The organism is Enterobacter cloacae complex sp., assembly GCF_900322725.1.
GTDB lineage: Bacteria > Pseudomonadota > Gammaproteobacteria > Enterobacterales > Enterobacteriaceae > Enterobacter > Enterobacter quasihormaechei.
Window position 1 is genome coordinate 4396711 of sequence record NZ_LT991957.1, and the last position, 57671, is coordinate 4454381.

Below are 57671 nucleotides of genomic sequence, written 5' to 3' on the forward strand. Positions count from 1 at the left end.
CGTTGCTTGTTTACTGCTGGCGTTTTGCGTATGGATGTTATTTAGCGCCGTTGCGGTTAACCTTAATAAAGTCGGATTTAATTTCAGCACCGATCAGCTTTTTATGCTAACGGCATTGCCTTCCCTGTCCGGCGCGATATTGCGTGTCCCCTACTCTTTTATGGTTCCGATATTTGGCGGGCGTTACTGGACCGTGCTAAGCACCGTCATTCTGGTGGTTCCCTGCGTCTGGCTTGGGTTCGCCATTCAGAATACCGCCACGCCATACTGGGTGTTTATCATCATCGCGCTGCTGTGCGGCTTTGCCGGGGCTAACTTTGCCTCCAGCATGGGCAATATCAGCTTCTTCTTCCCGAAAACCAAACAGGGCAGCGCGCTGGGCATTAATGGCGGGCTGGGTAACCTGGGCGTCAGCGTCATGCAGCTGGTCGCGCCGCTGGTGATTTTCCTGCCAATGTTCACCTTCCTCGGCGTGCACGGCGTGCCGCAGGAAGACGGCTCAACGATGTGGCTGGCGAATGCCGCCTGGATCTGGGTGCCGCTGCTCATTCTGGCCACGATTGCCGCGTTCTTTGGCATGAACGATATCGCCAGCTCGAAAGCGTCCATTGCCAGCCAGTTGCCGGTGCTGAAACGCTTTCATCTCTGGCTGCTGAGCCTGCTGTATCTCGCCACCTTCGGCTCGTTTATCGGCTTCTCGGCGGGCTTTGCTATGCTGTCGAAAACCCAGTTCCCGGACGTTAACATCCTGCATCTCGCCTTCTTCGGCCCGCTGATTGGCGCGCTGGCGCGTTCGGCGGGCGGAATGATCTCCGACCGGCTGGGCGGCGTGCGGGTCACGCTGATCAACTTCGTCTTTATGGCCGTCTTCAGCGCCCTGATTTTCCTGACGCTTCCCGGCACCGGCTCCGGCAGCTTTATGGCGTTTTATCTGGTCTTTATGGGGCTGTTCCTCACCGCGGGTCTCGGCAGCGGATCGACCTTCCAGATGATTGCGATCATCTTCCGCCAAATCACCCTCGACCGCGTCAAAAAGCAAGGCGGCACCGACGAGCAGGCGCAGCACGAAGCGGTGACGGAAACCGCCGCCGCGCTGGGCTTTATCTCCGCCATCGGCGCGGTGGGTGGATTCTTTATCCCTAAAGCATTCGGCACATCGCTGGCCATGACCGGTTCGCCGGTTGGGGCCATGAAAGTTTTCCTCGTGTTTTACATCGTCTGCGTGTTCGTCACCTGGCTGGTGTACGGCCGCAAATCCTCAAAAAAATAATAACTACATTTTCGCCGGAGCGTGATGCATCGCCCTCCGGCAATGCTATCGAAGCAGGAGAAATGTCATGAGCAAACTGTTGGACCGCTTCCGTTACTTCAAAACAAAAGGCGACAGTTTCGCCGAGGGGCACGGGCAGGTGTATCACACCAACCGCGACTGGGAGGACAGCTACCGTCAGCGCTGGCAGTTCGACAAAATTGTGCGTTCCACCCACGGCGTGAACTGCACCGGCTCCTGTAGCTGGAAGATTTACGTTAAAAACGGCCTGGTGACCTGGGAAACCCAACAGACCGACTACCCGCGCACCCGCCCTGACCTGCCTAACCACGAGCCGCGCGGCTGCCCGCGTGGCGCAAGCTACTCCTGGTATCTCTACAGTGCCAACCGTCTTAAGTACCCGCTGGTGCGCCGCAGGCTGATCGAACTCTGGCGCGAGGCGCTGGCGCAGCACAGCGATCCGGTGCTTGCCTGGGACGCCATCCAGAACGATCCGCAAAAGGCGCAGAGCTACAGGAAGGTGCGCGGTAAAGGCGGGTTTATCCGCTCGAACTGGAAAGAGCTGAACCAGCTGATTGCCGCTGCCAACGTCTGGACCATCAAACATTACGGCCCGGACCGCGTGGCCGGTTTCTCCCCTATTCCTGCGATGTCGATGGTCTCTTACGCCGCCGGTACGCGCTACCTCTCCCTGCTCGGCGGCACCTGCCTAAGCTTCTACGACTGGTACTGCGATTTGCCGCCCGCGTCGCCGATGACGTGGGGCGAACAGACGGACGTACCGGAATCCGCAGACTGGTACAACTCCAGCTATATCATCGCCTGGGGCTCGAACGTGCCGCAGACGCGTACTCCGGACGCCCACTTCTTTACCGAGGTGCGCTATAAGGGCACCAAGACCGTTGCGATTACGCCGGACTTCTCGGAGGTCGCCAAGCTGAGCGACCAGTGGTTGGCGCCCAAACAGGGCACCGACAGCGCCCTCGCCATGGCGATGGGCCACGTGATCCTCAAAGAGTTCCACCTCGATAACCCGAGCGACTACTTCCTCAACTACTGCCGACGCTACAGCGACATGCCGATGCTGGTGCTGCTCGACGAGCAGGCGGACGGCCGCCTGGTGCCGGGCCGGATGCTGCGCGCGTCCGATCTGGCCGACGGGCTGGGGGAAGCCAACAATCCGGAGTGGAAAACTATCGCCTTTAACGTGGCCGGGGATCTGGTGGTGCCAAACGGCTCCATCGGCTTCCGCTGGGGCGAAAAAGGCAAATGGAACCTGGAGTCGCTCGCCGCAGGCCAGGAAACCGAGCTAACGCTTTCCCTGCTCATGACCCACGACAGCGTGGCGGACGTCGCCTTCCCGTACTTTGGCGGCAACGAGAACCCGCACTTCCGCAGCGTGAAGCAGGAGCCGGTGCTGACGCGCCGCGTGCCGAGTAAAACCCTGACGCTGGCCGACGGTAGCCAGAGACGCGTGGTGAGCGTGTACGATCTGGTGCTCGCAAACTACGGCCTCGATCGCGGCCTGGACGACAGCAACGCCGCGTTAAATTACGCCGAGATTAAGGCCTATACCCCGGCCTGGGGCGAGCAAATTACCGGCGTACCCGCCTACCTGATCGAAAAAATTGCCCGCGAGTTTGCCGACACGGCGCACAAAACCCATGGCCGCTCGATGATCATCCTCGGTGCCGGTGTGAACCACTGGTATCACATGGACATGAACTACCGCGGGATGATCAATATGCTGGTCTTCTGCGGCTGCGTCGGGCAGAGCGGCGGCGGCTGGTCGCACTATGTCGGCCAGGAAAAACTGCGCCCGCAAACCGGCTGGCTGCCGCTGGCCTTCGCGCTGGACTGGAACCGCCCGCCGCGCCAGATGAACAGCACGTCTTACTTCTACAACCACGCCAGCCAGTGGCGCTATGAGAAGCTCACCGCGCAGGAACTGCTCTCCCCGCTCGCGGACGCGTCGAAGTTTACCGGTCACCTGATCGACTTCAACGTTCGCGCCGAGCGCATGGGCTGGCTGCCGTCCGCACCACAGCTCAACCTCAACCCGCTGCACGTGAAGGCCCGCGCCGACGCCGCCGGAATGTCTCCGCAGGATTACACCGTGCAGGCGTTAAAATCCGGTGATATCCGCTTCGCCTGCGAACAGCCGGACAACGGCAAGAACCATCCGCGTAACCTTTTCGTCTGGCGTTCAAACCTGCTCGGCTCGTCCGGTAAAGGCCACGAGTACATGCTGAAATACCTGCTCGGCACCGAGAGCGGGATCCAGGGTGAAGATTTAGGCTCAACGGACGACGTGAAGCCTGAAGAGGTCGAGTGGCAGACCGCCGCCATTGAGGGCAAGCTCGACCTGCTGGTGACGCTCGATTTCCGCATGTCCAGCACCTGCCTGTTCTCCGATATCGTCCTGCCTACCGCCACCTGGTATGAAAAAGACGATATGAATACTTCGGACATGCATCCCTTTATTCACCCGCTTTCCGCCGCCGTTGACCCGGCGTGGGAATCACGCAGCGACTGGGAGATCTACAAGGGCATCGCCAAAGTTTTCTCGGAGGTGTGCGTCGGGCACCTTGGGACCGAAACCGACGTGGTGCTTCAGCCGCTACAGCATGACTCTCCGGGGGAGCTGTCGCAGCCGTTTGATATCCTGGACTGGCGCAAAGGGGAATGCGACCTGATCCCCGGCAAAACCGCACCGAATATTGCGGTCGTCGAGCGCAACTATCCGGAAACCTATGAGCGCTTTACGGCTCTTGGGCCGCTGCTGGACAAGCTCGGCAACGGCGGGAAAGGCATTTCGTGGAACACGCAGAACGAGGTCGATTTCCTCGGTAAGCTCAACTACGTCAAGCTCGACGGTCCGGCGAAAGGCCGTCCGCGCATTGAAACGGCCATTGACGCTTCAGAGGTGATCCTCGCCCTTGCGCCGGAAACCAACGGTCAGGTGGCGGTCAAAGCCTGGGAAGCGCTGGGCGAACTGACCGGGCGCGATCACACCCATCTGGCGCTAAACAAAGAAGACGAGAAAATTCGCTTCCGCGATATTCAGGCGCAGCCGCGCAAAATCATCTCCAGCCCGACGTGGTCTGGCCTTGAGAGCGAACACGTGTCGTATAACGCGGGCTATACCAACGTGCATGAGCTGATCCCGTGGCGCACGCTGTCTGGCCGCCAGCAGCTGTATCAGGATCATGCCTGGATGCGCGCCTTCGGGGAGAGCCTGGTGGCTTATCGCCCACCGATTGATACCCGCAGCGTGACCCACATGCGCGAGATCCCGCCGAACGGCTTCCCGGAAAAAGCGCTGAACTTCCTGACGCCGCACCAGAAATGGGGCATCCACTCCACCTACAGCGAAAACCTGCTGATGCAGACCCTGTCGCGCGGGGGGCCCATCGTCTGGATCAGCGAAACCGACGCGCGCGAGCTGGGCATTGAGGACAACGACTGGATCGAAGCCTTTAACGCCAACGGCGCCCTCACCGCCCGCGCAGTGGTCAGCCAGCGCGTGCCGCCGGGCATGACCATGATGTACCACGCCCAGGAGCGCATTCTGAACATCCCGGGCTCGGAAGTGACCGGACGGCGCGGCGGGATCCACAACTCGGTCACCCGCGTCTGCCCAAAACCGACCCATATGATCGGCGGCTATGCGCAGCTGGCCTATAGCTTCAACTATTACGGTACCGTCGGCTCGAACCGCGACGAGTTCATCATGATCCGCAAAATGAAAAACATTAACTGGCTGGACGGCGAAGGTCGGGATCAGGTTCAGGAGGCGAAAAAATGAAAATACGCTCACAGGTTGGCATGGTACTGAATCTCGACAAATGCATTGGCTGCCACACCTGCTCGGTCACCTGCAAGAACGTCTGGACCGGGCGCGAAGGGATGGAGTATGCGTGGTTTAACAACGTGGAGACCAAGCCGGGCATCGGCTATCCGAAAAACTGGGAAGATCAGGACGAGTGGCAAGGCGGCTGGATACGCGGGATCCACGGCAAGCTGGCCCCGCGCCTCGGCGGCAAAATGGGCGTGCTGTCGAAGATTTTTGCCAACCCCGTTCTGCCGCAGATTGACGATTACTACGAACCGTTCACCTTCGATTATCAGGATCTGCACCGCGCGCCGGAAGGCGATCACCTCCCTACCGCCCGCCCGCGCTCGCTGATTGACGGTAAGCGGATGGACAAAATCGTCTGGGGGCCAAACTGGGAGGAGCTGCTGGGCGGCGAGTTCGAAAAGCGCGCCCGCGACCGCAACTTCCAGAAGATCCAGAAAGAGATGTACGGCCAGTTTGAAAACACCTTCATGATGTATCTGCCGCGCCTGTGCGAGCACTGCCTGAACCCGAGCTGCGTGGCCACCTGCCCGAGCGGCGCAATTTACAAGCGCGAAGAGGACGGTATTGTGCTGATTGACCAGGACAAATGCCGCGGCTGGCGCCTGTGCATCAGCGGCTGTCCGTACAAGAAAATTTACTTCAACTGGAAGAGCGGCAAGTCCGAGAAATGCATCTTCTGCTATCCGCGCATCGAGTCCGGCCAGCCGACCGTTTGTTCGGAGACCTGCGTCGGTCGCATCCGCTATCTCGGCGTGCTGCTGTATGACGCAGACCGCATCGAAGAGGCCGCCAGCACCGAGCATGAGACCGACCTGTACGAGCGACAGTGCGACGTGTTCCTGGATCCGAACGACCCGGCGGTGATTGAAGAAGCCCTGAAGCAGGGCATCCCGCAGAATGTCATTGACGCGGCGCAGCGTTCACCGGTCTATAAAATGGCGATGGACTGGAAGCTCGCCCTGCCACTGCACCCGGAATACCGCACCCTGCCGATGGTCTGGTACGTGCCGCCGCTGTCGCCAATTCAGTCCTACGCGGATGCCGGCGGCCTGCCGCAAAGCGACGGCGTTCTGCCCGCCGTCGAGAGCCTGCGCATTCCGGTGCAGTATCTGGCAAACATGCTCAGCGCGGGCGATACCGGCCCGGTGCTGCGCGCCCTGAAGCGCATGATGGCGATGCGTCATTACAAACGCTCCCAGACCGTGGAAGGCGTGACCGATACCCGCGCCATTGAGGAAGTGGGCCTGACCGAAGCGCAGGTTGAGGAAATGTATCGCTACCTGGCTATCGCTAACTACGAAGACCGCTTCGTGATCCCGACCAGCCACCGCGAAATGGCGCGTGACGCCTTCCCGGAAAAAAATGGCTGCGGCTTCACCTTTGGCGATGGCTGCCACGGCTCCGACACCAAGTTCAACCTCTTTAACAGCAGCCGCATCGACGCGATTAACATCACCGAAGTGCGCGATCACGGGGAGGGAGAATAATGCAGATCCTTAAAATCATCGCGCTGCTGATTGAGTATCCCGATGAGCTGCTGTGGGAAAACCGCGAAGAAGCGCTTTCCCTGGTAGAACAGGACGCGCCCATGCTGCTGCCCTTCGCGCACCAGCACCTGAGCGCCCCGCTGCTGGACAAGCAGGCAGAATGGTGCGAGGTGTTTGAACGGGGCCGCGCGACGTCGCTGCTGCTGTTCGAGCACGTTCACGCCGAGTCGCGCGATCGCGGTCAGGCAATGGTCGACCTGATGAGCCAGTATGAGAAAGCCGGGCTGGAGCTGGACTGCCGCGAGCTGCCCGACTACCTGCCGCTCTATCTGGAATATCTCAGCCTCGTCACCGACGACGAGGCGCGTGAAGGTCTGCAAAACGTCGCGCCGATCCTGGCGCTGATTGGTGGGCGTCTCAAGCAGCGCGGCGTGGCGCATTACCAGCTGTTTGACGCCTTGCTGACGATGGCCGGTACGCGGCTTTCCAGCGACAGCGTGGCGAAGCAGGTGTCCGGTGAAAAACGGGATGATACCCGTCAGGCGCTGGATGCCGTGTGGGAAGAGGAACAGGTGAAGTTTATCGAAGACAACGCGACGTCGTGCGACAGTTCGCCGATGCAGCAATATCAACGACGCTTTAGCCAGGACGTCGCGCCGCAGTACGTGGACGTCAGCGCCGGAGGCCCAAAATGACGCATTACCTGAACGTATTTTTCTATGATATTTACCCGTATATCTGCGCCACCGTCTTTTTCCTCGGCAGCTGGCTGCGCTACGACTACGGACAATACACCTGGCGCGCCTCGTCGAGCCAGATGCTCAGCAAGCGCGGTATGAACTGGGGCTCTAACCTGTTTCATATCGGGATTCTGGGGATCTTCTTCGGGCACCTGTTCGGGATGTTAACCCCGCACTGGATGTATGCCTGGTTTTTACCCGTCGCGGTTAAACAGCAGTTAGCCATGATAGCGGGAGGCATTTGCGGCGTACTGACGCTGATTGGTGGGTCGATGCTGCTGATCCGCCGCCTCTTCAACCAGCGGGTGCGCGCGACCTCGACCACGCCGGATATTATCATCATGAGTATCCTGCTGCTTCAGTGTATCCTGGGGCTGTCGACCATTCCTTTCTCCGCTCAGTATCCTGACGGGAGCGAGATGATGAAGCTGGTCGGCTGGGCGCAGGGGATCGTGACGTTCAGGGGGGGCTCGTCGGAGATGCTGAGCGGCGTCGCGCCGATCTTCCGGGTGCATCTGGTATTGGGGATGACGATTTTCCTCATCTTCCCGTTCACCCGCCTGGTGCACGTGTGGAGCGCGCCGTTTGAATATTTCACCCGTCGGTATCAGGTGGTGAGATCGCGTCGTTGATTTTGTCGGGTGGCGGCTTCGCCTTACCCGACCTACGGGCCCGGTGGCGCTGCGGTATGAACCGGAAACATGGGTAACACTTTAGACCGGATACATGGGTAACAGTTATAACTGGCATAGAAGAGGAGACTCGCTATGCCCTGGACTGAGACCCGACCTATGCAACGCCTTGATTTTATCCGTGCCTGCCATGCAGGTACGGACTCCTTCTCCGCTCTTTGCCGTCTTTTTGGCATCAGCCGTAAAACAGGCTATAAATGGCTTCAGCGGTTTGACCCTTCTGACCTGTCATCTCTCTCTGACCGGTCGCGTGCGCCACGCTCCCACTCCCGGACGGTTCCCGATTATATCGTCGGACACCTGACTGCCCTGCGTCAAAAACACCCTGACTGGGGCCCCAAAAAACTGCGGATGTGGCTCCTCAACCATCATGTCGATTTTACCGTACCTGCTGCCAGCACTGTCGGCGATATCCTCAAGCGTGAAGGCCTGGTTCCGGATAAAAAGCGAAAACGCAGAACCCCGGGCAATCGCCAGCCCCTGACCATCATCAGTGAAAACAATCAGGTCTGGAGCGCTGATTTTAAAGGTAAGTTCAGGCTGCTGAGCAGAGAGTACTGCCATCCCTTCACCCTGACCGACAATCACAGCCGGTATCTTCTGAGCTGCCGGGGAACGGACCGGGAGAGTGAGCCCTTCGTCAGACAGTGCCTGACAGATGCGTTCCTGGAATACGGTCTGCCGGAAGTGCTCAGAACCGATAACGGTCAGCCCTTCGCGGGAACAGGAATAGCCGGATTAAGTCGCCTTGCCGTCTGGCTAATCAAGCTGGGCATCAGGCCGGAGCGTATCAGAAAGGGTCATCCGGAAGAAAATGGCCGCCATGAGCGAATGCACCGTTCCCTGAAAAGTGCAGTGAAACAGGGCAACACCTTCATGACGATGGAAGAACAACAGCGGTGGTTCAGTGATTACCGGGAAGAATTTAACTACGAAAGGCCGCATGAAGCCCTGGCGGGTGCAACGCCCGGAACGGTATGGCATCCCTCGAACCGGCACTGGGATGGCAGTGTTCCTGACTATGCTTATCCGGAAGGAGGTAAGGTCTACAGGGTGAAATCGAGGGGGACACTCTATATGGGGAAAAAGGGGACGGTGTTCCTGAGTGAAGCGCTGACGGATGAGTACATCATGCTGGAAGAACAAGATGATGGCCTTGAGGCCATCATCTTTAACGGAATAACGCTTGCGTACTATGACCGGAAAACCCAGAGTGTGCTCCGGATAGACTAAAATGTGTTACCTATGTTCCCGGTCTGATCTGTCACCTATGTATCCGGTCATACACAGTCGCCACCGGGCTATTTCCCCGCCTGCGGATGCGTATCAAACCCCGCCATCACCGCCGTTAGTTCTGCCAGCGTAAAGCCGTGCTTCGGATCGTCAACACCCAACCCAAAGCGGTCCTGCATTAGCTGATACAGCGCCTGTGCATCCGGCAAATGGATCTGCTCTTCCACATGACCATTCTGCCAGTGGGTAAAGTTAAAGTTGGTCAGCGTCAGCTTGCCCCCGTCCGGCAGGTGGCGACACATCAGCAGATGATGACGAAAATGGGACTGCGGCCAGTGCGCCGACCAGAAGTTTCCCATCACGTAATCGTTGAAGTATTGCGTCCCCAGGTCAAAATGGTACATCGACTGCCAGTGTTCGTGATGGCGGAACTGTAATACCCAGTCGTTACCCTCGCTCAGAAGACGGTACATGCCGTGCGGGGTTTCCTGCTCCTCGTTGGCGATCAAACGAATCGGTGCCGTCAACGTTTGTCCGCCAAATCCCACATCGGCGATCCAGCGTTCGCCGTTCAGCTCTACCAGCAGCAGCCGATGCGTGCGCGGCGGCATCTGGGACGGATTTGCCAGCACGACCCGCCCCAGCACGCTGCGCACGGTAAACCCGACTTCACGCAGTACCCGCTCGAACAGACCGTTTTGCTCGAAGCAATATCCCCCGCGTCGCGCGGTCACCAGCTTGTCGACCAGACATTGATCTTCAAGATGGATTTCGCGCGGCAGGACAACATCAATATTTTCGAACGGGATCGCACAATTGTGGTGTAAATGCAGCCCCCGCAGGGTATCGATATCAACCTGTACGGGCTGCTGCCAGCCCGTGCGGGCGAAATAAGCACTCAGAAATGGGGACATGGTCTGCTCCAGAATGGGATATCCCCTGTTTATAAACTATTTTGCCTAATGCATATGCGCAAAAGTGCTTTTTCGTCATACTCATCGTGTACATGAGGAGATCCTATGAGCCACTTTCGCCCCGTTGAATTACGTCATGCCAGCCGTCTTCTGAATCACGGGCCCACCGTGCTTATTACCAGTCGGGATGAAACGATAGACAGACGCAACGTTATGGCCGCCGCATGGTCCATGCCGGTGGAATTTGAACCGCCTCGCATCGCGATTGTGGTGGACAAAAGCGCCTGGTCGCGAGAGCTGATCGAGCGCAGCGGTAAATTCGGCATCATTATCCCGGGCGTGGCGGCAGCCAACTGGACCTACGCGGTAGGCAGCGTCAGCGGGCGCGACGAGGATAAATTTAACTGCTACGGTATCCCGGTTATTTATGGTCCTGAACTTGGCCTGCCGGTTATAGAAGATAAATGTCTGGCGTGGATGGAGTGTCGGTTATTACCTGTCACTTCTGCGGCAGAAAAATATGACACCCTGTTTGGGGAGGTCGTTTCCGCCGCGGCAGATGAGCGCGCTTTTGTGGCCGGACGCTGGCAGTTTGACGAGGATAAGCTGAATACGTTGCATCATCTGGGGGCGGGTACGTTTGTGACAAGTGGGAAGATGGTGAAGGCGCTGGATTGAGTTTATCTATCATATCCTTTTCAATTATATCAAATACCTATGGCATTTTATGTTTACCACTGCGTTGTAGAACGGAGGATATTTCTGGAGTTGCTGAGTTAGCAATTCCCCGTTAAGGAAATATTAATGTCCTGGATAGAAATGGCGAAATATTATATTCCAAATAAAATGCTCAACCAAAAAGCATCGGTAATTGGGCACACTATGTCATCGAAGCCACTCTTCTTTTTACTTTTCATCCTTTCTCCCTTAGTTGGCGCGGAAAGCACCTATGCACCGGGGCTAACGGCGGTTAAATTCAATCAATGGTATATCGCTCAGTTGAATCAGGGCAAACCTCCCGTACTCAATCCAGACATCATGAATGACTATGTTGCCTCGGGGACAATCGCAGCAATAAAAGAGTTGTATTCAGGTGACAGTAACGAAAAAGATATGCCCGATGCAGATATGTTCATTAAATCACAGGATTGGGATGAGGACTGGAATCAGATAACCGTCCTGCACTCTGATTTTGACGCCGTTTGCACAAACGTCTATATCGCGTTTGGTAAGAAGCAAGATCACGTTGTTGCAGATTGTCTTGTTGAAGAAAAAGGGAAATGGAAAGTCCGCTCGGCAACACTCATTAAGTGACATGGATAATCTCCGTGTCGTAAAAAAACACATGGTAGCCTACCGACTACCATGTGTAATTAATTAGCTCTTAACACGCTTCGCAATAATCTCATCCGCCACATTTCGCGGAGCCTCCGCAAAATGGTGAAACTCCATCGTATACGTTGCGCGCCCCTGGGACATCGATCGCAGCGTGGTGGCATAGCCAAACATCTCGGCCAGTGGGACGTCAGCGCGAATAATCTGGCTACCATACTGCTCTGCCATCCCCTGCACCATGCCGCGACGGGAGGAGAGGTCGCCCATAATGTTCCCGGCATATTCCTCCGGCGTTTCCACCTCAACGTGCATCACCGGCTCAAGAATTACCGGGTCCGCCCGCCTTGCGCCCTCTTTAAAACCGAGGATCGCCGCCATGCGGAAGGCCATCTCCGAGGAGTCCACATCGTGGTACGAACCAAAGGTCAGGGTCGCTTTCACATCCACAACCGGATAGCCCGCCAGCACCCCGGTATTCATGGCTTCACGCAAGCCTTTCTCCACCGACGGAATGTACTCGCGCGGCACCACGCCGCCTTTAGTGGCATCTTCAAACACAAAACCACTCCCGGCCGCTAGCGGCTCGAGGCTCAGGACCACATGGCCGTACTGCCCTTTCCCGCCGGACTGTCGGACAAATTTCCCTTCAATATCCTTCACCGCTTTGCGCAGCGTTTCACGGTAGGTGACCTGAGGACGACCAATGTTCGCCTCGACGCCAAACTCGCGCTTCATGCGGTCGACGATGATTTCCAGATGCAGCTCGCCCATCCCGGAGATAATCGTCTGGCCGGATTCCTCATCCGTGTGCAGGCGGAACGACGGGTCCTCCGCCGCCAGGCGCTGTAATGCGATCCCCATTTTCTCCTGATCGGCTTTGGTTTTCGGCTCGATCGCAAGCGAAATGACCGGATCCGGGAACTCCATCCGCTCAAGGGTGATCACCGCGTTCGGGTCGGTCAGCGTGTCGCCGGTAGTGACGTCTTTCAGCCCGACACAGGCTGCAATATCCCCTGCACGCAACTCGTCTACCTCATGGCGATCGTTGGCATGCATCAGCACAATGCGCCCGATACGCTCTTTCTTGCCCTTCACCGGGTTGTACACTGCGTCGCCTTTACGCAGTATGCCGGAATAGACGCGGATAAAGGTCAGCTGCCCGACGTACGGATCGCTCATCAGCTTGAAGGCCAGCGCCGAAAACGGTTCATCATCGCTTGGATGACGCTCAGCGTGCTGCCCGTCTTCGTCTACCCCATCAATAGCGGGTACGTCCAGTGGAGACGGCATCAGCTCAATCACCGCGTCAAGCATGCGCTGCACGCCCTTGTTCTTGAATGCGCTACCGCACAGCATCGGCTGGATTTCGCCGGAGATGGTCCGGACGCGCAGCCCCTGGATGATTTCCGCTTCATCCAGATCGCCCGTTTCCAGATACTTGTCCATCAGCGCATCGCTGGCTTCTGCCGCAGCTGAGACCATTTTTTCTCGCCACTCCTGAGCGGTACTCAGCAGATCGTCCGGCACCGGCGCGTAGCTAAACGCCATGCCCTGCGTGGCATCGTCCCAGAGGATGGTGCGCATCTTGATGAGATCCACCACGCCGGTGAAGTGTTCTTCCGCACCCACCGGAATCACGATCGGCACCGGATTGGCTTTCAGGCGCTCCTGCATCATCCGCACCACACGGAAGAAATCTGCGCCCGGGCGGTCCATTTTGTTGACGAATGCCAGCCGCGGGACGTGGTATTTATTCGCCTGACGCCAGACGGTTTCCGACTGCGGCTGCACGCCACCGACGGAGTCGTACACCATCACCGCGCCGTCGAGTACCCGCATGGAGCGTTCCACCTCAATGGTAAAATCGACGTGCCCGGGGGTATCAATAATATTGATGCGGTGCGGTTCAAAACCTCTGTCCATGCCGGGCCAGAAACAGCTTACCGCTGCCGAAGTAATGGTGATCCCGCGCTCCTGCTCCTGCGCCATCCAGTCGGTGGTTGCCGCGCCATCGTGTACTTCACCCAGCTTGTGGCTCATCCCGGTGTAAAACAGGATGCGCTCGGTAGTGGTGGTTTTGCCGGCATCGATATGCGCGGAGATACCGATGTTGCGATAACGTTCGAGTGGAATGGGTCGGGGCATGATATTTCCTTAAGTCTTTGAGACTGGTTTGTGACGACCGGGATGGTCGCGTGTGCGTTCGTTTGTTATAATAGTCCTATTGTACGAGTATTATCGAACTATTTTTTAACGGTTGACCTATTGTTGATATAGCTCAATCTGACCCGAGACGCAGGAAAACGATGATCCCAAACCACCCGGAACCTGAACAAATACTGCTGGAAAATGTGCTGTTCGCCCTTGGCAATCCGCTGCGATTAGCGATCGTCCGCAGGCTGGCCGACGGCAGCGAACTGAGCTGTAACGCGCTGCGCCCGGACGACGTGGTGAAGTCCACCATGACTCACCACTGGCGCGTGCTGCGCGACAGCGGCGTGATCTGGCAGCGCCCGCAGGGGCGCGAGAATATGATTTCACTGAGAAGAGAGGATCTGGACGCCCGCTTTCCGGGACTGATGGCGATCCTGTTACAGCCGAAATCATAAGCGCTCTGACTGTAGGCTTTCAGCCAGCGCGCCCAGTGTCGCTTTTAGCCAGTTGGTGACGCCTCGTTTACCGCTGCGTTTATGCGAATAAATTTTTACTTCAAACGGACTGATGTGGAACGGCAAATCAAAAATTTTGATATTGGTGGCTGGCAGTAGCTTTTGAGCGGCGAATCGGGGTAATGCCATCAGCAGATCGCTTTCTTCAATAACAAAAGGGGCGCTGAGCATGGACGGGGTTTTAATCGCAATGTGTCGGGTATAGCCCATGCGTTCAAGCTGCAAATCCAGCACCCCCTGCTTCTCGTTCCACGGCGTAACCACAAGATGCCGGGCGGCGAGATAATCTTCCAGCGTCAGTGCCATCCGGCTCGCATTGCTAATCACCACATACTCATCTTCGAACCAACTAATCTCTTCCAGCTCCGGGTACCGGGGATCCTCGACGGTGCTGAATCCCAGGGCCAGATCCACCTCTCCAGCCAGTAACTCCGTCAACGCTGGGCTGTGCGGCAAATAACGTAATTCCAGACGCAGGCCAGGCGCCTCATGTTGAAGTACATTCATGAGCGCAGGAAATATGCAGAACGCAGTAAAGTCCGTTATCGCGATCTGCAAACACGCTGTACTCACAGCAGGATCAAACTCCGGCTGCGGCGAGAGCTCCCGATCGAGAGACTTCAGGGCCGATGCAATAACAGGCGCAAGCTGCGTGGCATAGACGCTGGGACACATTCGATGCCCCTCCCGGTAGAACAGCGGATCGTTGAGCGAAACACGCAGCCGTGACAGAGCATGGCTGAGCGCCGAGGTGCTCATCGCCAGCTCATCCGCCGCCAGTCGAACGGAACTGTGGCGATAAATCGCGTCAAAAACCGGCAGGAGGTTTAGATCAAGGCGCCTTAAGGCCGGATGCATAATATTCATCATTGGTTGATTTCATTGCACTTAATTCTTCTGACATTAGCCTTTATGCTTACCCCCATCAACTACGAACAGAAATAAAGGGAAACGAATGAGCATTACGATTCGTCAGGCGCGACCTGAAGATGCAGCGGCAATTTACGATATGATTTACGAACTCGCGGTCTATGAAAAAGCGCCAGAAGAAGTGGTCACCACTCCGGACGAGATCCGCAAAACGCTGTTTGGTGCAGACAGTAAAACCGAAGCGCTAATCGCCGAATATGCTGGCCGCGTGGTGGGGTATGCCGTTTTTTTTACCAGCTACTCCACCTGGCTTGGCCGCAACGGTATCTATATGGAAGATTTATATGTCTCCCCGGAATACCGCAACAAGGGAGCGGGAAAAGCGCTGCTAAAAAAAATCGCGCAATGCGCAGTGGAACGTGACTGCGGCCGGCTGGAATGGAGCGTGCTTGACTGGAACCAGTCTGCCATTGATTTTTATTTAAGCATCGGCGCGTTACCGCAGTCCGAATGGGTACGCTATCGTCTTGATGGGGATGCGTTGCGGGCATTTGCTGGCTAACGAAGCCATCGCGTGAAAACGCCCCTCTTTCTCAGGGGCATAATGTCAGTGAAAGCGTTACTGAAGCACGGAATATCTGAGAAAGAAATTACCGCCACTTTCCGTCTTCTCTGAGGCACTCGAAAGATCGGTGAACGAGGTTCATCCCGGCTGAGTCAGGCTGTAGACGGGGATCTGCCGGGTTGTCATCGTCAGCGTATCGAACACCTCAGTCTCTGACGTCACTATCCTCATACCCGTTTTTCTTAACCGCTGCACGTCGGCGGCTATGCGCTGAATACCAAACCAGAACAGTCCGTCAAGCGCCGTGACCGCAAGCCCATTTTCCAGCGCCAGCTTGAGGCGCTCGCGAGGGGCTTTCACCTGCTGAGCAATGTGCCGGTAAGGTACTTCCGAACCGCCTGCCGCATCGATTCGCTGAATACGAGTCTTAAGATGATAGGTAAACTCATCGGGAATGCCGTTCAAATCCTGCTTGAGGCTGTAGACGCAGCCAAAGCGTTTACCGTTGAAAAGGACATTTTTTTGACTGAGCTGAAACTCATTTCTGATCCCATCAATCAACTGCGGGGCGCGGGTGAGGAGTAACCGGAAGGGAAGCTCAAAGCTTGTGACATAATCCACATTCAGCAGCGCGAGACGCAGGCGCTCTTCGGACCCTGATTTCTGGTCATGGCATTCGCGCATCACTTCCGCCCACTGACGCGTCAGGCGTTCCGGCTCGGCGGCTTCGGTGAGGAGGTATTTTTCGAGGTGATAATCGACTCTTCCGGTCATGTTTTGCATCCCGACAATGTGGATGCGGTCATTCTATCCAGCGCCGCAGGTTTTATAAAGGGCGAAGCGCACCGGCATCCGCCCCCCTTTTCTACTGCTGAATACGCGACTCGTCCGACATGTCGCTGGCAGAGAAGGTTCTTGCTGGAGAACGGGCCTGTTTTTTGCATGCATAGCGGTCCGGCTGGCCTTCCGGGCGGGTTTTGAAGCGGCGATGCAGCCACATATATTGCTCGGGTGCCATCAGCACGGCGCGCTCAATCGCTCTGTTCATCTGCGTGGCCACCGACGCTTTATCGCCCCCCTGCAACGTATCGCTGATATCTTCCAGGATAATCAGCTCATACCCTGTACCGTCTGCTTTACGGCGCGGTACAAACGGGATCACGGCCGGTCTGGCACTTTTCACCAGCATGTAGCTCCCGGCCGTAGTGGCAGCGTCCGGGACGGCAAAAAACGGCACAAACACGCTATTCGCTTTGCCATAGTCGTGGTCCGGAGCATACCACAGGATCTCATTTTGCTTCAGCGCGCGGATCATGCCCTTCAGGTCATGGCGGTCAAGCATGGTTTTATTGGAACGCAGGCGCCCGCGCGTCTGTAGCCAGTCGAGCAGTGCATTATTGTTGGGTCGATACACTCCAATACCCGCGTTGAGCATGCCGAAGATGCGCGCGCCCAGCTCGAGCGTGAGAAAATGCATGCCAATAAGCACCACGCCCTTTCCTTTCGCCCGAGCCTGTTCCATATGTTCGTAGCCGGTCACGCTAAAGTGTTTGCGCACGCGCCAGTCAGGCCAGAACCACGCTATCCCCGTTTCGATGACGCCCATTCCAACTGATTCAAAATTACGCTCGAGTAAACGCTCGCGCGCATCCTCTTTCATCTCCGGAAAGCAAAGCTCAAGATTTCGTCTGGCGATCTCCACGCGGCGTGGAAGCAGGCGCATGGCCAGACGCCCGAGTCCGTGCCCTGCTTTTAACAGAAGCGAATAGGGGAGCTGGACCGTACACCAGAGTGCGGCGATGCCTGCCCAGCTGAGCCAGTAACGAGGATGAATAAAGGCGAGTGAAAACCGAGGTAATTTTGTCATGAAAAAATTATCCTTTTACTATCTGTACTTAATCTGGTGCAGTTGCAGTGCTTACCTGCTGATTTAACGAATATTGTTCGGAAGGAAGAATTGTAGCGGAATCGTTATGGTTTTTATTATCGATTTTTGCGATAGCAAATAAAGGCGGGGATCGCCGGGTGACAGTGCACCACCCGGCAAGCGGGTTACATCGAATAGCCGGGTTTCTTAATCAGCTTATCGAGTTTCGGGCCGATCTCGGTATCCCAGACCTGCGCCTTCCAGTCAGCTTCCTGAACTTCCTGAAGCGCCACGGAGATTGAGCGATCTTTGCTGTTCAGATGACGGGCGATCGCTTCGGCGATATCCGCCGCCAGCGCCGTTTTTTGTTCGTCATTCAGATCGCGTGGAAAACATTTGATATCAACATGTGGCATGGGCAGGGCTCCTTTTATAGATGAGCGTTCCACGTTATCAGATTATGTCGTTAGCTTTTAGCACCTTGTGCAGTTCCGGCAGCGCGCAAACCGCATCCGCGATGGCGGTGATATGGGGCGTATTGGTGGCAAACCACTCATGACGTGGCCCCCAGGTACGCGCGACGGCAATATAGACGTCAAGCAGCGTCAGCTGTGTGCCAAAAGCGAAAGGCGAGGCGCTGAGTTGCGTGTCGAACCACAGATAGAGCGATTTTCGGTACTCAATGCAGTTTTTCTTCAGCTGTTCGGGAGCATCAGGCACCCAGCGTTCCGGATAGTCTGCATACGTAAAGGTGGGATAGACGTTGGCCACAAACCAGATGAGCAGGCGCTGAAACTGCTGCCGCTCGGCCTGCCCTACGGGCGGCGCGAGATCGGGACATCTGTCGAGCACCATCAGGGCAATCGCCGCAGTTTCCGTCACGATCGTCCCGTTTTCCAGTTCCAGCGTCGGCACCTGGCACAGCGGGTTCAGTTTTAACAGCAGTTCGCGCTGCGGGCCGGGCTGGTCAAACCCGTCCACGTTGACGAACTGATACGGGATGTCTGCCAGAGTCAGCATCACTTCACCGATTGCCGATCCCCAGCCGGGTACGCCATAGAGTTTGATCATGTTGCCCCCTCAGGGATGAAAACCCTAAGTGTAGAGCAGCATGACCAGGTTATCCCAGGCGGGAAAACTACAATACTTTCGACAAAAACTGGCGCGTTCGCGGATGCGACGGTCGGTTTAACACGTCGTCGCTGCTGCCCTGCTCCACAATTTTTCCGTCAACCATAAACACCACCTGGTCCGCCACTTCCCGGGCAAAGCCGATCTCATGGGTAACCACCACCAGCGTCGTGCCGGAACGGGCCAGCTTTTTAATCACGTCCAGCACTTCACCAACCAGTTCCGGGTCAAGCGCTGAGGTGGGCTCATCAAACAGCATCACGCGGGGGCGCAGCGCCAGCGCGCGGGCAATGGCGATGCGCTGCTGCTGGCCGCCGGAAAGGTGACGCGACCAGGCATCGGCTTTTTCGCGCAGGCCGACCACATCCAGCAGGCTGTATGCGTTCTCGATGGCCGCCTTTCGGGTGAGTTTCTTATGCGCGATCGGCGCCTCAATCAGGTTTTCCAGCACCGTAAGATGTGGAAACAGGTTGAAGTTCTGAAACACGTAGCCCACGTTAACGCGCTGTTTGAGTATCTCTTTCTCTTTAAGCTCGTACAGTTTGTCACCCTGCCGGCGGTAGCCAATGTACTCTCCGTCAATCTGAATAAAGCCTTCGTCTACGCGCTCCAGATGATTAATGGTACGCAGCAGCGTCGATTTCCCCGATCCGGATGGGCCGAGGATCACCGTGACGGAACCCGGCGGGATCTCAAGCGTGACGTTATCGAGCGCTTTATGTCGGCCAAAAAACTTGCTGACGCCGGTAATAGAAATGTGTCCTTCAGGAGAGGCTTGCATGAACAGGCTCCTGTGCTGGTGAGGTGGTAACGGAACGCGTCCGGCTGGCTGCCCGATTCTGGTTTACGGCGGAGCGGCGCTCGCTGCGGGCGAGCCCACGCTCAACGATATGCTGTATGGCAGACAGGACGGTGGTAATCACCAGATACCAGACGGCTCCCACCATCAGCAACGGGATCACCTCCTGCGTACGGTTGTAGATCATCTGGATCGTGTAGAACAGCTCCGGCATCGCCAGCACGTAAACCATCGCCGTACCCTTGGCGAGGCTGATGATTTCATTGAATCCGGACGGCAAAATGGTGCGCAGCGCCTGCGGAAGAATAATGCGCACGGTGCGACGCCACGCCGGCAGCCCAAGCGCGGCGGCCGCCTCATACTGGCCGTGATCGACCCCAAGGAAGCCCCCGCGAATAATTTCCGCCGTATAGGCGCTCTGCACCAGCGTCAGCCCCACGACGGCGGTAGAAAACTGCCCGAGCACGTTGATGGTTTCAACGCTGCCCCAGGTAATGCCGGTAAAAGGCACGCCGAGAGAGAGCGTGTCGTAGAGATAGGAGAAGTTGTAAAGAACGATCAGCACCACGATCAGCGGCAGCGAGCGGAAAAGCCAGATATATCCCCACGCCAGGCTGCTCAACAGCCAGGATGACGAGAGCCGGGCCAGCGCCAGCATGCCGCCAATGACCACGCTCAGCACGGTGCCTATCAACGTGAGCAGCAGCGTCTGACCGACGCCTTCGAGGATCACTGGATCAAAGAACCAACGGGCAAATACCGCCCACTCCCAGCGGGGATTAAAGGCCACGGACTGAATCACGACCGCCAGCACAATCAGCGCCACCGCAGCGCCGACTGCGCGCAGCGGATAACGTAGGGGGACCACTTTTATGGTTTCAACGTTACTCATCGTCGCTCCTTATGCGGTTTTGCTGAGCGCTTCGCGGATCAGCGTTTTGGTGAAACGCAGCCGACCATCGAACGGCGGCTGGCTGTACTCTTCCGGATCGCGGTTGAGATCGAACTGCGGCTGATACCCCTGACTGAGATAGAGCCGTACCGCCTCCGGCTGACGAAACCCGGTAGTGAGGTATATGTGGCTGTAGCCCGCCAGTATCGCCCGGCGCTCCAGCTCCTGTACCACGCGCGCGGCCAGCCCCTGCTGGCGCAGCGTTTTATTCGTCCAGATACGTTTGATTTCTGCCGTGCGTTCGTCGAAGGGCTTGTAAGCGCCGGTGGCGATGATTTCGCCATCGCGCTCCAGCACGATAAACAGCCCCTGCGGCGCCAGGTACCACTCCGTCAGCTCGACTTCCGCATCCTTTGAAAAGTAGTCGCCGTAACGAGCGGCGTATTCACCGAACAGCCCGTCAATAATGGGCTGAAGATCGCTATCTTCCGGCGAAACGTCACGAAATTGTTCACGCATAGCGCCTCCTTAATCGCCCAGACCAGCCGGGTTAACCTCGGAACGGGGGATACGCTCAACGCCTTCTCCCCAGCGGTTCAGCACTTTGTCGTAATCTCCGTTCTTAATTACGCCGTTAAGCGCGGTTTGAACCGGTTCGACCAGGCCGCTCCCTTTTTTCAGCGTCACCGCGATATGCGCCGCCTTCGGCCAGCCGCCGTCGACGCTGCCAACCAGTTTGGTTTTACCGGTCAGCGCCGCTTTCCAGGCGCCGATCACGTTCGGGCCAAAATAGGCGTCTGCACGACCTGACTGTAGCGCGAGGGTTTGCGCCGCATCGTCTTTGGTGTAGACCGGGATAAACGGCTTAAGCCCTTTTTTAAGGTTCTCTTCGTTCCACGCCAGCAGGATCGCCTCCTGGTTGGTGCCGGAGCCAACGATGACTCGCAGCCCGGCGATATCCTCCGCCTTCTGGAGCGACACGATCGGGCTGGTGGATTTTACGTAAAAGCCAAGGGAATCCTTGCGATAGGTGGCGAAGTCGAACTTCTCTTTGCGCGCTTTGGTGACGGTGATGTTGCTGATCGCCGCGTCGTATTTCCCGGATGCCACCCCCAGCGGCCAGTCCTCCCAGGAGGTGGGAACCACGTTTAGCTCCAGCCCGAGGCTGTCCGCCACCAGGCGCGCAATGTCGACCTCACTCCCCAGCAGGGTTTTGTTGTCGTCGGAAAAGACCGTCAGCGGCGGCTGATTCAGCCCCGCCACCGCCACGGTAAATTTCCCCGGCACGGCAAAGCGATAGTCTTTCGGCAGCTGGGCGATCGCATCGCTGTTTTTGGCGGTATCGATCGGCGTTTTATTAGCTTCAATGCTCACGCCGGTGCCGTTAATATTGACGTTCTCTGCCCAGACGGCAGGGGTAAAGGCCAGCGCAAGCGCCAGAATAAGCGATGATTTCTGCATAGCGTTTTTCTCTTTTATTGTTGTGTGAACTGATTTTTGGGTTCGTCTAAGCCCAGACTTTCGCGCAGCGTGGTGCCGGGATAGTCAGTGCGGAACAGGCCGCGCGCCTGTAAAACGGGCACCACCTGGTCGACAAAGCGCGGGAAGGTATCCGGCGTGCCGCCCTGAATGATGAAGCCGTCTGCCGCCTTCTCCTCGAACCAGGCCTGTAAACCATCGGCTACCTGCTCCGGCGTGCCGGAAAAACGCGGGCGCGGCGATGCGGCTTCCAGCGCGACCTGACGCAGAGTTAAGTTGCGCTCACGGGCGTTACGCTTGATGTCATCGGTGGTGCTGCGAAAGCTGTTTTTGCCTAAATCGCCAATATCCGGGAACGGCGCGTCGAGGGGATACTGGCTGAAGTCGTGATGCTCGAAATAACGCCCGAGATAGTTCAGCGCATCATGAATGGAGACCAGTGCCGCCGTGGTTTGATACTGGTTTTCAACGTCATCGGCGTCATTTCCGACAATCACGCTGACGCCCTGGAATATATGTAAATCACCCGCGCGGCGACCGTGACTTTCCAGCTGCCGTTTGACGTCACGGTAAAAGGCCTGCGCTTCATCCAGCGTGTCATGGTGGGTAAAGATGGCGTCGGCGTGTTTTGCCGCCAGCTTTTTACCGTCGTCGGACGCGCCGGCCTGAAAGACAATCGGACGTCCCTGCGGCGTGCGGCCAATATTCAGCGGGCCGGAAACCTGGAAGAAATCACCGTGGTGATCCAAAGTATGCAGTTTCGACGCGTCAAAAAACTGTCCGCTCTCTTTATTGCGGATAAAGGCATCCCCTTCCCAGGAGTCCCACAGCCCTTTCACCACGTCGAGATACTCATCGGCAATGCGGTAGCGCAGCGCATGCTCAGGGTGTTTTTCGCGGGAGAAATTCTTCGACGATCCTTCCAGCGGTGAGGTCACTACGTTCCAGCCCGCGCGACCGTTGCTCAGGTGATCGAGGCTGGCAAACTGACGCGCAACGGTGAAAGGCTCGCTGTAGGAGGTGGACAACGTACCGACCAGCCCCAGGCGCGAGGTGACGCTTGCCAGCGCGGACAACACCGTCAGCGGCTCAAAACGGTTTAAAAAATGCGGAATGGATTTCTCGTTAATATAAAGACCGTCAGCAACGAAGATAAAGTCGAGCTTGCCCTCTTCCGCTTTTAATGCGGTTTCTTTGACGAAATCAAAATTTATACTGGCATCCGCGACCGCCGCCGGATGACGCCAGGCGGACATATTTCCGGATGCACCATGCAAAATGGTCCCCAGCCGCAATTGACGATGTGCAGACATATTCACCTCAAATAAATTAAACGTGTTGCAGGGCTTTTTCCGCGAGCTGTGCAAAATAGCGGGCAGCGGGTTCAATTAATGCTTCGTCAGGGTTAAATGCCGGGTGATGTAAACCAAACGGGCTGTTGCTGCCAATGCTGACAAACGCGCCGGGAACGTTTTGCAGATAGACCGCAAAATCTTCTCCGCCCATGTGCAGTTCAGCATGACGGGTTTCATACCCCGCCTCGCGCGCGACCGAGGTGGCAAACCCGGCCCAGTGCTCGTCGTTCACCAGCGCGGTGGGTCCGGCGTACCAGGTGATGTTGATCTGCGCGCTAAAGGCGCTGGCAAATCCGGCGGCGATTTCACCGACGCGTGCCTTTACGTTCTGCTGCACTTCCGTGCGGTGCGTGCGCAGCGTGCCCTCCAGCTCAACGCTTTCCGGCAGCACGTTCCAGGTATTCCCGCCGGCGATGCGCGTCACGCTCAGCACGACTGAATCCAGCGTGTTAACGTTACGGCTGGCGACGCTTTGCAGCGCGGTCACCAGCTGGCTTGCCAGCACGATGGCGTCATTACCTTCATGGGGGCGTGCGGCATGCGCGCCTTTACCGGTGATGTGAATAACGAAGCGATCGACGTTGGCATAGAACGGGCCGCCGCGCGTGGCAAATTCACCAACCGGCAGTGACGGCTCGTTATGCATCCCGAAAATCGCGCGTACATCGCGTAATGCCCCGGCCCGCACCATGCTTTTCGCTCCGCCAAAATTTTCTTCCGCAGGCTGGAACAGGATCCGCACGCGACCGTTGAGCGAAGCTTCCCGCTCCTTCAGCTTTAACGCGGCGCCGAGGATCACGCTGGTGTGAACGTCGTGACCGCAGGCGTGCATCACTCCCGCACGCCGGGAGCTGAACGGCACTCCGCTGCGCTCGTCGATAGGTAACGCGTCGATATCGGCGCGCAGCGCAATCAGTGCGTTGCCTTGACCTATCTCCGTAACCAGTCCGGTCTGAAGATCGTAATCCAGCGGGGCGATCCCGGCCGCCGTCAGCCACTCGCGCAAGCGGGCCGTTGTTTCAACCTCCTGACCGGACAGCTCAGGGTACTGGTGCAGCTCCCGGCGCCAGGCAATCAGCTGTTCGCTGAAGTTCATACGGTAACCTCCCTGTTAAGACGCGCCTCGGCCAGCAGTCGCAGGGACTGCACGCGCGTTGCGCCGTCAGCGACCGGCGTGTCGATGATAAATTCGTCAATGCCCCACTGCTGATGCAGCGCGTTGAGCTGTTCAAGCACCGACTCCGCCGTTCCGGCCAGCAGAGACTGCGCCCGACGCGCGATGCGCACCGGTTCACTTTCCGCCTGCCGCGCAAAGGCGTAGGCCTGTTCTTCGCTGGCCACGGTAACGCGCTGCCCGTTTGCCAGCGCCAAGCCCCACACTTCGACCTTATGCGCCAGCGCGTCGGCCTCGGCCTGGGTTGGGGCAACAATCACCTGCACGGCCACCATCACTTCCCGGACGCTGTGTTGACGCCAGGCTGTGACCACCTCGCGCAGCAGTTTAGGGTCACCGTTCAGGTGTGCGGCAAAGACAAAATGCCAGTCGAGGGAGGCCGCCAGCAGCGCGCTTTCGGTGCTGGCGCCCAGCAGAAACCCCTGGGCAGGTACCGGAGGCAGAGGCGTGGCGCGAACCGTCTCCTCCGCTGGCTGATTTTCAGGGCGGATCCAGCGATCGAGCTGCGTCAGTTGTTCCGCAAAGCTGCCTTTTTCCTGCGGATTAAGGCCGCGCTGCAACGCGCGGGTAGAGAGCGGCAGACCGCCGGGCGCTTTACCGACGCCCAGATCAACCCGGCCCGGCGCGATGGCGGCCAGTACGTTAAAGTTTTCAGCGACTTTATAGGGGCTGTAATGTTGCAGCATGACGCCGCCTGAGCCCACGCGAATACGCTTTGTTTGCCCGAGGATCCAGGCAATCAGCAGTTCCGGCGAGGGGCTGGCAAGCTGCGGAGTATTATGGTGTTCGGCAATCCAGAAGCGGTGATAACCCAACGTTTCCGCCTGCTGCGCCAGCGTTAAGGTGCGCGCCAGCGCATCGGCGGCGGTTTCGTGTTCTGCTATGGGGCTTTTATCCAGGATGCTGATTCGCCATGACATGTTGCGTTCTCGTTTGACTTAACATGTCGTCATTATTAAGGGCGGATTTCACCTCTGAGAAACAATTAATTTACATTTGGATTGCCGGAAATCAGCTATAGCTTACCGCTACGCGTTTGGATACTGTTCATCGGTGACCTTTTCCAGCCACGCCACCGGACTCCCGTCGACCGCTTCGGCGATGGCGATATGGGTCATCGCCGTCTGCGCGCTGGCGCCGTGCCAGTGCTTCACGCCGGGTGGGATCCAGGCGATATCCCCCTGATTCAGCGGTTCCGCCTCTTTGCCCCACTCCTGTAACCAGCCGCGTCCCTGCGTCACGATAAGCGTTTGTCCAAGGGGATGCGTATGCCAGGCGGTACGCGCGCCGGGTTCGAAGGTGACGGTTGCGCCGCCAACTTTTGCCGGTTCAGTCGCCTGAAAAGGCGCATCGATGCGCACGCTGCCGGTGAACCAGGCGTCTGGCCCCTGGACGGAAGGTAAAGAACCGCTACGGATAATTTTCATGATTTTCTCCTCTTAGATGTTGCGTTAACAGTAGCGTAAAGCCGCCATGAGCATTAGAGTGCATAATCAAAAAGGAACCATGAATTCAATTCATAAATCGGATGCACCGCCATGCTCAAAGACAATTTCAACGATCTGCTCTCCTTTATGGTCGTCGCCCGGGAGCGCAGCTTTACCCGTGCCGCTGCGCAGCTGGGCGTGTCACAGTCGGCACTCAGCCACGCGATGCGCAATCTGGAGGCGAGGCTGGAGGTGCGTCTGTTGACCCGCACTACCCGCAGCGTGGCCCCAACCGAGGCCGGCGAGCAACTGTTCATGCGCTTAAGCCCACATCTGCTGGAGATCGAGCAGGAACTCACCGCGCTGCGAGATACGCGGAACAAACCCGCCGGGAATATCCGCCTTACCGCCGGGGAGCACGCCATGTCTGCCGTGCTGTGGCCTGTACTCAAACCCTTTATGGCGCAGTATCCTGACATCAACGTTGAAGTCACGGTGGACAATGGCCTGACAGATATTGTCGATGGCCGCTTTGATGCGGGCGTGCGCCTGGGTGAGCAGGTGGCGAAAGATATGATTGCGGTACGTATTGCGCCGGACATGCGGATGGCGGTCGTCGGATCGGCAGATTATCTGCACCGTTTCGGCGTACCGGAAACGCCAGAGCAGCTTGAACAGCACCGCTGCATGAATATGCGTTTGCCTACTCACGGGGGATTATACGCCTGGGAATTTGAGCAAGACGGTCGTGAGATACGCGTGCGGGTTGACGGTCAGCTGATCCTTAACAGCCTGCCGCAACGCATCGATGCCGCCGTAAACGGGCTGGGGCTGGCGTATGTACCAGAAGATGCGATACTCGACGCGCTTGCTGAAGGACGGTTAGTGCGAGTCCTTGAGGACTGGTGCCCGGTATTTACGGGTTACCATCTGTATTATCCGAGCCGCCGCCAGCACACAACTGCCTTTGCATTGCTCATTGAAGCCCTGCGGCATTCATAATCTCTACCTGGCAGTAATTATCAAGTAAACCTGATGGATTAATCAGCGTTCACCGGCCTTTTTGCCTAAAAAAGCGCCACGATTCAGCGCATTGCGATCCCCGTCTGCTCTGACCACACGATTTCCTTCGACATGCATCACTTTCGACACGGTTATATTTTGCGTCGCTTATCAATTGCGGGTAGGATGCCTCGCCATGTTTTGCCTTATCCATACACAGAATGACTGGAAAGGCAGCATGTGTCTGCGCAGAAGCAATCGTTTGTTTCGGCCTCTGCCAGGCAGGACTATCACGTTAATGGTTCAGACAGGCAAACAGGTAACTCAATGAAAACAAGCAATAAAAGCGCAGCCGATCATCATGCTGCGAAACGTCGCTGGTTGAACTCTCACGAAGAGGGCTATCACAAGGCGATGGGCAACCGTCAGGTGCAGATGATCGCCATCGGCGGCGCTATCGGTACGGGTCTGTTTTTAGGTGCAGGCGCACGTCTGCAAATGGCCGGCCCCGCTCTCGCCCTGGTCTATCTGGTGTGCGGGATCTTCTCTTTCTTTATTCTTCGTGCCCTAGGCGAGCTGGTGCTTCACCGCCCTTCCAGCGGCAGCTTTGTCTCTTACGCTCGTGAGTTTCTCGGTGAAAAAGCCGCTTATGTCGCAGGCTGGATGTACTTCGTAAACTGGGCCATGACAGGCATCGTCGATATCACCGCCGTCGCGCTGTACATGCACTACTGGGGCGCGTTTGGCGATGTGCCACAGTGGGTGTTCGCTCTGGGCGCGCTGGCGATTGTCGGGACCATGAACATGATCGGCGTGAAGTGGTTCGCCGAGATGGAGTTCTGGTTCGCGCTGGTGAAGGTGTTGGCCATCGTGATCTTCCTGGTGGTCGGTACCGTATTCCTCGGCACCGGTAAACCGCTGGACGGCAACGCGACCGGCTTCCACCTGATAACCGATAACGGCGGTTTCTTCCCGCACGGCCTGCTGCCAGCCCTGGTTCTGGTGCAGGGCGTGGTGTTCGCCTTTGCCTCCATTGAGCTGGTCGGTACGGCGGCAGGTGAATGTAAAGATCCGCAGACGATGGTGCCAAAAGCGATCAACAGCGTAATCTGGCGTATCGGCCTGTTCTACGTTGGCTCCGTGGTGCTGCTTGTACTGCTGCTGCCATGGAACGCGTACCAGGCGGGTCAAAGTCCGTTTGTGACCTTCTTCTCTAAGCTGGGCGTGCCGTATGTGGGCAGCATCATGAACATCGTGGTATTGACCGCTGCGCTCTCCAGCCTGAACTCCGGCCTCTATTCAACAGGCCGTATTCTGCGCTCTATGTCGATGGGCGGATCTGCGCCAAAGTTTATGTCGAAGATGAGCAAGCAGCAGGTGCCTTACGCGGGTATTCTGGCCACGCTGGTGGTGTACGTCTTCGGCGTATTCCTGAACTATCTGGTACCGTCTCAGGTGTTTGAGATCGTACTGAACGTCGCCGCGCTGGGCATCATCGCTTCCTGGGCCTTTATCGTGGTGTGTCAGATGCGTCTGCGTAAGGCGATCAAAGAAGGGAAAGCGGCTGACGTCAGCTTCAAGCTGCCGGGCGCGCCGGTGACCTCCTGGCTTACCCTGCTGTTCCTGCTGAGCGTGCTGGTGCTGATGGCGTTCGACTACCCGAACGGTACTTACACCATCGCGACCATCCCGCTACTGGCGGTGTTGCTGATTGCCGGCTGGTTTGGCGTGCGTAAACGCGTGAACGAAATTCACAGTACCGCACCGGTTCATCCTGAAGAGGGCAAACAGGACGGTCCGCTGGTGGAAGAGACGTCGCGTTAATAAAAAAGCCGGGTGGCGGCTTCGCCATACCCGGCCTACATTTCCTGGTTTTTTAGGCCCGGTAAGCGCAGCGCCACCGGGCAATTCCCACATCAGAGTGCAATACGAATCACATCGTCAGGCTGGGTTGCTTCCTGCTGACGGGTAGACTTCTGTTTCACCGTCACGTACAGCGTCTTGCCATCCGCTGACAGCGCCAGGCTGTTCGGGTAAACCGGCGTATCGTAGGTTTTGGTCACTTTGTAAGTTTTAGCGTCAATCACGCTCACCTTACCTGCCTCGCGGTGCGTCACGTAGGCTTCATTGCGTGCCGGGTTAAACAGTACGGCCAGCGATTCTGGCGCGGCGATTTTCTGCATCACGCTGCCATCTTTCAGGCTCACCACCAGCACTTCTGGCTGTTTAGAATCCGTCAGGAACGCGCGCTGACCGGCAGTGTCCAGGCTCAGGTTCAGGTAGAAGTGCTCTTTTCCGTCGTCCTGCACCTTCTTACGGCTGAGGATTTTGTTGGTCGCGGTATCAATGGTGACCAGCTCGCCGTCCGCATTGGTGGTGTACAGACGTTTAGCCTGCGCATCCAGCGCCAGGCCGGTGCTGAACGTGCCGGTGTTCGTGATGGTGTCTTTCAGCTTCAGCGTTGCGCCGTCCACCACCCAAATCACGCTTTCTTTACCGATACCGGTAATGTACACCGTATTGGTCGCGTCATCGGCCACCAACTGGCGCGGCTGAAGAGGCTTCACCGTGTCGCTACGCTTGCGATCGTCCAGCACCAGGCGCCCTTTCACCTCGCCCGTTTTGGCGTCAATGGCCGTTACGGCGCTGTTGACGGTGTTTCCGAACCACAGGGTCTGGGTGGCTTTATCGATCGTGGCGCCAAACGGCTTGAGATCGTTATGAATCGCCTGCGTCACTTCCAGCGTGACCGGATCCAGGCGATAAACCACGCCGCCTTTATCGGTTTTGCGGCTTTGAGTCGTCGCAACCCACAGCGCGTTTTCCTGCTGGCTGACGGCCATTTCATACGCGCCCTTGCCTACCGCTTTGCGCAGCATCTCTTCAGCAGCATGAGCCTGGAACGTACCGGCGATCAGTAAAGAACCCAACAGCAGAGATCCACGCAGGCGCGGCGAGCACAGATGACGTAAAGACATAACAATTCCTTTTTAAATGAGGAGATATACCGCTGACATCGCTTCCGGGGGGCAAAGTCATCGCTTTGCCGCTATTTTAATGAGAATAGTAATCATTAATGAGTTGAATGTGGAGTATTTCTTTCCCTCATTCCATTACATTCACGAAATGTGCGGTTATAGTTTTCATAAGATTTACAAAGGATTTAACATATATACACAGGTTCCAGTTGATTTGGTTCGAATTTTTCTTAAACGGTTTATTCCATGAAAATCATTTCTGCCCGCAGGGCATCGCTACCACTGCTGTTCGTCCCCGTCGCTTTTGGCCCGCTGAGTGCGTTGGCCGCAGAAGAACAAACCCTGATTGTGAGCGCTACGCCGCAAACCGTCTCCGAGCTGGATACGCCAGCCGCAGTCAGCGTGGTACAGGGTGAAGACATGCGCCATGCCGCCCCGCGCATCAATCTCTCTGAATCTCTGGGGAGCGTCCCTGGCCTGCAAATCCAGAATCGCCAGAACTATGCCCAGGATCTGCAACTTTCAGTCCGCGGATTTGGCGCGCGCTCAACCTTTGGCGTACGTGGGATCCGCATGTACGTGGACGGCATTCCGGCGACCATGCCCGACGGCCAGGGGCAAACGTCAAACATCGATCTCAGCAGCGTAGAGAGCATCGACGTGCTGCGCGGCCCCTTCTCCGCCCTGTACGGCAATGCCTCCGGCGGCGTGATCAACATTAATACCCAGACCGGACAGCAGCCGGCCACCGTTGAGGCCAGCAGCTATTACGGCAGCTACGGCACCTGGCGTTACGGCTTGAAGGCCACCGGCGCGGTGGGCGACGGTACGCAGGCGGGAGACGTGGACTACGCCGTATCCACCACCCGTTTCACCACCCAGGGCTATCGCGATCACAGCGGCGCACGAAAAAACCTCGCCAACGCGAAACTGGGTGTCCGCATTGATGACGTCAGCAAGCTGACGCTGATTTTTAACAGCGTGGACATGAAAGCTAACGATCCGGGCGGACTGAGCTATCAGGAATGGCAGAACAATCCGCGTCAATCACCCCGCGGCGATCAGTACAACACGCGGAAGACCATTAAGCAGACCCAGGCCGGGCTCCGCTACGACCGTCAACTGAGCGAGCAGGACGACCTCAGCGTGATGATGTATGCCGGTGAACGTGAAATGACCCAGTACCAGTCCATTCCTGCTACCACGCAGACAGCAAACCCTGCGCATGCGGGCGGCGTGATTGATATGCAGCGTCACTATCAGGGTATTGATACGCGCTGGACACACCGGGGCGAGCTGCTGGTGCCGGTGACCTTTACTACCGGCCTGAACTACGAAAACATGAGTGAAAATCGTCGCGGGTATGAAAACTTCGTGATGGACAACGGCGTGCCGGAACTTGGCGTGAAGGGCAACAAACGCCGGGACGAACGTAACCTGATGTGGAACCTGGATCCTTACCTGCAAACCCAGTGGCAGCTAACGCAAAAACTGTCCGTTGAGGCGGGCGTGCGGTACAGCTCCGTCTGGTTTGACTCCAACGATCGTTACATTACGCCGCAAAACGGCGATGACAGCGGCGACGCCAGCTACCATAAATGGCTTCCGGCAGGTGCAGTGAAATACGCTGTGACCGACGCATGGAACCTGTATGCCGCAGCGGGACGCGGATTTGAGACCCCAACCATCAACGAACTCTCCTATCGCTCTGATGGGAAAGGTGGCCTCAATATCAACCTGCAACCGTCAACCAACAATACCTATGAGATCGGCAGCAAAACCCGCATCGGCAATGGTATCCTGACGGCAGCGCTGTTCCGTACGGACACCGACAATGAAATCGTGGTCGACGAAAGCAAAGATGGCCGCACCACCTACAAAAATGCGGGAAAAACGCGCCGACAGGGTGTGGAAATTGCGCTCGATCAGCAGTTTGCTGAGAACTGGAAGCTGAAAATGGCGTGGACCTATCTTGATGCCACCTACCGTACTAACGTCTGTAACAATGCAGACTGTAGCGGCAATCGAATGCCGGGTATTGCCCGTAACATGGGGTATGCATCGTTTGGCTGGGAGCCGGAGGAAGGCTGGTACGCGGGTGCAGATGCACGCTACATGAGCGACGTTATGGCAAACGATACTAACACCGCCAAAGCGCCCTCTTATACCGTGGTCGGTCTGAATACCGGGTATAAGCTCAATTACGGCAAATGGGGAATGGACATCTTTGGTCGCGTCGATAACCTGTTCGATAAAGAGTACGCCGGTTCAGAGATTGTTAACGCTGGCTACAACCGGTATTACGAACCTGCCCCTGGTCGTAACTATGGCGTGGGCCTGTCGGTCTCATATCGTTTTGAATAAAACAGTCTCCGGCAGCGCGCGTTGCCGGTAAAAATTAAAAAAATAACATTATTCCCGGTTGCCTGATGCGCCGGGAATTCATTCAGGAAATGTTAAACAGGTATAAACAGATAAGTCTGCCAGAAAGCGCCTTAACTGTAGTACTGTCGTTGCAGAAGAATATTGGCTTCGTCGATGGCTTTATCGATCGCTTCCCGGCTGGCCGCCACATCCCTTTTCTCAAGCGCAGAAAGCAGATCGTCATAATGATAGGTCTCTGCGGGCACGTCACTCAGCTCTTCTTGCAGGTAGTTGATACAGGGCCCTATCCGTACCCACAGCTGCTCAATCAGCGAGTTCAGGGTCGGCATCTCGGCATATTGATAGAGGGTAAACCGGAACACGCGGTTGGCCTGAATCGCTTTCTGCACATCGCCCTGATGCATGGCGGTGCTGAAATTATCAGCCAGCGCACGTAGTGCATCCAGTTTGGTGTCGGTCATATTCTGGCACGCCGCCGCAACGGCCATCGGCTCAAGCTGCTTTCTGATGGCGTTAATTTCGTTATACCGTTCCAGCGTGACTTCCGGGACCAAAAACGCCTGCGCAGGCGTGGCCTGTAAGGCGCCCGCCGACACCAGGCGCAGCAGGGCCTCGCGCACCGGCGTGATGCTGGTGCCTAATTTATCCGCAATCTCTTTGGTGATGAGTCGAGCCCCAGGTTTTAATGAGCCCGTAATTAACGCTCCCTTTAAACTGTTCTCAACTTGCATAGTCAGACTGATTCTTTGTGCTTTTTCCAAATTATCCAAATCAAGCATGTCAAATTCCCGTAGCCAAAACAAAATGCCATTTTCGGCGACTGTTTAAAAAAACATCGCCGGTTCGATATAATCCTGTATCGTCATGCCTGGTAAGTTGGGCGCGCGTTAAAATAAAAAATCGTTCAAATAATAGTGCGTTTACCACTTATGGCTGAGCTGGGCCGAAGGCGCGCAAAGCTTATGGGTTAATTAAAGACAATATATCGTATCTGCACAAATAATTATGGCGGACCCCGTCCGCCATAACCGATGCCCTGATTAGTCTGCCGCCACGCGGATCACGACTTTGCCGAAGTTTTTCCCTTCAAGCAGCCCAATCAGCGCGTCAGGGGCCGCTTCCAGCCCTTCCGTAACCTGCTCGCGATAGTGAATTTTGCCTTCCTGCACCCAGCGGCCCATTTCTTGCTGGAACTCGTCGATACGATGACCATAGTCCTGAGCGATAATAAAGCCCTGCATGCGGATGCGTTTTTTCAGGATGGTTCCCATCAGCAGCGGTAACCGGTCCGGACCCTCTGGCAGGTTGGTCGCGTTGTAGCCGCTGACCAGTCCACAAACCGGTACGCGCGCGGAGGTATTCAGTAGCGGAAGCACGGCGTCAAAGACTTTACCGCCGACGTTTTCGTAATAAACGTCAATGCCCTGCGGGCAGGCTTTCGCCAGTTGTTCAGCAAAATCGTCCGCACGGTGATCCAGACAGGCGTCGAAACCGAGCACATCAACCGCATGACGGCATTTTTCCTCACCGCCGGCCACGCCGATGACCCGGCACCCTTTTATTTTACCGATCTGCCCCACCGTTGCGCCTACCGGCCCCGTGGCTGCGGCCACGACAAGCGTTTCCCCCGCCTGAGGCTGACCGATATCGAGCAGCCCCATATACGCGGTGAAACCCGGCATCCCCAGCACGCCGAGTGACCACGAAGGGCGCGACGGGTTTTCGTCCAGTTTCACCAGCCCCTTCCCGTCCGACAGTTCATAGTCCTGCCAGCCGCTGTAACCCAGAACCCATTCACCTTCTTTATAATCAGGATGGCGGGACGTCTCGACGCGGCTTACCGTACCGCCCACCATCACGGCACCAATCTCGACCGGAGGTGAATAGGATGGCGCATCGCTCATGCGGCCTCGCATATACGGATCCAGCGAGAGCCATACGGTGCGTAACAATACCTGGCCCTCTGCGGGCGTGGGGATAGGCTGTTCTTCTAAGCGGAAGTTATCGGCGACCGGCGCGCCGTGCGGACGGGAGGCCAGTACCCAGCGTCGGTTTTGCGTAGTAGATTGACTCATTCATCTCTCCTTACTGCTGAAAATGTCATTCAAGCCTGGCACGTTATGCTGCGGATCGCTTTTGCATTATGAGCCGGACTGATTAAGCCGCACGACCAGATAAAGGCATGGTTCATCCGTTTCGTTGATAAACCGGCAGTCGTTCGGCGGCCCGAGTTCCAGACAATCTCCGGCCTTCATTTCATGGCGGGTGTCCCCCTCCAGAAAGACCAGCTCACCGGCCTGCAACCAGATCAGCTGTCGCGCCAGCGCATAGGAGGAGGCAGGCATTGGCACATCGCTGCCCGCGGGCAGTTCGACCTGGACGAGATCGATAGGCAGATCGGTGCGCGGCGACACGTGGCGACGCACATAGTGGGTTTGCGGATCGCGCCATACGGGCTGGTTCGCCAGACGTAACAGCTTGCCCTCCTGCATTTCCGCGCGCGCGATGAGCGTTGACATGCTGATACCGAAGGCACCGGAAAGACGGGCAAGCAGCGTCGCCGTTGGGCTACTGTCGCCCCGCTCAATCTTGTGGATCATGGCGCGCGAAATACCTGCCCGTTCGGCCAGTTCGCTTATAGACCAGCCCCGGGACTCACGTTCCAGGCGGATACGGGCGCTAATCCGTTGATTCATATTGTCTGTTATTGTATTCATGACGTCATACTATAGTGTATGGATGCTCTCTCTGGGTGGTCTGGCGGTAAAAAAATAGGGATTTTGTCGTAGCGGTGCAATACAAGAACTGTGTAATATTGTGAGTAGATCGTACTACTATAGTGAACAACACAGCCAGAGGTTAACCATGATCGTTCGTCATGCCTGCAAAGAAGATTGTGCCGCTATCGCTGAAATTTATAACCATGCGGTTCTGCACACCGCCGCCATCTGGAACGATAAAACCGTCGACACCGATAACCGTATCGCATGGTTTGAGGCGCGAACGATGGTGGGTTATCCGGTACTGGTTAGTGAAGAAGACGGTGTGGTGACGGGATACGCCTCATTCGGCGACTGGCGGGCATTCGACGGTTTTCGCCATACGGTGGAGCACTCGGTGTACGTTCACCCGGATCATCAGGGCAAAGGCATTGGTCGGCTGCTGATGAAGGAATTAATTACGGAAGCCCGTCTGATCGGTAAACATGTGATGGTTGCCGGAATTGAGGCCCAGAACCAGGCGTCCATTCATCTGCACAACAATCTGGGCTTTATTACTACCGGAAATATGCCGCAGGTGGGAACCAAATTTGGCCGCTGGCTGGATTTAACCTTTATGCAGCTCCAGCTTGATGAGCGCAGCGATCCGGATGCTCTGCCATGAATCAATCGTTGACGTTAGCGTTTCTGGTAGCCGCCGGGATTGGGCTGGTGGTGCAGAACACCCTGATGGTGCGCATTACGCAATCCTCCTCCACCATTCTTATCGCCATGCTGCTCAATTCGCTGGTGGGGATCGTGCTGTTTGTCAGCATCCTGCTGGTGAAAAATGGCCTGGCGGGGGTTAGCGAACTGGCGTCAACGGTGCGCTGGTGGACGTTGATCCCCGGGCTGCTGGGCTCGTTTTTTGTCTTTGCCAGTATTAGCGGGTATCAGAACGTGGGCGCGGCAACGACGATTGCCGTACTGGTGGCAAGCCAGCTGATTGGCGGCCTGGTGATGGACATCCTTAAAAGCCACGGCGTCCCGCTGCGCGCGCTGATTGGCCCGGTCTGCGGCGCAGTGTTGCTGGTGGTCGGCGCCTGGCTGGTGGCGCGGCGCCAGTTTTAACCCTACAGAATAGTCCCGCCCTGCGTAAGGTGAGCATGGCGCGCCTCCGCTTCTTCTTTATGTTGCTTACCGTGATGTGAAATCGCGGTGCGCAGGCGCTGCTGCTGGGTATAGCGATCTTCACGGCTCAGCTCTGCATCATCGCTTAATGCGATCAGCAGTTCATTCATGTGGGTAATAACGCTCTCTTCGATGGCGGCATCAACGCGGGCGATAACATCGTTTAAATGTGACATTGTCACTCCTTTTAACGTACCCGGTGGCGCCAGGCGTACCGGGCCTACGGGTGCTGAGTGTAGGCCGGGTAAGCCTGGCGCCACCCGGCAATAATACGATCAGTTCAGCTTCGCTTTCGAAAAATCACTGCCCATCAGACTCACGCTGTAACCCGTCACGTTGCTGCGGGTCGCGTAGAACGTTTTGCCGTTAGCTAACGCAATCCACGGCGCCTGCTGGTAGAAAATCTCCTGCGCCTGGCCGTACAGCTTCGCACGTTCTTCCGGGGTGCTGGTCAGCTTAGCCTTTTGCACAAGCTCATCATACCCCTTATCACACCAGCGCGCGGCGTTGGATCCGGTTTTAATACTGTTACAACCCAGCAGCACGTCGGCGAAGTTATCCGGATCGCCGTTGTCGGACATCCAGCCGAACAGCGCGGAATCATGCTCGCCTTTACGCATGCCGGAGAGGTACTCACCCCACTCGTAAGACACAATTTTTGCCTTAACGCCCACTTTCGCCCAGTCGGCCTGGATCATCTCCGCTATACGCCGTGAGTTCGGGTTGTACGGACGCTGAACCGGCATCGACCAGAGCGTGACCTCCGCGCCCTTCTCCAGACCCGCCTGCTTAAGCAGGGCTTTTGCTTTTTCCGGATCGTAGTCATAATCCTTCAGGTCTTTATTAAAGCCGAGCATGTTCGGCGGGATCGGCGATTTGGCTACCGTGCCAGATCCCATAAAGACCGCGTTCACGATGGCCTTTTTGTCCGTCGCATAGTTCAGGGCCTGGCGTACCAGCACATTATCAAACGGTTTTTTCTCTGTGTTAAACGCCAGATATCCCACGTTCAGCGCGTCCACCGAGTGCAGCGTCAGGTCTTTGTTTTTCTTAATCACTTCAAACTGCACGGGCGACGGCGCAGGAACGATCTGGCACTCGTTGGTTTGCAGCTTCGCCAGACGGGTTTCCACGTTTGGCGTGATGGAGAAGATCAGGTGTTTGGTCGGCACTTCACCGTCCCAGTAGTTTGGATTGGCGACGTAGCGGATCAGCGAGTCCACCTTGTACTGCTGAAGCACATAGGGCCCGGGGCCGATTGGCCAGGTGTCCACATTTTCAGGCGTGCCTTTTTTCAGCATCGCATCCGCGTACTCGGCGGAGAGGATTGAGGCAAAGTCCATTCCCCAGTCAGCCAGAAATGCCGCGTTGGGTTCACTCAGCGTGAACTGAACGTGGTAATCGTCGATCTTTTTCACATCCTGAATGAGCTTGTCGAGGCCCACGTCATTAAAGTATTCGTAATTACCCTGGGAAACGTTGTGATACGGATGCTTAGGGTCTTTCTGACGCATGACCGAGAAAATAACGTCATCGGCATTGAAGTCGCGCGTCGGTTTAAAGAATTTATTGCTGTTGAACTTCACCCCTTTTCGCAGGGTAAAAGTATAGGTTTTGCCATCGGGTGAAATGGTCCACGACTCGGCGAGCGAAGGCACGGGGGTATTTTTCACCGGATCGAAGTTAATCAGACGGTTATACAGCGTTTGCGAACTGGCGACGAACGAGGGTCCAGAACTGGCGATTTGCGGGTTAAACGACTCCGGTGACGCTTCGGAGCAGTAGATAATGGTGTCTTTGTTTGCCGCCCATGCGGCACTTGCCGGCAGCAGCGCGCTCAGCGCGAGGGCGAGCACGGTTTTCCCTGTAGACATGGTTATTACCCTTTCGGTTTTATTATAGTGGACAGTAATAACAGCACAGGCGATATAACCTGACAAATAACGAATCACTATCAGGTTATTCTAAAGCCGCACTTTTCGCTGGTTTAAGCACCAGCCCACGAAAAACGATTTGCCTTAAGGTGCGTTAGTCGTCAAGCACAACCGTCCCGATCAATGCCGCAAGAAATCGTCCCTTTTGCCGTCTCCTCAGCCGTTTGTTTGCAATCGCGTTTAGCTAAAGTAACGGCGTGAAAAAGTCTACAGGACCAAATCGTGGCAAAAACACTTTTACGCAGCGGCAATCTGGATGATTTTCAGGCCGTTGGCGGCGGCGGACAGGCCGTTTTTGAATCAGCCCTGCAAATTCGGGAAGCGCTTCGGTTGCGCAAACAGCAGGCTATCGTCGATTGTCTGGCCATTCCTCAGGTCAATGACGGCGCCGACCGCGTTGACTGGTACTCCCCGGTTGAGGGCTCGGTCTCCAGCTGGAAGGCGGCGGACGAAGACGATCGCTTTCGTGCCCTGCGCTATCTGGAAAACACGCTTGCCAGCGTGGAGTCGCTGAGTAAAAAATGCCTCCAGTCACCGAAAACGGCGCAGCAGCTGTTTGGCTCACTGCTTTCAAAAGCCTTCCAGTTTCCCGGGGAAAACTTTGTCTATCTCGTCGATGGCAAGCCGGTGATCTGCTTCTGGGGTTTCGTCAATCTTAACGAGAATGCGCGCGATGACGTGCTGGACTGCCTGCGCGAATCGTTGATCCCTGAGCCTGAGCCAGAGGTGATTGTCGAACCTGAACCGGAGCCAGAACCCGCCCCGGCGGTGACCTTTGAGCAGGCCGATGCCCCGCTTATCACGCCTGCGGCTACCGTCCGTATCACCGAAGATGAACTCTATACGCCAGAGCCGGTGCGCATGAACGTCGAGCCGCCAGAGCCCGCACCGACGGTCGTGCAGAAAAAGCGTCGCTCCCCTCTGTGGCTACTGCCGGTTGCCGCGGTCATCGTTGCGGCCATTGCCACCCCGCTGCTGTGGCCAAAACAGGCCGCGACCGCAGCGCCGGCCGCCACGCCTGCACCAGCCCCCGTGGCGATTGCGCCGGTCCCGATTAAGACGGTGGAGCCGCTTGAGTTAAAACTCCCGCTGCACCAGGCCGAAGTGGTAGAGCCGAAGGTAAAAGCGCCTGCTCCGGCGGCCGAGCCTGTGGTCATTACCGCGATACCGAAAGATGCAATGGTGATGGAGGCAAACCAGGTCAAGGCCGGGTTAACGCGCTTCCTGAACGGTACCTGGCGCGCGTTTCTCGATGTGCAGGACCCGCTCACCGGCAAACCGCCATCGCTGCGCTATCAGATCCAGAACAACAAAGGTTTCGCCCGGGTCGTGCATGGCGACAATATTGTCTGCCGCGTGGACGTCTTCTCCGGATTACACAGCAACGGCGAGCTGTTGATTAAAACGCGCGGCAACGCACGTTGCACCGACGGCTCACGGTATCCGATGCCGGAAGTGACCTGTAAGGCGGGTGCCAGCGATGTGGCGGAATGCACCGCACGTTACGATGCCAACACCGTCGTTCCTTTGACGTTCAAGAAAGCAGGTGTCTGATCCTATGCTGGTTAATCTTTGCGACTATAAACAGAGCGTTACGCTGATTGCTAACAGCGGCGTACAGTTCCTCGATTTTGGCCTGACGCCGCAGGACACCGCCAGCAATGGGCGTTTCGTGCGTAAAACGGCAAATGGCCCGCTGCTGCGTCTGGATTTTGATCTGGTTAACGGTCGGTACACGCTGCCTGCCGCCGATGGCGGGCAACCGGAAGTGGTCAAGCCTGAAAGCACTATTCCGCTGCACGACTCTTTGACCGTGCTGGACGGCGTCTGGCTGCCGCTTCCTTTCCTGCGCTTTAATCCGCCGCGGACGTTTGTTGATGGCCCGGACAACTGGGCCCGCGTCCAGGTGCGAAAGCTTTCCACACCCGACGCGGCTGGCAACACGCACCGCGTCACCATCGCCCTCGACAGCCAGATTGCAGAACATGCAACGTCCGCGCTGTCGCCGATTGAAAACGATATCCTGAACGGGACGCGTTTCGCACTTGCCTGGCGCGACAATGAAGTTGAGAGCTTTCTCGACCAGACCTGGATTGACGGCTGGCTGCGCGAAGCCTTTACGCAGTTTGCCGACGGAGTTGAAAAACGATCTGAACGCGAGCTGCATCAGGCCATGCGTAGCTTTGAGTATCAGGCACACTGGCTCAACCTGCTATCTATGCTCGGTGAACAACTGACCGTGCCGGAAGTAAAGTTTGTTACCCACACCCTGAGCACCCCAGCCATTCCTGTCGATCTGATCCTTGACGTAGGCAACACCCACACCTGCGGCGTGATTATTGAAGATCATGGTGATGCCAATGACGGCCTGCGCCAGACGGCTGAACTCCAGGTGCGCTCTCTGAGCGAGCCGCAATTCCTGAATGAGCCGCTGTTTACCAGCCGTCTCGAATTTTCTGAAGCGCGCTTTGGCAAGCAACACTTCTCGGTGGAAAGCGGCCGTGAGGATGCGTTCGTCTGGCCATCTATTGTCCGCGTGGGTGATGAAGCGCGTAAGCTGGCGATGCAGCGTCTGGGCACTGAAGGCAACAGCGGGATCTCCAGCCCGCGTCGCTACCTGTGGGACGAAACGCCGGTCGCGCAGGACTGGCGCTTCAGCCAGATGAACAGCAAAACTCAACGCGAACCGCTGGCGACCGCGTTTCCGCTGATGAACCTGATGAACGACGACGGGGAACCGCTCTTTACGCTGCCGCAGGATGAGCGCCTGCCGGTCTTCTCTCCGCAGTACAGCCGCAGCACCCTGATGACGCACATGCTCTGTGAGCTGCTGGCGCAGGCGCTTGGCCAGATTAACAGCGTTGCCACGCGCCTGCGGCTCGGCTTCCCGGCCTCTCCACGCCAGCTGCGTACGCTGATCCTCACCCTGCCTTCGGCGATGCCGAAACAGGAGCGCGAGATCTTCCGTCGCCGCATGTTCGAAGCCATTGCCATCGTCTGGAAAGCGATGGGCTGGCATCCGCAGGATGAAGATTTTGCCAGCCGGAAGCAGCAGGAAAAAAGCGTGGTTCCGGTTCCTGAGATCCAGATGGAGTGGGACGAAGCCAGCTGCGGCCAACTGGTGTGGCTCTATAACGAAGCCATTTCCCACTTCGGCGGCCAGACCGAAGCGTTTTTCGCCTCCCTCGCCCGTCCGGATCGCGCGCCTGAGCCGGGCGTCGAGCCGGGGCGTGCGCTGCGCGTTGCCTCTATCGATATCGGCGGCGGCACGACGGATATGGCCATCACGCACTATCAGCTCGATGATGGCTCCGGTAATAACGTCAAAATTACCCCGCAGCTGCTGTTCCGCGAAGGGTTCAAGGTAGCCGGCGATGATACGCTGCTGGACGTGATCCAGCGCTACGTACTGCCCGCGCTGCAAACCCAGCTTCAGAAATCCGGCATAGCCGATGCCTCCCTGCTGATGGCATCCCTGTTCGGCGACTCCGGGCGGATTGATACCCAGGCAGTGTTGCGCCAGCAAACGGCGCTTCAGCTGTTTATGCCGATCGGTCACGCGATCCTGGCGGCGTGGGAATCGAGCGATATTGACGATCCGCTGGCCGGGCTGCACGCCACTTTTGGCGACCTGCTGACCCAAAAACCGACGCGTAACGTGATGAATTATCTCCAGCAGGCGATCGACCATGCGTTGCCTGCTGGCTCAGAGCACTTTGATCTGTTCAGCGTGCCGCTGCACGTCAATTTCCGGGAGATGCGTGACGCCATGCTGGCGGGGCAGTTCACGCTCGCCGCCCCGCTTCATGCGGTATGCGAAGCAATTTCTCACTACAGCTGCGATATTCTGCTGATCACGGGGCGGCCGGGCTGCCTGCCGGGCGTTCAGGCCCTGATTCGCCACCTGCAACCGGTGCCCGTCAATCGTATCGTCTGGCTGGATAAATACCAGGTTCATGAATGGTATCCGTTCAGCCAGCAGGGACGGATCGGCAACCCGAAATCCACCGCCGCCGTGGGGGCGATGCTCTGTAGCCTGGCGCTGGATCTTCGTCTGCCGCGCTTTAACTTCAAAGCGGCCGATATTGGCGCGTACTCTACGGTGCGTTATCTGGGGGTGCTGGATAACACGATCAATACCCTGCGGGACGAGAACGTCTGGTATCACGACATCGAGCTCGATAAACCCGGCGCGAAACTGGACGCCCGTCTGCACTTCCCGCTGCGCGGTAACGTTACGCTCGGCTTCCGGCAGCTGGCCAATGCCCGCTGGCCCGCCACGCCGCTTTACACCCTGAGCATCAACTCTGCCGAGCTGGCGAAAGCCATCGCGGGCGACGGCGTGCTGAACGTGCGCCTGAAGCTGCGTGGCGGCAACAGGCAGGAAGGCCCGGAATCGTTCGAGCTGAGCGACGCCTGGCTCCAGGACGGCACGCCCGTGCCGCCGGATGCCCTGACGTTTAAACTGAATACTCTGGCCGATCGCCGACACAGCGGCAGCCATTACTGGATCGACAGCGGGAGCGTATACCTCAAATGACCGGGACGACTGCCACCACCCAGGCCTTAATCGGGTGGATCAACGAGACGCGACAGCACGCCCCGATGCTGGATAACGACGCCGACGCCCTGCTTGCCCGCCTTAACGCAGCCCGCGCGCGCGAAGAGGCGCTCGATCGCGCCCTTGTCAGCCGGAGCAGCATTGGCTTATACGGCCACTCGCAGACGGCGAAAGCACACCTGCTGGCCTCCCTGTGCGGCAGCGGCGGCGAACGGCTGAACGTCACGCCGGGTCAACGCACGTTCGATTATTTCTCGCATATCAATCCGGGACATGCGCCAACCAACATGGCCGTTCGTTTCAGCAGGTCGTCCGGCGAGATTGCCGATGAGGCGTTTCCGCTGCGCCTGCGCCTGGTGACGGAGGCCGAGCTGGTGCAGCTGTTTATTGCGCGCACCACGTTGGATCCGCAGATCCGCGCGGTGGATAAGTCCGTGATTGAAGCCCGGCTTGAAAAATGGCGTGCGCTGCGTCAACCGCAGAGCGTGCCGGGAATGACCGAACAGGAAGTGGCGACTATTGCCCGTTTCTGGCAGAGCAGGTTCCCGGCTGCTAAGCAGCAGATTGACGATGCCCTGTGGCATCAGTTTGCCCTGCTGATCCCGTCGCTGGATCTCAGCACGCGCGCCAGCGTCTGGTCCCTGCTGTGGGGTGAGCAACAGGAGTTAACCCAGCAGTGGCTTAAACTCGCCCATGTGCTGCATCAAACCGGCCATGCCAGCGCGCTTGCCGCGCCGTTGAGTCTTCTGGTGGACAGCTTTGGCCTGCCGTGTAAAGGTTTCCTGACTCATGGGGCATTTACCGTACCAGAAGCGCAGGAAACCCTGCTTCACCCGATTAATAACGGCGAGCTGCTTAATGCCATTAGCCTGCCCGTCGATGTACTGGCATGTCTGACACGCGAACTGGTGCTGCCCGTTGAGAGCTGCGCCCTCGATAACGTCGATATTATTGATATTCCGGCCATTACTGAGGAAAACACGCCGCTGATGACGCAGGCAAAATGCCAGTGGTTGCTGGAGCATTATCGTCAGCAAATTCAGCCGGATGTGCTCGTTATCTGCAACGCAACAGCGCACCACCAGCAGACGGCAAAAACGGCCAGGCTCCTGCAAAACTGGGTCAAAGAGACGCAGCCGGTGGAAGAGTCCGCATTGCCGGGGCTGGTCTGGGCCATTACCCCTCATGATGCGCGGTTCACCACGAAGCAGAACCTTGACGAAGCGGTGCAGCAGTTGCTGGGCCAGCCGGGTCTGCGCTGGGGCACGCTCCAGGCGCTTGATTCCCACAGCATGCAGCGGGTGATCGAATGGCTGTCGCAGGCTACCCTGCCGGCCCAGCGCCAGAAGCGTCTTCAAACGTTGAAAAGCGTGTTGCAACAGTCGCTGTCGGCACTGATGCGCCCTTATATCGGCCCTCTTACCCGCGACACAATAGCTGAGCGGGCTCAGGCCGAAAAAATGGTTCGAACGCTGCAAGGCAGCGCCGCTCGTCACGGTGAACTGCTTGAAGGGCTTCTGCCGCCGTTAAAAGCGTTTGAGACGCTGCTGACGGTTCACCAGCCTCGTGAGGAACAGGTCAACGGCCTGTTTAACGACGTTATCGATCTGTTTACGGAAGAGGCGCAGGATAATCCTGGCGCGTTGCAGACCAAGGACAAGGCGCGAATGGCCCATAGCGTGTGGGTTAACCATCTTCGTCAGTGGAGTCGCAACGACGCGGCGGCTGCCCGGCTGGGCCTGGACACAGGCGTATTACAGCAGATTGCCGATGTGCTGATCGTCACCAGCTACCGGCTGAACCTGCCGCTGCAACTGCAACGTATTGTAGAAACAGATAAAAGCAGTGGCGCACAGCTGCATGCCGCGATAGGCAATTTCATTGGCTGGCTTGGATATGAACTGACTCCCGTCGCTGAACGGCCTGCAAGCCGGATCCGCAAAGGTCAGGCCATTTTTGTGACGCCGGTTGTGAGCAGCGCCTCACCCCGCCTCACCCGGTTGGGTGAGCAGCCTGTTCATGCGGCGACAGCTTACGTTTATGACTGGCTGGTTGCGCTCTACACCCGCGCCATTGAAAACGTGGATTATCAGTGTCCGTATGACGTTCAGCCTGCCGAGCGCAAAGCACTGTCTGCCCTGTTGTCTTAATCATTGCAGCCCGCTTAAGTGCGGGCTGCCCATTCATGCTCCGCTCAGAAAGTCAGAGAAAGCCTGAGCAAACGAGGAGGGATTTTCCCAGGACATTGAATGGCCCGCATCGGGGATAATTTTTACCGGAACGCCTTTTTGTTGCAGGCGATTAAAATCTTCATCAGGCAGAGACCTCTCACCAAAAATTAACCTTATCGGGCAGTTCAATGACAAGAACAGGTGTTCCCAGTCAGGTTTAATGCCCTCGACGAGGCTCGTTGCGCCGCGCCAGACGGCCCAGGGGGCATTGCTTTGAAGGCTTCCCGCCCACGCCGACGTTTCCGCCCGCAGCAGGTCATCATATCCCTGCTCAAGAAAATCTTGTTCGGTTTGGGCCGCAATAGATCGGCTGAACATCCCGCCACCTGCACGAAAATTGGGTTCAGACACGATCAGGCCCTTCACGCGCGACTTCAATAGCGTTGCCGTTTCGATCGCGATACTCCCGCCCATGCTATGACCATAAAGCCAGAGCCTATCCAGACCGAGATGGTTTAACAGTTCAACCACAACCTGTGCCTGTTCGCTTGTGCGATAACGGTAGTTGCCAGGTTTGTCACTGTAACCGCTACCGGGAAGATCGATCAGAATGGCTCTGCGCCCGCCGAAACGGGTATCACAGACAATACGAGGATATTCATACGACGATGCACAGCCCAACCCGTGGATAAACACAACCGGGTCACCGAATCCGGGAAGATCTTGCCAGCGAACGGTACAGCCTGCTTGCTGTGAATAGAAACTGTTCATAAGCACTCCATGCATGATGACTGTATATTTATACAGGCTCTATTTATGGAATGCTATGTCTGGATGATAATTCTGGAAGCGTGCTTCAGAAAAGTGAGATCAACAGGGCTACAGGAAAGCTCATCGGCCAGGTGGAGCCCACCAGGAATGCGCTCAACAAGCGAATACGTTTTCGATCTTTAGACAGGAACCAGGTGATTAAGGCACAGACAGAGGCCATGATTGCGTAAAACACCAACATCTTTTGATACAACGTCATTCTGTTTACCTGAGCCAAAAAATAACCGCACGCAATATGCGTCATATGTTGACACAGATCAAGTTTTTTCATTACATCATAACCACTTAAATACTAAGGATAATAACAACTGAGTATCTTGTGTAACAACGCCGGGTAAAGCAAAACGGTTATTATTGATAAGATGCATATAAAATGCACTTTTTGATAAATTCATTCCCTCAGAAAGCAGTCTAATAAGAGCAGGCTTTCATGGGAGGAAACATGCTACGCATTCCACAGAGTTGCATTCACACCCGTTCCACGCCTTTCTGGAACAAAGAAACGGCCCCCGCCGGCATTTTTAAACGCCACCTTGATACGGGTACGGGTCCGGGCGTTTACCCGCGCCTGTCGGTGATGCGCGGCGCAGTGCGTTATCTGGGCTATGCTGATGAATTTACGCCCGAGCCTGACAGCGAACTCGTTATTGAGGCGGGTCATTTCGGCGTTTTCCCGCCAGAGAGATGGCATCACATTGAGCTGATGACCGACGACACCCTGTTCAATATTGAATTCTTTGTTGAACCTGAGGTGCTTAAGTCCCTTTAAGCGCCCGATATCATGAAGGAAACTATTATGTTACGTATTCCTGAAAACTTTGTTCACACCCGCTCGACCCCGTTCTGGAATAAAGAGACCGCCCCAAAAGCGCTTTTTACCCATCACAACACCAAAGCTGGCGTGTACGGGCGTTTGTCCGTTATGCAGGGTGCGGTCCGTTACTTTGGCTTTGCCGATGGCGATGCCACCGAACCCGATCTGGAAGTGGTGATTGAGGCCGGTTCTTTTGGCATCTCCCCTCCGCAAAAATGGCACCGCATTGAGCTATTGACCGACGATACTTACTTTAATATCGACTTTTTCGCGGATCCTGCCGTCACGCTCAGCGGGGCGGGTATCGGTAAAGTGGTCAACACGCATAAGGATTAAGTTATGGGTAAGGCAACCTACACCGTGACCGTCACCAACAACAGCAACGGCGTGTCGGTAGATTATGAGACAGAGGCGCCTATGGAGCTGTTGATCCCGGATGTCGCGGCAGATGTCGTGAAGGATCTGGTGAATACCGTTCGCGCCTACGATACGGAAAATGAACACGACGTGTGTGGCTGGTAAGCACAATCGCCCGGCACTGTGCCGGGCATAAGGGTTTAGTGTTTGATCATCACATGTCGCACAACCGTGTAATCTTCCAGGCCGTAAACCGACATATCTTTGCCGTAACCGGATAACTTCATCCCGCCGTGGGGCATTTCACTCACCAGCATAAAATGGGTATTCACCCAGGTGCAGCCATACTGCAACCGTGCGCTGAGCCGATGTGCACGCCCGACGTCTTTTGTCCAGACGGACGAGGCCAGGCCATATTGCGAATCGTTGGCCCAGGCCAGCACCTGCGCTTCATCCTCAAACGCCGTCACGCTGACTACCGGACCAAACACTTCTCGCTGGACGATCGCATCTTCCTGCTTCGCCCCGGCCAGCAGCGTTGGCTGGAAGTAATATCCGCTCCCCTCTGCTTTACTGCCACCCGTGACGACGCGGATATGACCGAGGGCTTTGGCTTCATCCACGGCAGCACATACGCGGGAAAGATGCGCGGCGGAGCTGAGCGGACCAAGCTCCGTTGATGCATCGTCCGGGGCGCCCATTTTCAGGCTGGCAACGGCTGCGCCCAGCTTTTCAACCAGGGCGGGATAAATTCCTTCCTGGGCATAGATTCGACAGGCTGCGGTACAATCCTGACCGGCATTGTAGAAGCCAAACGTACGCACCCCCTCAACCACGGCATCCAAATCTGCATCGTCAAAGACAATGACCGGCGCTTTTCCACCCAACTCCATATGGGTACGTTTGATAGAGGATGCGGTATGACCAATAATATGCTCCCCGGTGGCGATAGAGCCGGTGAGGGAAACCATGCGCACTTTTTCGTGACCGGTCAGCGGATCCCCTACGGTCTTGCCGCGACCAAACAGCACGTTCAGCACGCCTGCCGGGAAGATATCTTTCGCCAGTTCTGCCAGCTTCAGCGCCGTCAACGGGGTAATTTCAGATGGCTTGATGACGACACAGTTTCCCGCTGCCAGCGCGGGGGCTAGCTTCCACGCCGCCATCATCAGAGGATAGTTCCAGGGCGCGATAGAGGCGACAACGCCAACCGGATCGCGGCGAATCATCGAGGTATGTCCTTCCAGATATTCTCCGGCAGCCAGCCCATTCAGGCAGCGGGCGGCCCCGGCAAAGAAACGAAACACATCAACCACGGCAGGAATTTCATCTCCCAGAGCACAATGGAGCGGCTTTCCGCAATTAAGGGATTCCAGCTGCGCGAACGCGTCGGCGTTGGCTTCAATCACGTCAGCCAGCTTTAACAGACAGTCGGCGCGCGTTTTCGGCGTCGTTTGTCCCCACTCTGTGAACGCACGATCGGCAGCCTGGACGGCGGCGTCCACCTGTGCAGCCGATGCTTCAGCAATCTCAAGCAGCACCTCACCCGTGGCAGGATTATAAACCGCCTGCTTCTCACCTTCGCCAGCCACCAGTTCACCATTAATCAGCAATTGATTTTGCATAGCACCGTCCTGTTAAAGTCGACATTATTTTCGCTGTCAGCACACGTTTTGTCGGCTCGATACGTGACAACGTCACGCTTTTAAGCCGTACTCCCTTATTAAAGGTAGACCGCGCGCCCTGCCGCTTCAGGAATTTTCATCAAGGTGTGACTGGCGGCAGCATCATTTCGCGAATTAGCGCCGCCAGCTGGACGACAGCCTGTTCCTCCCGCTCGCTCCAACCCCAGGAGGTATTGAAACGGAAAAACGGCGTCCAGATATCGGAGGTGGAAAACATCTTGCCGGGGGCAATGCTGATTTGATGGGTTAATGCCTTTTCACTCAACTGCCCCGCATCCAGCTGTTCAGGCAGCTCCAGCCATAAAAAGTAGCCGCTGTCGTTATGATGGATTTTGACGCCGGCAGGCATATGGCGCAGAAGCGATTGCCAGGCCTGCTGTTTACGTTCAGCAAGCGTACGCCGCAGGCGACGAAGGTGGGCGTCGTAACGTTTGGTCGCCAGATAATCCACCAGCGCCAGCTGCATGGGAGAGCTGGTCGATAACGTACTCATTAGCTGCAACTGCTGAATACGGCGCGCATGTTTTCCCGCCGCCACCCAGCCAATGCGAAAACCGGCCACCAGACACTTGGAAAATGAGGAGCAGTGCAACGTCATGTCCTGCTTATCCCAGGCTTTTGCCGGAAGCGGCTTTTCGCGGCCAAAATAGAGTTCGCTGTAAACATCGTCTTCGATCAGCGTGACGTTGTGCCGGGTTAACAAGGCCACCAGCTGGGCTTTCTTCTCTGCGCTCAGCGTAAAGCCGAGCGGGTTCTGACTGTTGGTCATCAGCCAGCAGGCTTTTACCGGATAGTCGTTTAACGCCTGCTCAAGGGCATTGAGATCGATACCTTCCCGCACGTCAGTGGCAATCGAAAGCGCTTTCAGCTTCAGACGTTCAAGCGCCTGGAGTGCGCCATAAAAACAGGGGTTTTCAACAATAACCCAGTCACCTGGTTCCGTGACGGCCTGTAAGCTGAGGTTGAGCGCTTCGAGCGCGCCCGCGGTGATCACAATTTCATCCGGGGAGATATTCATCCCTTGCTGAGCGTAGCGACGGGCAATGGCATGACGTAAGTCGACGTTACCCGGCGGCAAGTTTTCAATCACGCTCATGGCCGTGGCCGTTTTACTGACGTTAGCCAGCGAGCGGTTGAGTTGCTGAAGCGGAAAGAGGCGTGGATCGGGAAATGCTGAGGCAAAAGGGACAACGGAGGGGTCGCGGCTGGCCTGTAACACGTCGAAGATATAGGTGTTGATGTCTACCACTTCGTCGCGCATCACCTGCGCGGGCGGTGCAGGCTGGTGCGTGGTCGGGCGCGCGGCAACGTAGTAGCCCGACTGCGGTCTGGCAACAATGCGCCCCTGACTTTCCAGCATCTGATACGCGTGGCCCACGGTCATAAAGCTCATGCCGCTGCTTGCCACCTGCTCTCGCAGGGAAGGCAGCTTATCGCCCGGCAACCATACGCCAAGCTCAATCTGCGAGATTATTTGTTGCGCCAGACGCTGGTATTTTTTCATCAGATTCTCCTTATTGCTGACAGTGTATATCAGCAGGAGAAAAAGAGAAGATTGTGCTAACTGTTATGGGAAATGCGGTGGCTTACTTGCGGTATTCGGTAACGTGATTCTGAGCAGAATGCGCAGCGGCCAGGTGGTCGAGCGTGATCATCGGCGATTTGCAGAAAATGCATTTCGCGCCGAACGGGTTTTTATCAGACACGTCAAAAGCTGAGGTGCGGTACTGCGAGCCATGACAGCATGGGCAGCGGAAATGGATATAAGAAGTCATAGGATTCTCCTGTAAACGTAAAAACGTAAATTACTCATGAGCCGATCAGGCATAAATGGTTCGATACAAAACGAATCGGAATGTAGATAAAGACCCAAGAGAGGCTGCGGAGAGGCACAACGTGATGAGAACTGCTTTATAAAACTACGTCAGATATTTATTTGGATTCAAAACCAGAAATCCATTAACGCATGTTGCTGGTGACAAAGCAAGCTGTTTAATGCGTAAAAATCATAAAAAGAATTTTTTTATTCTTCCTGGTTAAGTATATCAGCTAGATAAAGTTAGCCATTTTCCTCAACTGTTATAGATAAATTATAGCTTTCTGCTTCTGATATCACATCTGGCCGCTCTTTATCATAACAGCACACCGTTTAACATTGAGGCAATGCATGTTTGGTCTAGATGCGTTTCATCTTGCGCGAATACAGTTCGCCTTTACCGTATCCTTTCATATTATATTTCCAGCAATCACCATCGGCCTGGCGAGCTATCTCGCCGTGCTGGAAGGGCTGTGGCTAAAAACCAAAAATCCCGTCTGGCGTTCGCTGTACCATTTCTGGTCGAAGATCTTCGCCGTTAACTTTGGTATGGGCGTGGTCTCCGGTCTGGTGATGGCTTATCAGTTTGGCACCAACTGGAGCGGGTTTTCGCAGTTCGCGGGCAGTATTACCGGCCCCCTGCTGACCTATGAAGTGCTCACCGCGTTCTTTCTGGAGGCAGGTTTCCTCGGGGTGATGTTATTTGGCTGGAATAAGGTCGGGCCGGGGCTGCACTTCTTTTCAACCTGCATGGTCGCGTTGGGAACCATCATTTCTACGTTCTGGATCCTCTCGTCAAACAGCTGGATGCAGACACCGCAAGGGTATGAAATCGTAAACGGTCAGGTGGTTCCTGTGGACTGGTTTGCCGTGGTGTTTAACCCCTCCTTCCCTTATCGCCTTCTGCACATGTCGATAGCGGCTTTCCTCAGTAGCGCGCTGTTTGTCGGTGCCTCTGCGGCGTGGCATTTGCTGCGCGGCAACAACACGCCCGCCATTCGCACCATGTTCTCCATGGCGTTGTGGATGACGTTGATCGTCGCCCCTGTCCAGGCGCTGGTGGGCGATATGCACGGGCTGAACACCTTAAAACACCAGCCCGCGAAAATAGCCGCTATAGAAGGCCACTGGGAGAACCCGCCGGGTGAACCCACGCCGCTGCTGCTGTTTGGCTGGCCGGATATGGAACAGGAACGGACCCGTTTTGGACTGGCGATACCCGCGTTGGGCAGCCTGATCCTGACCCACAGCCTTGATAAACAGGTTCCGGCATTGAAGGCGTTCCCGAAAGAAGATCGTCCGAACGCCACGATTGTTTTCTGGTCTTTCCGCATTATGGTCGGTTTAGGAATGTTGATGCTGCTTTTGGGCGTGGCGGCACTGTGGCTGCGTTACAGACACCGCCTCTATACCTCGCGTCCCTTCCTGTGGTTTGCCCTGCTGATGGGGCCGTCCGGGCTGATCGCCATCCTCGCCGGATGGGTAACTACGGAGGTTGGCCGCCAGCCCTGGGTCGTCTATGGGCTACAGCGCACAAAGGATGCGGTTTCCGCGCATGGCGATCTGCACATGAGCATCAGCTTGCTGGCTTTCTTCGTGGTTTATACCGCGGTGTTTGGCGTGGGCTACAGCTATATGGTGCGTCTGATTAAAAAAGGGCCGCAGCCCCATGGATCCTTCGCGACCGAATCCGACGGCCGCCCTGCTCGTCCGCTTTCTGCCGTCACCACTGAATGTAAGGAGTAACCGTAATGGGTATCGATCTTTCCATTATCTGGTTCGTTATTATCGTTTTCGCCACCCTGATGTATATCGTAATGGATGGTTTTGACCTGGGGATAGGTATCCTGTTTCCGGCAACGCCGGATGCAGACGATCGCGATGTGATGGTCAACAGCGTAGCTCCGGTCTGGGACGGAAACGAAACCTGGCTGGTGCTTGGCGGAGCGGCTCTGTTTGGTGCCTTTCCTCTTGCCTATGCGGTCATCATCGACGCGCTCACTATTCCCCTGACCATAATGCTGATCGGTCTTATATTTCGCGGAGTTGCCTTTGAATTTCGCTTCAAGGCGACTCCGGCGCACCGCCCGTTCTGGGATAAGGCCTTTATTGGCGGGTCGATTGTGGCGACGTTCAGCCAGGGCGTTACCGTCGGCGCGGTGATCCATGGATTCAGCGTCACCGGTCGCGCTTACAGCGGCGGTCCATTTGACTGGTTTACCGCATTTACTCTTTTTTGCGGTGCGGCCCTGGTGGTGGCTTACGCGCTGTTAGGATCAACGTGGCTGGTCATGAAAAGCGAAAATGCCCTGCAACGGCGGATGCGTCAGGTATCGAAGGTGCTCCTGCTCCTTCTTCTGGGGTGCATTGCAGTAATCAGTATCTGGACGCCTCTGGCGCAACCGGCCATTGCTGCACGCTGGTTTACGCTGCCGAACCTGTTTTATCTGCTGCCCGTCCCTGCGCTGGTTGTGATCCTGAGCTTGTGTCAGTGGCGCTGCCTGAATAATCCGGCGAGCCATACCCTGCCGTTTATCATGACCTTAGGACTGGTATTCCTTGGTTTTAGCGGGCTTGGGATCAGCATCTGGCCGCATATCATCCCACCGGACATTACCCTCTGGGAGGCCGCCGCCCCACCCCAAAGCCAGGGCTTTATGTTGGTGGGAGCACTGTTGATCATTCCCGTCATTCTGGTCTACACCTTCTGGAGTTATTACGTTTTTCGCGGAAAAGTACAGCATGGGGAGGGTTATCACTGATGCAACAACCTGTATGGAAACGTTTGATGTGGCTTGCCATCATCTGGGGCGGCAGCGTACTGGCGCTGGCCTGCGTCAGTATGCTCTTCAAAATGCTGATGGCAGCGGCTGGATTTAAATCTCATTAAGTATCTCACCGGGTGCGCCGCCGCCCGGTCCTTTCTCGCACTTTCAGATAAACCCCATTAACACCCAGGAGGGTATCGTTACACTGAAAAAATATTTACAGCATTGATAGTTTGAGAAGAAAAATGAAAAAGCTCGCGGCAGTAAGTTTAATCAGCCTCGCACTGGCTGGATGCGTTAACCCTGGCAAAGCCTCCGTTCAGACCGAACAGCTAGAGAACCACCGCTTCGTGCTGGAAAACGTTGATGGCAAAGCGGTGAAAGTCGGTAAAACGCAGCCTGAAATTCGCTTCAGTGCGCAGCCTAATATCAGCCTGATTAACAACATTGTCGTCTCCGGCACGATGTGCAACGGCTTCAACGGACAGGGGAAATTGTCCGAAGGAGAATTGACCGTCAAAACGCTGGCCATGACGCGGAAACTCTGCACCGAGCCGCAGCTTAATGCACTGGATCAGACCATCGCCGATATGCTAAGCAAAGGCGCACAGGTAGACCTGACCGAAGACCAGTTAACGCTGGCAACAGCCGATAAGTCATTAATGTTTAAGCGAGTAGAATAACTCAGTAGCTTCCGCACGACCCTACGGCAAGCGACTGCTCACTACAGCGTTTGCCGTTAGGCAATGCGCACATGCCGATGGCGGAGCCGTCGAGCTGGCGAGCAACGGAAAGTGACCCTCCAATCATTGCGCAGTTAGCTTGTCCAGAGCTGGACATAGCCGCTCTCATACCTGGCGTAACGTGTGCCGCTGTCGCCTGCTGTACAGGTTCATTGCTGCATGCCGACAACAGTAACGCGGCACATCCTACCCAAAATGCTGAACGCATACCTTTCTCCCCATAATTAAAGCGAAACCTAAGCATAATAGGCATCACGCGCCGCATCGTCGAGAGCGGATGTGCGTATTTATGCGCTCTGGTAACAATTTCTCGCAATTTTTTAACGCAACTAGCCATCCAGTCATTGATACAGCGCATACCGAGGACACAAAAGCGAAAATCGCAAACCCTGAGCTTTGCTAAAATACACAGATAATATTCAGGGTCTGTCGTCGTTTTACAGGCCCCTCTTTTTGCGCAATGTAAGGGTGTTGTCCTATGCAAACTATTGACGGCAATGGTGCAGTCGCGTCGGTTGCGTTTCGTACCAGCGAAGTTATCGCCATCTACCCAATTACTCCAAGCTCAACGATGGCTGAACAGGCAGACGCCTGGGCCGGGAATGGCCTAAAAAACGTCTGGGGCGACGTCCCGCGCGTCGTTGAGATGCAGTCCGAAGCCGGCGCCATTGCCACCGTGCACGGTGCGTTGCAGACCGGTGCCCTGTCGACTTCGTTTACGTCGTCACAGGGTCTTCTGCTGATGATCCCCACGCTTTACAAGCTGGCAGGACAGTTAACACCGTTTGTCCTGCACGTTGCCGCGCGCACCGTGGCCACTCACGCGCTCTCTATTTTTGGCGATCACTCGGACGTGATGGCCGTGCGTCAGACCGGCTGCGCCATGCTCTGCGCCGGTAGCGTGCAGGAGGCACAGGACTTCGCGCTGATATCGCATATTGCCACGCTGAAAAGCCGCGTGCCGTTTATTCATTTCTTCGATGGTTTCCGCACGTCACACGAGATCAATAAAATCGTTCCGCTGCCGGACGATACTATTCTGAACCTGCTGCCGCAGGCTGACATTGATGCTCATCGCGCGCGTGCCCTCAATCCGGAACACCCGGTGATTAGGGGAACGTCGGCAAACCCGGACACCTATTTCCAGTCCCGCGAGGCGACAAACCCGTGGTACAACGCGGTATACGATCATGTCGAACAGGCGATGGACGATTTTGCCGCTGCGACGGGTCGCGCGTATAAGCCGTTTGAATATTACGGCCATCCGCAGGCCGAGCGCGTGATCGTCCTGATGGGTTCAGCCATCGGCACCTGTGAAGAAGTGGTCGACGAATTGCTGACGCGTGGGGAAAAAGTGGGCGTCCTCAAAGTGCGCCTCTATCGTCCATTCTCAGCGAAACACCTGCTCGCAGCCCTGCCGGAAAGCGCGCGTGCCGTGGCGGTACTTGACCGCACCAAAGAGCCTGGCGCACAGGCTGAACCGCTCTATCTTGATGTGATGACGGCGCTGGCTGAGGCGTTCAATGCTTGCGAACGCGAAACGCTGCCGCGCGTCATTGGCGGGCGTTATGGTTTATCCTCCAAAGAGTTCGGGCCAGAATGCGTCCTGGCCGTATTCACTGAACTGCGCGAGGCAAAACCGAAACCGCGCTTTACGGTCGGCATTTATGATGACGTGACTAACCTTTCTCTCCCGCTGCCGGAAAACACCCTGCCCTCGAATGCGAAACTGGAAGCGCTGTTCTACGGCCTGGGCAGCGACGGCAGCGTCTCGGCGACCAAAAACAACATCAAAATTATCGGTAACTCCACGCCGTGGTATGCGCAAGGGTATTTCGTCTATGACTCCAAAAAAGCAGGCGGATTGACCGTCTCCCACCTGCGCGTTAGCGAAAACCCAATCCGCTCGGCTTACCTTATTTCGCAGGCAGATTTTGTTGGCTGTCACCAGCTCCAGTTCATTGATAAATACCAGATGGCCGAGCGCCTGAAGCCCGGCGGTATTTTCCTGATCAACACCCCGTACAGCGCTGATGAGGTCTGGGCGCGCCTGCCCCAGGAAGTCCAGGCAGTGCTTAACCAGAAACAGGCGCGCCTGTATGTCATTAACGCCGCGAAGATTGCCCGCGAGTGCGGCCTGGCAGCGCGTATCAATACGGTCATGCAGATGGCGTTCTTCCACCTGACCAACATTCTGCCGGGCGACAGCGCATTTATGGAACTTCAGGGAGCGATTGCCAAAAGCTACAGCAGCAAAGGTCAGGAGCTGGTTGAACGCAACTGGCAGGCGCTGGCGCTGGCCCGCGAGTCGCTGTTCGAAGTGCCGTTGCAGCCGGTCAATGCCGGCAGCCCGAACCGACCGCCAGTGGTGTCTGACGCCGCACCGGATTTTGTCAAAACCGTAACGGCGGCGATGCTTGCCGGACTGGGCGACACCCTGCCCGTCTCTGCGCTTCCGCCTGACGGCACTTGGCCGATGGGCACGACCCGCTGGGAAAAACGCAATATTGCCGAAGCGATCCCCATCTGGAAAGAAGAGCTGTGCACCCAGTGCAACCACTGCGTGGCGGCCTGTCCGCACTCGGCCATTCGCGCCAAGGTGGTATCGCCGGAAGCGATGGCTGACGCGCCGGAGAGCCTGCACTCGCTGGATGTAAAATCCCGCGATATGCGTGGCCAGAAATATGTTCTTCAGGTGGCGCCAGAAGACTGCACCGGCTGTAACCTGTGCGTTGAGGTGTGCCCGGCGAAAGATCGTCAGGATCCGACAATCAAAGCCATCAATATGATGTCGCGTCTGGAGCATGTTGAAGAAGAGAAAGTGAATTATGATTTCTTCCTCGACCTGCCTGAAATCGACCGCAACAAGCTGGAACGCATTGACATTCGTACCTCACAGCTCATTACGCCGCTTTTCGAGTACTCCGGGGCGTGTTCTGGCTGCGGTGAAACGCCATACATTAAACTGCTTACCCAGCTTTACGGTGACCGAATGCTGATTGCCAACGCGACTGGCTGCTCGTCAATCTATGGCGGTAACCTGCCGTCCACGCCGTATACCACCGACGCGAACGGCCGCGGTCCGGCGTGGGCAAACTCGCTTTTCGAGGATAACGCAGAATTTGGACTGGGCTTCCGTCTGACGGTCGACCAGCACCGTGCCCGCGTAATGCGTCTGCTGGAAGAGTTTGCCGATAAAATCCCGGCAGAGCTGAATGACGCGCTGCATGCGGAGGCCACGCCTGACGTTCGTCGCGCGCAGGTTGCTGAACTGCGCAATGCGCTTCAGGGTATTGAAGGGGCTGAACAACTGCTGACCGATGCCGACGCGCTGGTAGAAAAATCGATCTGGCTGATCGGCGGTGACGGATGGGCCTACGATATTGGATTCGGTGGACTCGATCACGTGCTGAGCCTGACCGAAAACGTCAATATTCTGGTTCTTGATACCCAGTGCTATTCCAACACCGGTGGACAGGCCTCGAAAGCGACGCCGTTGGGGGCGGTCACGAAATTTGGTGAGCATGGCAAACGCAAGGCGCGTAAGGATCTCGGCGTCAGCATGATGATGTATGGCCATGTCTACGTCGCGCAGATTTCGCTGGGCGCACAGCTCAACCAGACGGTGAAAGCCATTCAGGAAGCGGAAGCTTATCCTGGCCCGTCGCTGATCATCGCCTACAGCCCGTGCGAGGAACATGGCTACGATCTGGCGCTTAGCCACGACCAGATGCGTCAGCTTACCGCAACCGGATTCTGGCCGCTGTACCGCTTCGATCCGCGCCGTGCCGATGAAGGGAAATTGCCGCTGGCGCTGGATTCGCGTCCACCGTCAGACGCCCTCGCCGAGACCCTGCTTCAGGAGCAACGTTTCCGCAGGCTGAACGCTCAGCAGCCAGAAGTAGCAGAGCAGCTCTGGAAGGATGCGGCAGCGGATCTTCAGAAGCGGTATGATTTCCTGGCACAACTGGCGGG

51 protein-coding genes and 1 pseudogene (2 of these 52 only partly in view) are annotated in these 57671 nt (G+C 56.5%); 26 read left to right on the forward strand and 26 right to left on the reverse strand.

Annotated elements, in window-relative coordinates; translation table 11 throughout:
• The 6 genes from DBR02_RS21570 to DBR02_RS21595 form a co-directional block, all read left to right on the forward strand.
• A protein-coding gene (locus DBR02_RS21570) for a NarK family nitrate/nitrite MFS transporter (protein ID WP_107535405.1) crosses the window boundary here: on the forward strand, nt 1-1270 show its 3' portion. It extends 116 nt beyond the left edge of the window; only the last 1270 of its 1386 coding nucleotides appear in the window; its start codon lies beyond the left edge, outside the window; its stop codon occupies nt 1268-1270.
• Nucleotides 1271-1337: 67 nt separating this feature from the next.
• Complete coding sequence (locus DBR02_RS21575; protein WP_107535406.1) at nt 1338-5078, forward strand: nitrate reductase subunit alpha; 3741 nt, start codon at nt 1338-1340, stop codon at nt 5076-5078.
• Nucleotides 5075-6619, forward strand: coding sequence for a nitrate reductase subunit beta (narH, locus tag DBR02_RS21580; RefSeq protein ID WP_107535407.1), 1545 nt, complete (start codon nt 5075-5077; stop codon nt 6617-6619). Before DBR02_RS21575 ends, narH begins: the two co-directional genes overlap by 4 nt.
• Entirely contained in the window at nt 6619-7314 is a 696-nt protein-coding gene (gene narW / locus DBR02_RS21585) for a nitrate reductase molybdenum cofactor assembly chaperone (protein ID WP_107535408.1), read from the forward strand. Before narH ends, narW begins: the two co-directional genes overlap by 1 nt.
• Nucleotides 7311-7991, forward strand: a complete 681-nt coding sequence (gene narI, locus DBR02_RS21590) for a respiratory nitrate reductase subunit gamma (RefSeq protein WP_063451247.1) — start codon at nt 7311-7313, stop codon at nt 7989-7991. Before narW ends, narI begins: the two co-directional genes overlap by 4 nt.
• A gap of 135 nt (nt 7992-8126) precedes the next feature.
• A complete protein-coding gene (locus DBR02_RS21595) occupies nt 8127-9284 on the forward strand; it encodes a DDE-type integrase/transposase/recombinase (RefSeq protein ID WP_107533827.1) in 1158 nt (385 codons plus the stop codon).
• 68 nt (nt 9285-9352) lie between these two features.
• Here the strand turns inward: DBR02_RS21595 and nhoA are convergent, their stop codons facing one another.
• Nucleotides 9353-10198 carry an N-hydroxyarylamine O-acetyltransferase gene (gene nhoA / locus DBR02_RS21600; protein ID WP_107535409.1) on the reverse strand — a complete coding sequence of 282 codons (846 nt, stop codon included), beginning with the start codon at nt 10196-10198 and terminating at the stop codon, nt 9353-9355.
• A 105-nt stretch (nt 10199-10303) separates the two neighbouring features.
• Here nhoA and DBR02_RS21605 point away from each other — a divergent pair, with 105 nt between their 5' ends.
• Complete coding sequence (locus tag DBR02_RS21605) at nt 10304-10876, forward strand: flavin reductase family protein (RefSeq protein WP_107535410.1); 573 nt, start codon at nt 10304-10306, stop codon at nt 10874-10876.
• A gap of 204 nt (nt 10877-11080) precedes the next feature.
• Nucleotides 11081-11512, forward strand: a complete 432-nt coding sequence (locus tag DBR02_RS21610) for a DUF3828 domain-containing protein (protein ID WP_107535679.1) — start codon at nt 11081-11083, stop codon at nt 11510-11512.
• Between the two features lie 63 nt (nt 11513-11575).
• On the opposite strand, the gene fusA is transcribed toward DBR02_RS21610, so the two are convergent.
• Nucleotides 11576-13678, reverse strand: a complete 2103-nt coding sequence (gene fusA / locus DBR02_RS21615; protein WP_107535411.1) for an elongation factor G — start codon at nt 13676-13678, stop codon at nt 11576-11578.
• A gap of 161 nt (nt 13679-13839) precedes the next feature.
• Between fusA and DBR02_RS21620 the strand changes: the two genes are divergently transcribed.
• A complete protein-coding gene (locus DBR02_RS21620; RefSeq protein WP_107535412.1) occupies nt 13840-14142 on the forward strand; it encodes an ArsR/SmtB family transcription factor in 303 nt (100 codons plus the stop codon).
• Here the strand turns inward: DBR02_RS21620 and DBR02_RS21625 are convergent.
• Nucleotides 14137-15072, reverse strand: a complete 936-nt coding sequence (locus DBR02_RS21625) for a LysR family transcriptional regulator (RefSeq protein WP_107535413.1) — start codon at nt 15070-15072, stop codon at nt 14137-14139. The two genes, DBR02_RS21620 and DBR02_RS21625, sit on opposite strands and share 6 nt — an antisense overlap.
• Before the next feature lie 85 nt (nt 15073-15157).
• On the opposite strand from DBR02_RS21625, the gene DBR02_RS21630 reads away from it, so the two are divergent.
• The gene (locus DBR02_RS21630) at nt 15158-15634 is read left to right on the forward strand and encodes a GNAT family N-acetyltransferase (protein ID WP_107535414.1); all 477 of its coding nucleotides are present in this window, start codon (nt 15158-15160) and stop codon (nt 15632-15634) included.
• Nucleotides 15635-15775: 141 nt separating this feature from the next.
• Here the strand turns inward: DBR02_RS21630 and DBR02_RS21635 are convergent, their stop codons facing one another.
• From DBR02_RS21635 to DBR02_RS21690, 11 genes and pseudogenes are all read right to left on the reverse strand, one after another.
• Entirely contained in the window at nt 15776-16411 is a 636-nt protein-coding gene (locus DBR02_RS21635; RefSeq protein WP_107535680.1) for a helix-turn-helix domain-containing protein, read from the reverse strand.
• A gap of 91 nt (nt 16412-16502) precedes the next feature.
• The gene (locus DBR02_RS21640; protein ID WP_107535415.1) at nt 16503-17504 is read right to left on the reverse strand and encodes a Kdo(2)-lipid IV(A) acyltransferase; all 1002 of its coding nucleotides are present in this window, start codon (nt 17502-17504) and stop codon (nt 16503-16505) included.
• Between the two features lie 185 nt (nt 17505-17689).
• On the reverse strand, nt 17690-17920 hold the full coding sequence (pptA, locus tag DBR02_RS21645) for a tautomerase PptA (protein ID WP_063866648.1): 231 nt from the start codon (nt 17918-17920) through the stop codon (nt 17690-17692).
• A 37-nt stretch (nt 17921-17957) separates the two neighbouring features.
• Entirely contained in the window at nt 17958-18575 is a 618-nt protein-coding gene (locus DBR02_RS21650) for a glutathione S-transferase family protein (RefSeq protein ID WP_063866647.1), read from the reverse strand.
• Nucleotides 18576-18642: 67 nt separating this feature from the next.
• A complete protein-coding gene (locus DBR02_RS21655; RefSeq protein WP_063866646.1) occupies nt 18643-19416 on the reverse strand; it encodes an amino acid ABC transporter ATP-binding protein in 774 nt (257 codons plus the stop codon).
• The gene (locus tag DBR02_RS21660; RefSeq protein ID WP_107535416.1) at nt 19400-20326 is read right to left on the reverse strand and encodes an amino acid ABC transporter permease; all 927 of its coding nucleotides are present in this window, start codon (nt 20324-20326) and stop codon (nt 19400-19402) included. Before DBR02_RS21660 ends, DBR02_RS21655 begins: the two co-directional genes overlap by 17 nt.
• Nucleotides 20327-20335: 9 nt before the next feature.
• The gene (locus tag DBR02_RS21665; protein ID WP_107535417.1) at nt 20336-20845 is read right to left on the reverse strand and encodes a GNAT family N-acetyltransferase; all 510 of its coding nucleotides are present in this window, start codon (nt 20843-20845) and stop codon (nt 20336-20338) included.
• A gap of 9 nt (nt 20846-20854) precedes the next feature.
• Nucleotides 20855-23118 (reverse strand): annotated as a pseudogene (locus DBR02_RS27020) (NtaA/DmoA family FMN-dependent monooxygenase).
• Nucleotides 23119-23134: 16 nt separating this feature from the next.
• On the reverse strand, nt 23135-24256 hold the full coding sequence (locus DBR02_RS21680) for an amidohydrolase (protein WP_107535420.1): 1122 nt from the start codon (nt 24254-24256) through the stop codon (nt 23135-23137).
• Nucleotides 24253-25254, reverse strand: a complete 1002-nt coding sequence (locus tag DBR02_RS21685; RefSeq protein WP_107535421.1) for an LLM class flavin-dependent oxidoreductase — start codon at nt 25252-25254, stop codon at nt 24253-24255. The genes DBR02_RS21680 and DBR02_RS21685 overlap by 4 nt, the downstream gene beginning before the upstream one ends.
• 108 nt (nt 25255-25362) lie before the next feature.
• Complete coding sequence (locus tag DBR02_RS21690) at nt 25363-25761, reverse strand: (R)-mandelonitrile lyase (protein ID WP_063449931.1); 399 nt, start codon at nt 25759-25761, stop codon at nt 25363-25365.
• A 111-nt stretch (nt 25762-25872) separates the two neighbouring features.
• On the opposite strand from DBR02_RS21690, the gene DBR02_RS21695 reads away from it, so the two are divergent.
• Together DBR02_RS21695 and ansP are read left to right on the forward strand one after the other, a co-directional pair.
• Nucleotides 25873-26763: a LysR family transcriptional regulator gene (locus tag DBR02_RS21695; protein ID WP_107535422.1), complete on the forward strand. Its 891-nt coding sequence runs from the start codon at nt 25873-25875 to the stop codon at nt 26761-26763.
• A 327-nt stretch (nt 26764-27090) separates the two neighbouring features.
• A complete protein-coding gene (gene ansP / locus DBR02_RS21700; protein WP_063866638.1) occupies nt 27091-28587 on the forward strand; it encodes an L-asparagine permease in 1497 nt (498 codons plus the stop codon).
• Between the two features lie 92 nt (nt 28588-28679).
• Here the strand turns inward: ansP and yncE are convergent, their stop codons facing one another.
• Nucleotides 28680-29741 carry a 7-bladed beta-propeller protein YncE gene (gene yncE, locus DBR02_RS21705; protein WP_107535423.1) on the reverse strand — a complete coding sequence of 354 codons (1062 nt, stop codon included), beginning with the start codon at nt 29739-29741 and terminating at the stop codon, nt 28680-28682.
• Nucleotides 29742-29987: 246 nt separating this feature from the next.
• Between yncE and pqqU the strand changes: the two genes are divergently transcribed.
• Nucleotides 29988-32105, forward strand: coding sequence for a TonB-dependent receptor PqqU (gene pqqU / locus DBR02_RS21710; RefSeq protein WP_107535424.1), 2118 nt, complete (start codon nt 29988-29990; stop codon nt 32103-32105).
• A gap of 131 nt (nt 32106-32236) precedes the next feature.
• Here the strand turns inward: pqqU and DBR02_RS21715 are convergent, their stop codons facing one another.
• The 3 genes from DBR02_RS21715 to DBR02_RS21725 all read right to left on the reverse strand — a co-directional run bounded on the left by DBR02_RS21715 (nt 32237) and on the right by DBR02_RS21725 (nt 34843).
• Complete coding sequence (locus DBR02_RS21715; protein ID WP_107535425.1) at nt 32237-32905, reverse strand: GntR family transcriptional regulator; 669 nt, start codon at nt 32903-32905, stop codon at nt 32237-32239.
• A gap of 261 nt (nt 32906-33166) precedes the next feature.
• Nucleotides 33167-34201 (reverse strand): NADP-dependent oxidoreductase, encoded by a 1035-nt coding sequence (locus tag DBR02_RS21720; protein WP_107535426.1) that lies wholly within the window; start codon nt 34199-34201, stop codon nt 33167-33169.
• Nucleotides 34202-34267: 66 nt separating this feature from the next.
• Nucleotides 34268-34843 (reverse strand): helix-turn-helix domain-containing protein, encoded by a 576-nt coding sequence (locus DBR02_RS21725; protein WP_107535427.1) that lies wholly within the window; start codon nt 34841-34843, stop codon nt 34268-34270.
• 148 nt (nt 34844-34991) lie between these two features.
• On the opposite strand from DBR02_RS21725, the gene DBR02_RS21730 reads away from it, so the two are divergent.
• A complete protein-coding gene (locus tag DBR02_RS21730; protein ID WP_107535428.1) occupies nt 34992-35510 on the forward strand; it encodes a GNAT family N-acetyltransferase in 519 nt (172 codons plus the stop codon).
• Nucleotides 35507-35956 (forward strand): DMT family transporter, encoded by a 450-nt coding sequence (locus DBR02_RS21735; RefSeq protein ID WP_063866633.1) that lies wholly within the window; start codon nt 35507-35509, stop codon nt 35954-35956. The genes DBR02_RS21730 and DBR02_RS21735 overlap by 4 nt, the downstream gene beginning before the upstream one ends.
• A gap of 2 nt (nt 35957-35958) precedes the next feature.
• Here DBR02_RS21735 and DBR02_RS21740 read toward each other — a convergent pair whose 3' ends face one another.
• Both DBR02_RS21740 and DBR02_RS21745 read right to left on the reverse strand, forming a co-directional pair.
• A complete protein-coding gene (locus tag DBR02_RS21740) occupies nt 35959-36192 on the reverse strand; it encodes a YdcY family protein (RefSeq protein WP_107535429.1) in 234 nt (77 codons plus the stop codon).
• Between the two features lie 99 nt (nt 36193-36291).
• Nucleotides 36292-37890 carry an ABC transporter substrate-binding protein gene (locus DBR02_RS21745; RefSeq protein ID WP_107535430.1) on the reverse strand — a complete coding sequence of 533 codons (1599 nt, stop codon included), beginning with the start codon at nt 37888-37890 and terminating at the stop codon, nt 36292-36294.
• Between the two features lie 282 nt (nt 37891-38172).
• Here DBR02_RS21745 and DBR02_RS21750 point away from each other — a divergent pair, with 282 nt between their 5' ends.
• The 3 genes from DBR02_RS21750 to DBR02_RS21760 are packed head-to-tail and all read left to right on the forward strand — an operon-like array spanning nt 38173 to nt 44661.
• The gene (locus DBR02_RS21750) at nt 38173-39504 is read left to right on the forward strand and encodes an SrfA family protein (protein WP_107535431.1); all 1332 of its coding nucleotides are present in this window, start codon (nt 38173-38175) and stop codon (nt 39502-39504) included.
• Between the two features lie 4 nt (nt 39505-39508).
• The gene (locus DBR02_RS21755) at nt 39509-42490 is read left to right on the forward strand and encodes a virulence factor SrfB (RefSeq protein WP_107535432.1); all 2982 of its coding nucleotides are present in this window, start codon (nt 39509-39511) and stop codon (nt 42488-42490) included.
• Nucleotides 42487-44661 (forward strand): virulence factor SrfC family protein, encoded by a 2175-nt coding sequence (locus DBR02_RS21760; RefSeq protein ID WP_107535433.1) that lies wholly within the window; start codon nt 42487-42489, stop codon nt 44659-44661. Before DBR02_RS21755 ends, DBR02_RS21760 begins: the two co-directional genes overlap by 4 nt.
• A gap of 33 nt (nt 44662-44694) precedes the next feature.
• On the opposite strand, the gene DBR02_RS21765 is transcribed toward DBR02_RS21760, so the two are convergent.
• Together DBR02_RS21765 and DBR02_RS21770 are read right to left on the reverse strand one after the other, a co-directional pair.
• Nucleotides 44695-45453 (reverse strand): alpha/beta fold hydrolase, encoded by a 759-nt coding sequence (locus tag DBR02_RS21765; protein WP_107535434.1) that lies wholly within the window; start codon nt 45451-45453, stop codon nt 44695-44697.
• An 85-nt stretch (nt 45454-45538) separates the two neighbouring features.
• Nucleotides 45539-45712 carry a GhoT/OrtT family toxin gene (locus tag DBR02_RS21770; protein ID WP_032670341.1) on the reverse strand — a complete coding sequence of 58 codons (174 nt, stop codon included), beginning with the start codon at nt 45710-45712 and terminating at the stop codon, nt 45539-45541.
• A gap of 243 nt (nt 45713-45955) precedes the next feature.
• Between DBR02_RS21770 and DBR02_RS21775 the strand changes: the two genes are divergently transcribed.
• Genes DBR02_RS21775 through DBR02_RS21785 form a run of 3 tightly spaced genes read left to right on the forward strand, consistent with a single transcriptional unit; the run spans nt 45956 to nt 46849 of the window.
• Nucleotides 45956-46282, forward strand: coding sequence for a DUF1971 domain-containing protein (locus tag DBR02_RS21775; RefSeq protein WP_107535435.1), 327 nt, complete (start codon nt 45956-45958; stop codon nt 46280-46282).
• A gap of 27 nt (nt 46283-46309) precedes the next feature.
• Nucleotides 46310-46663, forward strand: coding sequence for a DUF1971 domain-containing protein (locus DBR02_RS21780; protein WP_107535436.1), 354 nt, complete (start codon nt 46310-46312; stop codon nt 46661-46663).
• A 3-nt stretch (nt 46664-46666) separates the two neighbouring features.
• Entirely contained in the window at nt 46667-46849 is a 183-nt protein-coding gene (locus DBR02_RS21785) for a DUF1869 domain-containing protein (RefSeq protein ID WP_063449914.1), read from the forward strand.
• A gap of 35 nt (nt 46850-46884) precedes the next feature.
• On the opposite strand, the gene patD is transcribed toward DBR02_RS21785, so the two are convergent.
• From patD to ymcF, 3 genes are all read right to left on the reverse strand, one after another.
• On the reverse strand, nt 46885-48309 hold the full coding sequence (patD, locus tag DBR02_RS21790; protein WP_107535437.1) for an aminobutyraldehyde dehydrogenase: 1425 nt from the start codon (nt 48307-48309) through the stop codon (nt 46885-46887).
• Between the two features lie 139 nt (nt 48310-48448).
• Complete coding sequence (locus DBR02_RS21795) at nt 48449-49873, reverse strand: aminotransferase-like domain-containing protein (RefSeq protein WP_107535438.1); 1425 nt, start codon at nt 49871-49873, stop codon at nt 48449-48451.
• 82 nt (nt 49874-49955) lie between these two features.
• Nucleotides 49956-50144 carry a cold shock small protein YmcF gene (gene ymcF / locus DBR02_RS21800; protein WP_063866623.1) on the reverse strand — a complete coding sequence of 63 codons (189 nt, stop codon included), beginning with the start codon at nt 50142-50144 and terminating at the stop codon, nt 49956-49958.
• Nucleotides 50145-50536: 392 nt separating this feature from the next.
• On the opposite strand from ymcF, the gene DBR02_RS21805 reads away from it, so the two are divergent.
• From DBR02_RS21805 to hslJ, 4 genes are all read left to right on the forward strand, one after another.
• Nucleotides 50537-51931, forward strand: coding sequence for a cytochrome ubiquinol oxidase subunit I (locus tag DBR02_RS21805; RefSeq protein ID WP_107535439.1), 1395 nt, complete (start codon nt 50537-50539; stop codon nt 51929-51931).
• Between the two features lie 5 nt (nt 51932-51936).
• The gene (gene cydB, locus DBR02_RS21810; protein ID WP_107535440.1) at nt 51937-52947 is read left to right on the forward strand and encodes a cytochrome d ubiquinol oxidase subunit II; all 1011 of its coding nucleotides are present in this window, start codon (nt 51937-51939) and stop codon (nt 52945-52947) included.
• On the forward strand, nt 52947-53075 hold the full coding sequence (locus DBR02_RS21815) for a DUF2474 domain-containing protein (RefSeq protein ID WP_017693358.1): 129 nt from the start codon (nt 52947-52949) through the stop codon (nt 53073-53075). Before cydB ends, DBR02_RS21815 begins: the two co-directional genes overlap by 1 nt.
• A 123-nt stretch (nt 53076-53198) precedes the next feature.
• Nucleotides 53199-53636 (forward strand): heat shock protein HslJ, encoded by a 438-nt coding sequence (gene hslJ / locus DBR02_RS21820; protein ID WP_102751091.1) that lies wholly within the window; start codon nt 53199-53201, stop codon nt 53634-53636.
• Nucleotide 53637: 1 nt separating this feature from the next.
• Here the strand turns inward: hslJ and DBR02_RS21825 are convergent, their stop codons facing one another.
• Nucleotides 53638-53904, reverse strand: a complete 267-nt coding sequence (locus DBR02_RS21825) for a putative hemolysin (protein ID WP_003856935.1) — start codon at nt 53902-53904, stop codon at nt 53638-53640.
• Between the two features lie 270 nt (nt 53905-54174).
• On the opposite strand from DBR02_RS21825, the gene nifJ reads away from it, so the two are divergent.
• Nucleotides 54175-57671, forward strand: the 5' portion of a protein-coding gene (gene nifJ, locus DBR02_RS21830; protein ID WP_107535441.1) for a pyruvate:ferredoxin (flavodoxin) oxidoreductase. It continues 28 nt past the right edge of the window; only the first 3497 of its 3525 coding nucleotides appear in the window; the start codon lies at nt 54175-54177; the stop codon falls past the right edge of the window.

Excerpts from the sequence above, each read along its gene's own strand:
- DBR02_RS21575 (WP_107535406.1), top strand. The coding sequence starts at position 1,338 with ATGAGCAAACTGTTGGACCGCTTCCGTTACTTCAAAACAAAAGGCGAC.
- narH (WP_107535407.1), top strand. The coding sequence starts at position 5,075 with ATGAAAATACGCTCACAGGTTGGCATGGTACTGAATCTCGACAAATGC.
- narW (WP_107535408.1), top strand. The coding sequence starts at position 6,619 with ATGCAGATCCTTAAAATCATCGCGCTGCTGATTGAGTATCCCGATGAG.
- narI (WP_063451247.1), top strand. The coding sequence starts at position 7,311 with ATGACGCATTACCTGAACGTATTTTTCTATGATATTTACCCGTATATC.
- DBR02_RS21595 (WP_107533827.1), top strand. The coding sequence starts at position 8,127 with ATGCCCTGGACTGAGACCCGACCTATGCAACGCCTTGATTTTATCCGT.
- nhoA (WP_107535409.1), bottom strand. The coding sequence starts at position 10,198 with ATGTCCCCATTTCTGAGTGCTTATTTCGCCCGCACGGGCTGGCAGCAG.
- DBR02_RS21605 (WP_107535410.1), top strand. The coding sequence starts at position 10,304 with ATGAGCCACTTTCGCCCCGTTGAATTACGTCATGCCAGCCGTCTTCTG.
- DBR02_RS21610 (WP_107535679.1), top strand. The coding sequence starts at position 11,081 with ATGTCATCGAAGCCACTCTTCTTTTTACTTTTCATCCTTTCTCCCTTA.
- fusA (WP_107535411.1), bottom strand. The coding sequence starts at position 13,678 with ATGCCCCGACCCATTCCACTCGAACGTTATCGCAACATCGGTATCTCC.
- DBR02_RS21620 (WP_107535412.1), top strand. The coding sequence starts at position 13,840 with ATGATCCCAAACCACCCGGAACCTGAACAAATACTGCTGGAAAATGTG.
- DBR02_RS21625 (WP_107535413.1), bottom strand. The coding sequence starts at position 15,072 with ATGATGAATATTATGCATCCGGCCTTAAGGCGCCTTGATCTAAACCTC.
- DBR02_RS21630 (WP_107535414.1), top strand. The coding sequence starts at position 15,158 with ATGAGCATTACGATTCGTCAGGCGCGACCTGAAGATGCAGCGGCAATT.
- DBR02_RS21635 (WP_107535680.1), bottom strand. The coding sequence starts at position 16,411 with ATGACCGGAAGAGTCGATTATCACCTCGAAAAATACCTCCTCACCGAA.
- DBR02_RS21640 (WP_107535415.1), bottom strand. The coding sequence starts at position 17,504 with ATGACAAAATTACCTCGGTTTTCACTCGCCTTTATTCATCCTCGTTAC.
- pptA (WP_063866648.1), bottom strand. The coding sequence starts at position 17,920 with ATGCCACATGTTGATATCAAATGTTTTCCACGCGATCTGAATGACGAA.
- DBR02_RS21650 (WP_063866647.1), bottom strand. The coding sequence starts at position 18,575 with ATGATCAAACTCTATGGCGTACCCGGCTGGGGATCGGCAATCGGTGAA.
- DBR02_RS21655 (WP_063866646.1), bottom strand. The coding sequence starts at position 19,416 with ATGCAAGCCTCTCCTGAAGGACACATTTCTATTACCGGCGTCAGCAAG.
- DBR02_RS21660 (WP_107535416.1), bottom strand. The coding sequence starts at position 20,326 with ATGAGTAACGTTGAAACCATAAAAGTGGTCCCCCTACGTTATCCGCTG.
- DBR02_RS21665 (WP_107535417.1), bottom strand. The coding sequence starts at position 20,845 with ATGCGTGAACAATTTCGTGACGTTTCGCCGGAAGATAGCGATCTTCAG.
- DBR02_RS21680 (WP_107535420.1), bottom strand. The coding sequence starts at position 24,256 with ATGAACTTCAGCGAACAGCTGATTGCCTGGCGCCGGGAGCTGCACCAG.
- DBR02_RS21685 (WP_107535421.1), bottom strand. The coding sequence starts at position 25,254 with ATGTCATGGCGAATCAGCATCCTGGATAAAAGCCCCATAGCAGAACAC.
- DBR02_RS21690 (WP_063449931.1), bottom strand. The coding sequence starts at position 25,761 with ATGAAAATTATCCGTAGCGGTTCTTTACCTTCCGTCCAGGGGCCAGAC.
- DBR02_RS21695 (WP_107535422.1), top strand. The coding sequence starts at position 25,873 with ATGCTCAAAGACAATTTCAACGATCTGCTCTCCTTTATGGTCGTCGCC.
- ansP (WP_063866638.1), top strand. The coding sequence starts at position 27,091 with ATGAAAACAAGCAATAAAAGCGCAGCCGATCATCATGCTGCGAAACGT.
- yncE (WP_107535423.1), bottom strand. The coding sequence starts at position 29,741 with ATGTCTTTACGTCATCTGTGCTCGCCGCGCCTGCGTGGATCTCTGCTG.
- pqqU (WP_107535424.1), top strand. The coding sequence starts at position 29,988 with ATGAAAATCATTTCTGCCCGCAGGGCATCGCTACCACTGCTGTTCGTC.
- DBR02_RS21715 (WP_107535425.1), bottom strand. The coding sequence starts at position 32,905 with ATGCTTGATTTGGATAATTTGGAAAAAGCACAAAGAATCAGTCTGACT.
- DBR02_RS21720 (WP_107535426.1), bottom strand. The coding sequence starts at position 34,201 with ATGAGTCAATCTACTACGCAAAACCGACGCTGGGTACTGGCCTCCCGT.
- DBR02_RS21725 (WP_107535427.1), bottom strand. The coding sequence starts at position 34,843 with ATGAATACAATAACAGACAATATGAATCAACGGATTAGCGCCCGTATC.
- DBR02_RS21730 (WP_107535428.1), top strand. The coding sequence starts at position 34,992 with ATGATCGTTCGTCATGCCTGCAAAGAAGATTGTGCCGCTATCGCTGAA.
- DBR02_RS21735 (WP_063866633.1), top strand. The coding sequence starts at position 35,507 with ATGAATCAATCGTTGACGTTAGCGTTTCTGGTAGCCGCCGGGATTGGG.
- DBR02_RS21740 (WP_107535429.1), bottom strand. The coding sequence starts at position 36,192 with ATGTCACATTTAAACGATGTTATCGCCCGCGTTGATGCCGCCATCGAA.
- DBR02_RS21745 (WP_107535430.1), bottom strand. The coding sequence starts at position 37,890 with ATGTCTACAGGGAAAACCGTGCTCGCCCTCGCGCTGAGCGCGCTGCTG.
- DBR02_RS21755 (WP_107535432.1), top strand. The coding sequence starts at position 39,509 with ATGCTGGTTAATCTTTGCGACTATAAACAGAGCGTTACGCTGATTGCT.
- DBR02_RS21760 (WP_107535433.1), top strand. The coding sequence starts at position 42,487 with ATGACCGGGACGACTGCCACCACCCAGGCCTTAATCGGGTGGATCAAC.
- DBR02_RS21765 (WP_107535434.1), bottom strand. The coding sequence starts at position 45,453 with ATGAACAGTTTCTATTCACAGCAAGCAGGCTGTACCGTTCGCTGGCAA.
- DBR02_RS21770 (WP_032670341.1), bottom strand. The coding sequence starts at position 45,712 with ATGACGTTGTATCAAAAGATGTTGGTGTTTTACGCAATCATGGCCTCT.
- DBR02_RS21775 (WP_107535435.1), top strand. The coding sequence starts at position 45,956 with ATGCTACGCATTCCACAGAGTTGCATTCACACCCGTTCCACGCCTTTC.
- DBR02_RS21780 (WP_107535436.1), top strand. The coding sequence starts at position 46,310 with ATGTTACGTATTCCTGAAAACTTTGTTCACACCCGCTCGACCCCGTTC.
- DBR02_RS21785 (WP_063449914.1), top strand. The coding sequence starts at position 46,667 with ATGGGTAAGGCAACCTACACCGTGACCGTCACCAACAACAGCAACGGC.
- patD (WP_107535437.1), bottom strand. The coding sequence starts at position 48,309 with ATGCAAAATCAATTGCTGATTAATGGTGAACTGGTGGCTGGCGAAGGT.
- DBR02_RS21795 (WP_107535438.1), bottom strand. The coding sequence starts at position 49,873 with ATGAAAAAATACCAGCGTCTGGCGCAACAAATAATCTCGCAGATTGAG.
- ymcF (WP_063866623.1), bottom strand. The coding sequence starts at position 50,144 with ATGACTTCTTATATCCATTTCCGCTGCCCATGCTGTCATGGCTCGCAG.
- DBR02_RS21805 (WP_107535439.1), top strand. The coding sequence starts at position 50,537 with ATGTTTGGTCTAGATGCGTTTCATCTTGCGCGAATACAGTTCGCCTTT.
- cydB (WP_107535440.1), top strand. The coding sequence starts at position 51,937 with ATGGGTATCGATCTTTCCATTATCTGGTTCGTTATTATCGTTTTCGCC.
- DBR02_RS21815 (WP_017693358.1), top strand. The coding sequence starts at position 52,947 with ATGCAACAACCTGTATGGAAACGTTTGATGTGGCTTGCCATCATCTGG.
- hslJ (WP_102751091.1), top strand. The coding sequence starts at position 53,199 with ATGAAAAAGCTCGCGGCAGTAAGTTTAATCAGCCTCGCACTGGCTGGA.
- DBR02_RS21825 (WP_003856935.1), bottom strand. The coding sequence starts at position 53,904 with ATGCGTTCAGCATTTTGGGTAGGATGTGCCGCGTTACTGTTGTCGGCA.